Origin of the sequence: Sphaerisporangium rubeum (genome assembly GCF_014207705.1) — a bacterium.
Taxonomy (GTDB): domain Bacteria; phylum Actinomycetota; class Actinomycetes; order Streptosporangiales; family Streptosporangiaceae; genus Sphaerisporangium; species Sphaerisporangium rubeum.
This window is the reverse complement of record NZ_JACHIU010000001.1, coordinates 4,460,819-4,517,939: the sequence shown is the minus strand read 5'-3', so window position 1 is coordinate 4,517,939 and position 57,121 is coordinate 4,460,819. Positions and strand designations below refer to the sequence as shown.

53 protein-coding genes (2 of these 53 cut by a window edge) are annotated in these 57,121 nt (G+C 70.1%); 38 read left to right on the top strand and 15 right to left on the bottom strand.

What is annotated here, in order from left to right; translation table 11 throughout:
* The 6 genes from BJ992_RS19385 to BJ992_RS19360 all read left to right on the top strand — a co-directional run.
* Positions 1 to 67 carry the 3' portion of an ANTAR domain-containing response regulator gene (locus tag BJ992_RS19385; RefSeq protein WP_343072756.1) on the top strand. It extends 524 nt beyond the left edge of the window, so the window shows 67 of its 591 coding nt (coding positions 525-591); its start codon lies beyond the left edge, outside the window; the stop codon is at positions 65 to 67.
* A 337-nt stretch (positions 68 to 404) separates the two neighbouring features.
* Entirely contained in the window at positions 405 to 1,601 is a 1,197-nt protein-coding gene (locus tag BJ992_RS19380) for a branched-chain amino acid ABC transporter substrate-binding protein (protein WP_184982989.1), read from the top strand.
* Between the two features lie 93 nt (positions 1,602 to 1,694).
* Positions 1,695 to 2,663, top strand: a complete 969-nt coding sequence (locus BJ992_RS19375; protein ID WP_184982987.1) for an ABC transporter permease subunit — start codon at positions 1,695 to 1,697, stop codon at positions 2,661 to 2,663.
* Positions 2,660 to 3,799 carry a branched-chain amino acid ABC transporter permease gene (locus BJ992_RS19370; RefSeq protein ID WP_184982985.1) on the top strand — a complete coding sequence of 380 codons (1,140 nt, stop codon included), beginning with the start codon at positions 2,660 to 2,662 and terminating at the stop codon, positions 3,797 to 3,799. The genes BJ992_RS19375 and BJ992_RS19370 overlap by 4 nt, the downstream gene beginning before the upstream one ends.
* Positions 3,796 to 4,578, top strand: a complete 783-nt coding sequence (locus tag BJ992_RS19365; protein WP_184982983.1) for an ABC transporter ATP-binding protein — start codon at positions 3,796 to 3,798, stop codon at positions 4,576 to 4,578. Before BJ992_RS19370 ends, BJ992_RS19365 begins: the two co-directional genes overlap by 4 nt.
* Positions 4,568 to 5,284 (top strand): ABC transporter ATP-binding protein, encoded by a 717-nt coding sequence (locus BJ992_RS19360; RefSeq protein ID WP_184982981.1) that lies wholly within the window; start codon positions 4,568 to 4,570, stop codon positions 5,282 to 5,284. Before BJ992_RS19365 ends, BJ992_RS19360 begins: the two co-directional genes overlap by 11 nt.
* A 158-nt stretch (positions 5,285 to 5,442) precedes the next feature.
* On the opposite strand, the gene BJ992_RS19355 is transcribed toward BJ992_RS19360, so the two are convergent.
* The 3 genes from BJ992_RS19355 to BJ992_RS19345 all read right to left on the bottom strand — a co-directional run bounded on the left by BJ992_RS19355 (position 5,443) and on the right by BJ992_RS19345 (position 10,512).
* Entirely contained in the window at positions 5,443 to 8,775 is a 3,333-nt protein-coding gene (locus tag BJ992_RS19355; RefSeq protein ID WP_184982980.1) for an ATP-binding protein, read from the bottom strand.
* A gap of 191 nt (positions 8,776 to 8,966) precedes the next feature.
* A complete protein-coding gene (locus BJ992_RS19350; protein ID WP_184982978.1) occupies positions 8,967 to 9,905 on the bottom strand; it encodes a hypothetical protein in 939 nt (312 codons plus the stop codon).
* A gap of 97 nt (positions 9,906 to 10,002) precedes the next feature.
* On the bottom strand, positions 10,003 to 10,512 hold the full coding sequence (locus BJ992_RS19345) for an ATP-binding protein (protein WP_184982976.1): 510 nt from the start codon (positions 10,510 to 10,512) through the stop codon (positions 10,003 to 10,005).
* 167 nt (positions 10,513 to 10,679) lie between these two features.
* On the opposite strand from BJ992_RS19345, the gene BJ992_RS19340 reads away from it, so the two are divergent.
* Positions 10,680 to 11,504, top strand: a complete 825-nt coding sequence (locus BJ992_RS19340; protein WP_184982974.1) for a helix-turn-helix domain-containing protein — start codon at positions 10,680 to 10,682, stop codon at positions 11,502 to 11,504.
* Positions 11,494 to 11,697, top strand: coding sequence for a DUF397 domain-containing protein (locus BJ992_RS19335; protein ID WP_184982973.1), 204 nt, complete (start codon positions 11,494 to 11,496; stop codon positions 11,695 to 11,697). Before BJ992_RS19340 ends, BJ992_RS19335 begins: the two co-directional genes overlap by 11 nt.
* A gap of 65 nt (positions 11,698 to 11,762) precedes the next feature.
* Here the strand turns inward: BJ992_RS19335 and BJ992_RS19330 are convergent, their stop codons facing one another.
* A complete protein-coding gene (locus BJ992_RS19330) occupies positions 11,763 to 12,305 on the bottom strand; it encodes a DUF4352 domain-containing protein (RefSeq protein ID WP_184982970.1) in 543 nt (180 codons plus the stop codon).
* Positions 12,306 to 12,485: 180 nt separating this feature from the next.
* On the opposite strand from BJ992_RS19330, the gene BJ992_RS19325 reads away from it, so the two are divergent.
* Genes BJ992_RS19325 through BJ992_RS19315 form a run of 3 tightly spaced genes read left to right on the top strand, consistent with a single transcriptional unit; the run spans position 12,486 to position 14,992 of the window.
* Positions 12,486 to 13,328: an ABC transporter substrate-binding protein gene (locus BJ992_RS19325; RefSeq protein WP_184982968.1), complete on the top strand. Its 843-nt coding sequence runs from the start codon at positions 12,486 to 12,488 to the stop codon at positions 13,326 to 13,328.
* 4 nt (positions 13,329 to 13,332) lie between these two features.
* Positions 13,333 to 14,184, top strand: coding sequence for an amino acid ABC transporter permease (locus tag BJ992_RS19320; protein WP_184982966.1), 852 nt, complete (start codon positions 13,333 to 13,335; stop codon positions 14,182 to 14,184).
* A gap of 4 nt (positions 14,185 to 14,188) precedes the next feature.
* Positions 14,189 to 14,992 carry an amino acid ABC transporter ATP-binding protein gene (locus tag BJ992_RS19315; protein WP_184982964.1) on the top strand — a complete coding sequence of 268 codons (804 nt, stop codon included), beginning with the start codon at positions 14,189 to 14,191 and terminating at the stop codon, positions 14,990 to 14,992.
* 161 nt (positions 14,993 to 15,153) lie between these two features.
* Here the strand turns inward: BJ992_RS19315 and BJ992_RS19310 are convergent, their stop codons facing one another.
* Entirely contained in the window at positions 15,154 to 15,573 is a 420-nt protein-coding gene (locus BJ992_RS19310) for a PaaI family thioesterase (protein ID WP_184982962.1), read from the bottom strand.
* Between the two features lie 68 nt (positions 15,574 to 15,641).
* Here BJ992_RS19310 and polA point away from each other — a divergent pair, with 68 nt between their 5' ends.
* The 8 genes from polA to uvrB all read left to right on the top strand — a co-directional run bounded on the left by polA (position 15,642) and on the right by uvrB (position 26,509).
* Positions 15,642 to 18,344: a DNA polymerase I gene (gene polA / locus BJ992_RS19305; RefSeq protein WP_184982960.1), complete on the top strand. Its 2,703-nt coding sequence runs from the start codon at positions 15,642 to 15,644 to the stop codon at positions 18,342 to 18,344.
* A gap of 147 nt (positions 18,345 to 18,491) precedes the next feature.
* On the top strand, positions 18,492 to 18,863 hold the full coding sequence (locus BJ992_RS19300) for a VOC family protein (protein ID WP_184982958.1): 372 nt from the start codon (positions 18,492 to 18,494) through the stop codon (positions 18,861 to 18,863).
* Between the two features lie 161 nt (positions 18,864 to 19,024).
* Positions 19,025 to 20,125, top strand: a complete 1,101-nt coding sequence (locus tag BJ992_RS19295) for a polysaccharide deacetylase family protein (RefSeq protein WP_343072755.1) — start codon at positions 19,025 to 19,027, stop codon at positions 20,123 to 20,125.
* A 222-nt stretch (positions 20,126 to 20,347) separates the two neighbouring features.
* The gene (rpsA, locus tag BJ992_RS19290; RefSeq protein WP_184982956.1) at positions 20,348 to 21,820 is read left to right on the top strand and encodes a 30S ribosomal protein S1; all 1,473 of its coding nucleotides are present in this window, start codon (positions 20,348 to 20,350) and stop codon (positions 21,818 to 21,820) included.
* Between the two features lie 92 nt (positions 21,821 to 21,912).
* Positions 21,913 to 22,404: a GNAT family N-acetyltransferase gene (locus BJ992_RS19285; protein WP_184982954.1), complete on the top strand. Its 492-nt coding sequence runs from the start codon at positions 21,913 to 21,915 to the stop codon at positions 22,402 to 22,404.
* On the top strand, positions 22,397 to 22,999 hold the full coding sequence (gene coaE / locus BJ992_RS19280) for a dephospho-CoA kinase (RefSeq protein ID WP_184982953.1): 603 nt from the start codon (positions 22,397 to 22,399) through the stop codon (positions 22,997 to 22,999). Before BJ992_RS19285 ends, coaE begins: the two co-directional genes overlap by 8 nt.
* 3 nt (positions 23,000 to 23,002) lie before the next feature.
* Positions 23,003 to 24,340 (top strand): SLC13 family permease, encoded by a 1,338-nt coding sequence (locus BJ992_RS19275; protein ID WP_246496718.1) that lies wholly within the window; start codon positions 23,003 to 23,005, stop codon positions 24,338 to 24,340.
* Between the two features lie 60 nt (positions 24,341 to 24,400).
* A complete protein-coding gene (gene uvrB, locus BJ992_RS19270; protein ID WP_343072754.1) occupies positions 24,401 to 26,509 on the top strand; it encodes an excinuclease ABC subunit UvrB in 2,109 nt (702 codons plus the stop codon).
* A gap of 119 nt (positions 26,510 to 26,628) precedes the next feature.
* Here the strand turns inward: uvrB and BJ992_RS19265 are convergent, their stop codons facing one another.
* A complete protein-coding gene (locus tag BJ992_RS19265) occupies positions 26,629 to 27,219 on the bottom strand; it encodes a DUF4126 domain-containing protein (RefSeq protein ID WP_184982951.1) in 591 nt (196 codons plus the stop codon).
* 286 nt (positions 27,220 to 27,505) lie between these two features.
* Complete coding sequence (locus BJ992_RS19260) at positions 27,506 to 28,219, bottom strand: acyltransferase (protein ID WP_184982948.1); 714 nt, start codon at positions 28,217 to 28,219, stop codon at positions 27,506 to 27,508.
* Positions 28,220 to 28,372: 153 nt separating this feature from the next.
* Here BJ992_RS19260 and pyrG point away from each other — a divergent pair, with 153 nt between their 5' ends.
* From pyrG to der, 11 genes are all read left to right on the top strand, one after another.
* Positions 28,373 to 30,043, top strand: a complete 1,671-nt coding sequence (pyrG, locus tag BJ992_RS19255; protein WP_184982946.1) for a CTP synthase — start codon at positions 28,373 to 28,375, stop codon at positions 30,041 to 30,043.
* A gap of 44 nt (positions 30,044 to 30,087) precedes the next feature.
* Positions 30,088 to 30,708 (top strand): NUDIX domain-containing protein, encoded by a 621-nt coding sequence (locus BJ992_RS19250; RefSeq protein ID WP_246497392.1) that lies wholly within the window; start codon positions 30,088 to 30,090, stop codon positions 30,706 to 30,708.
* 19 nt (positions 30,709 to 30,727) lie between these two features.
* Positions 30,728 to 31,651, top strand: a complete 924-nt coding sequence (locus tag BJ992_RS19245; RefSeq protein ID WP_343072752.1) for a site-specific tyrosine recombinase XerD — start codon at positions 30,728 to 30,730, stop codon at positions 31,649 to 31,651.
* Between the two features lie 111 nt (positions 31,652 to 31,762).
* The gene (locus tag BJ992_RS19240) at positions 31,763 to 32,665 is read left to right on the top strand and encodes a ParA family protein (protein ID WP_184988507.1); all 903 of its coding nucleotides are present in this window, start codon (positions 31,763 to 31,765) and stop codon (positions 32,663 to 32,665) included.
* Between the two features lie 65 nt (positions 32,666 to 32,730).
* Positions 32,731 to 33,612 (top strand): segregation/condensation protein A, encoded by an 882-nt coding sequence (locus BJ992_RS19235; protein WP_184982944.1) that lies wholly within the window; start codon positions 32,731 to 32,733, stop codon positions 33,610 to 33,612.
* The gene (gene scpB, locus BJ992_RS19230) at positions 33,602 to 34,282 is read left to right on the top strand and encodes an SMC-Scp complex subunit ScpB (RefSeq protein WP_184982942.1); all 681 of its coding nucleotides are present in this window, start codon (positions 33,602 to 33,604) and stop codon (positions 34,280 to 34,282) included. Before BJ992_RS19235 ends, scpB begins: the two co-directional genes overlap by 11 nt.
* Positions 34,279 to 36,090 (top strand): pseudouridine synthase, encoded by a 1,812-nt coding sequence (locus BJ992_RS34355; RefSeq protein ID WP_343072751.1) that lies wholly within the window; start codon positions 34,279 to 34,281, stop codon positions 36,088 to 36,090. Before scpB ends, BJ992_RS34355 begins: the two co-directional genes overlap by 4 nt.
* Positions 36,091 to 36,139: 49 nt before the next feature.
* A complete protein-coding gene (aroH, locus tag BJ992_RS19220; protein WP_184982940.1) occupies positions 36,140 to 36,499 on the top strand; it encodes a chorismate mutase in 360 nt (119 codons plus the stop codon).
* Positions 36,496 to 37,608: a prephenate dehydrogenase gene (locus BJ992_RS19215; RefSeq protein WP_184982938.1), complete on the top strand. Its 1,113-nt coding sequence runs from the start codon at positions 36,496 to 36,498 to the stop codon at positions 37,606 to 37,608. The genes aroH and BJ992_RS19215 overlap by 4 nt, the downstream gene beginning before the upstream one ends.
* 205 nt (positions 37,609 to 37,813) lie before the next feature.
* Positions 37,814 to 38,470, top strand: a complete 657-nt coding sequence (cmk, locus tag BJ992_RS19210) for a (d)CMP kinase (RefSeq protein WP_343072750.1) — start codon at positions 37,814 to 37,816, stop codon at positions 38,468 to 38,470.
* Between the two features lie 46 nt (positions 38,471 to 38,516).
* Positions 38,517 to 39,896 (top strand): ribosome biogenesis GTPase Der, encoded by a 1,380-nt coding sequence (der, locus tag BJ992_RS19205; RefSeq protein ID WP_221475569.1) that lies wholly within the window; start codon positions 38,517 to 38,519, stop codon positions 39,894 to 39,896.
* Between the two features lie 456 nt (positions 39,897 to 40,352).
* Here der and BJ992_RS19200 read toward each other — a convergent pair whose 3' ends face one another.
* The 4 genes from BJ992_RS19200 to BJ992_RS19185 all read right to left on the bottom strand — a co-directional run bounded on the left by BJ992_RS19200 (position 40,353) and on the right by BJ992_RS19185 (position 43,816).
* Positions 40,353 to 42,077, bottom strand: coding sequence for an MFS transporter (locus BJ992_RS19200; protein ID WP_184982934.1), 1,725 nt, complete (start codon positions 42,075 to 42,077; stop codon positions 40,353 to 40,355).
* Positions 42,078 to 42,081: 4 nt separating this feature from the next.
* Positions 42,082 to 42,822 (bottom strand): LppX_LprAFG lipoprotein, encoded by a 741-nt coding sequence (locus BJ992_RS19195; protein ID WP_343072749.1) that lies wholly within the window; start codon positions 42,820 to 42,822, stop codon positions 42,082 to 42,084.
* Between the two features lie 68 nt (positions 42,823 to 42,890).
* Positions 42,891 to 43,310, bottom strand: coding sequence for a DUF6157 family protein (locus BJ992_RS19190; RefSeq protein ID WP_184982924.1), 420 nt, complete (start codon positions 43,308 to 43,310; stop codon positions 42,891 to 42,893).
* 11 nt (positions 43,311 to 43,321) lie between these two features.
* Positions 43,322 to 43,816, bottom strand: coding sequence for a MarR family winged helix-turn-helix transcriptional regulator (locus tag BJ992_RS19185; protein ID WP_184982922.1), 495 nt, complete (start codon positions 43,814 to 43,816; stop codon positions 43,322 to 43,324).
* A 153-nt stretch (positions 43,817 to 43,969) separates the two neighbouring features.
* Here BJ992_RS19185 and BJ992_RS19180 point away from each other — a divergent pair, with 153 nt between their 5' ends.
* The 3 genes from BJ992_RS19180 (at position 43,970) to BJ992_RS19170 (ending at position 45,754) form a co-directional block, all read left to right on the top strand.
* A complete protein-coding gene (locus BJ992_RS19180) occupies positions 43,970 to 44,953 on the top strand; it encodes a cation diffusion facilitator family transporter (protein WP_184982920.1) in 984 nt (327 codons plus the stop codon).
* A 127-nt stretch (positions 44,954 to 45,080) separates the two neighbouring features.
* The gene (locus BJ992_RS19175) at positions 45,081 to 45,509 is read left to right on the top strand and encodes a CBS domain-containing protein (RefSeq protein ID WP_184982917.1); all 429 of its coding nucleotides are present in this window, start codon (positions 45,081 to 45,083) and stop codon (positions 45,507 to 45,509) included.
* A 29-nt stretch (positions 45,510 to 45,538) separates the two neighbouring features.
* A complete protein-coding gene (locus BJ992_RS19170; protein WP_184982915.1) occupies positions 45,539 to 45,754 on the top strand; it encodes a hypothetical protein in 216 nt (71 codons plus the stop codon).
* 46 nt (positions 45,755 to 45,800) lie between these two features.
* Here BJ992_RS19170 and BJ992_RS19165 read toward each other — a convergent pair whose 3' ends face one another.
* Positions 45,801 to 46,394: a TIGR03086 family metal-binding protein gene (locus BJ992_RS19165; RefSeq protein ID WP_184982913.1), complete on the bottom strand. Its 594-nt coding sequence runs from the start codon at positions 46,392 to 46,394 to the stop codon at positions 45,801 to 45,803.
* A 148-nt stretch (positions 46,395 to 46,542) separates the two neighbouring features.
* On the opposite strand from BJ992_RS19165, the gene BJ992_RS19160 reads away from it, so the two are divergent.
* Complete coding sequence (locus BJ992_RS19160) at positions 46,543 to 48,021, top strand: hypothetical protein (RefSeq protein WP_184982911.1); 1,479 nt, start codon at positions 46,543 to 46,545, stop codon at positions 48,019 to 48,021.
* Positions 48,022 to 48,032: 11 nt separating this feature from the next.
* Here the strand turns inward: BJ992_RS19160 and BJ992_RS33855 are convergent, their stop codons facing one another.
* Positions 48,033 to 50,981, bottom strand: coding sequence for a helix-turn-helix transcriptional regulator (locus BJ992_RS33855; protein WP_184982909.1), 2,949 nt, complete (start codon positions 50,979 to 50,981; stop codon positions 48,033 to 48,035).
* A 158-nt stretch (positions 50,982 to 51,139) separates the two neighbouring features.
* Between BJ992_RS33855 and BJ992_RS19150 the strand changes: the two genes are divergently transcribed.
* A complete protein-coding gene (locus BJ992_RS19150; protein ID WP_184982907.1) occupies positions 51,140 to 51,649 on the top strand; it encodes an RICIN domain-containing protein in 510 nt (169 codons plus the stop codon).
* A gap of 120 nt (positions 51,650 to 51,769) precedes the next feature.
* Here the strand turns inward: BJ992_RS19150 and BJ992_RS19145 are convergent, their stop codons facing one another.
* Entirely contained in the window at positions 51,770 to 55,078 is a 3,309-nt protein-coding gene (locus BJ992_RS19145; protein ID WP_343072748.1) for a S8 family serine peptidase, read from the bottom strand.
* Between the two features lie 358 nt (positions 55,079 to 55,436).
* Here BJ992_RS19145 and BJ992_RS19140 point away from each other — a divergent pair, with 358 nt between their 5' ends.
* Complete coding sequence (locus BJ992_RS19140; protein WP_184982905.1) at positions 55,437 to 55,691, top strand: Smr/MutS family protein; 255 nt, start codon at positions 55,437 to 55,439, stop codon at positions 55,689 to 55,691.
* Between the two features lie 8 nt (positions 55,692 to 55,699).
* Here the strand turns inward: BJ992_RS19140 and BJ992_RS19135 are convergent, their stop codons facing one another.
* On the bottom strand, positions 55,700 to 56,101 hold the full coding sequence (locus tag BJ992_RS19135; RefSeq protein ID WP_184982903.1) for an SRPBCC family protein: 402 nt from the start codon (positions 56,099 to 56,101) through the stop codon (positions 55,700 to 55,702).
* 185 nt (positions 56,102 to 56,286) lie between these two features.
* Here BJ992_RS19135 and BJ992_RS19130 point away from each other — a divergent pair, with 185 nt between their 5' ends.
* A complete protein-coding gene (locus BJ992_RS19130) occupies positions 56,287 to 56,895 on the top strand; it encodes a pyridoxamine 5'-phosphate oxidase family protein (RefSeq protein WP_184988499.1) in 609 nt (202 codons plus the stop codon).
* A 171-nt stretch (positions 56,896 to 57,066) separates the two neighbouring features.
* Positions 57,067 to 57,121 carry the start of a cyclase family protein gene (locus BJ992_RS19125; protein WP_184982901.1) on the top strand. It continues 719 nt past the right edge of the window, so only the first 55 of its 774 coding nucleotides appear in the window; it begins with the start codon at positions 57,067 to 57,069; the stop codon falls past the right edge of the window.

The following is a 57,121-nucleotide window of genomic DNA, read 5'->3' as shown; positions in this document are numbered from 1 at the left end:
CCGCATGAGCATGCGCCAGGTCGCGCAGGCCGTCGTCACCGAGGCCGGCCCCAAGGAGGGTTCCTGACCGCTCGGCGGCACGGCGTCCGCCGCGGCAGGAACGCCGTACCCGTCACCGGCTGACGACCGGCGAGGTTGACTGATCGGGGCCGCTGTCAGTCAGGACGGCCCCCGATCACAGGCCGATCTCGGCTTGCGTTCCCCCTTGCCCTCGATGTGACCTTTACTTTTCTGGTCGATCGCCGAAGAGGACCGGTGTGATAACGAAGCGGTAACGTGAGGTCTCTCTGTACCGACCTGTGACTTGAGCTGGGTGTAATGCCGTCAACAAACCCCGGCCGTACCCGGCCAGGGGGCTCTGTGGACCCGATCCCGACGCGGGATCAGGCGAAAGGAAGGCAACCTTGCGGCCCAAGATTGCTCGCCTCGGGGGCGTGCTCGCCGTCGGTGTGGCACTAACCGTTGGTCTCGCCGCCTGTGGTGGCGGCTCTGAGCCGGAGGCGGGCGGTGGTGGTTCCGCCGCCGCGCCGACCACGCTCAAGATCGGCTTCATGGGCGACCTGTCGGGTGAGAACTCCGGCATCGTCATTCCCCCGCGTAACGGCGCGCAGCTCGCCGTGGACGAGTACAACGCGACCAACCCCAAGGTCAAGATCGAGCTCGTTCCTTATGACAGCCGCGCCGACGCGAGCACCGCCGTCGCGCTGGCCCAGCAGGCGGTGAAGACCGACAAGGTCGTCGCCATGGTGGGTCCCGCTTTCTCCGGTGAGTCCAAGCAGGCCGTGCCGGTGCTGGAGGAGGCGAAGATCCCGAACATCTCCGCCTCGGCCACCAACGTCGACCTCGCCAAGAACGGCTGGAAGTACTGGCACCGCGTCGTCCCCAACGACGGCGTGCAGGGCCCGGCCATCGCCGACTTCATCGCCGGCCCCGTGGCCGCCAAGAACGTCTTCGTGATCGACGACAAGTCCGAGTACGGCCTCGGTCTCGCCGACGCGGTGCGCGCGCAGCTCAAGACCAAGGGTGCGACCGTCGGCAACGACGCGCTCGACCCCAACGCCGCCGACTACTCCTCGACGGTGAACAAGGTCGTGTCCGCCAAGCCGGACGCGGTGTTCTTCGGTGGCTACTACGCCGGCGCCGGCAAGCTGCTCAAGCAGCTCCGTGACAAGGGTGTGACCGCCAAGTTCTTCTCCGGCGACGGTTCGCTGGACAAGGGCATCATCGAAGGCGCCGGCCAGGAGCAGGCCGAGGGCGCGCTCATCGGCTGCCCCTGCCGCATCCCCACCCCGGACGAGACCGACGAGAAGGTCAAGAAGTTCGCCGCCGACTACAAGGCGAAGTTCGGCGCCGACCCGCTGATCTACGCGACCGAGGGCTACGACGCCATGACCGCCTTCACCAAGGCGATCGGCGCCGGCGCGACCACCCCGGACGCCATCAACGAGGCCATCGGCAAGTCCGACTTCGACGGCATCTCCAAGCACATCAGCTTCGACCCGACCGGCGAGCCGTCGGCCAAGTCGATCTACATCTACCAGGTTAAGGGCGGCCAGATCGGCCTCCTCGGCGACTCCACGACCGCCAAGCTCGAAGGCTGACGGGTCACCGGGCAGTAGTAAGAGGGGCGGGAACGCCGCGTGCGCTCCCGCCCCCGTCCGTGTCGCGTGAAGGCTCCCTGAAAGCGAAACCCTGTGTTCGATAACCTTCTCGGCTCGTTCTGGCCGTACACGATCGATGGCCTCATCGTGGGATCGATCTACGGCCTCGTCGCCTTGGGCTACACGATGGTCTACGGCGTGCTGCGACTGATCAACTTCGCTCACTCCGAGATCTTCATGATCGGCACCATGGCGTCCGCGTTCGTCATCATGACGCTCGGCATCACCCAGCCGCTGACCGGCTTCGCGCTCGTCGGCGCGTTGCTGCTCATGCTCCTGGCCGGCGGCGCGGCCTCCGCGGGGTCGGCGGTGCTGCTGGAACGCATCGCCTACCGTCCGCTGCGCAAGAAAGGCGCCTCGCGCCTCGCGGCCCTCATCTCCGCCATCGGCGCCTCCCTGTTCCTCCAGGAGCTCTTCGCGCTGGTGATCATCCCGAACGTCTTCAACCGTCCGCAGCAGGGCCGCAACCAGATGGGTGTGGCGCGGCTGATGGACAAGGACGTCCTGTTCACCATCGGCGGGGCACAGATCAGGGCCGACCAGATCCTGATCTTCGTGGCGGCGATCGGCATGATGCTCCTGCTCGACCAGCTGGTCAACCGCACCAAGATCGGCCGTGGCATCCGCGCCACCTCACAGGACCCCGAGACCGCGGTCCTGATGGGTGTGGACATCGACAAGATCGTGCGCATCACGTTCCTCATCGGCGGCCTGATGGCCGGCCTCGCGGGAGCGCTCTTCATATTGCAGTTCGAGATCACCAAGTTCTCCATCGGCTTCCTGCTCGGCATCAAGGCGTTCACCTCCGCCGTGCTGGGTGGCATCGGCAACCTACGCGGAGCCCTGGTCGGCGGCCTCTTCCTCGGGCTCATCGAGAACTACGGCGCCGCCATCTTCGGCTCGGGATGGAAGGATGTCATCGCGTTCTCGGTCCTCGTCCTTGTCCTGATGTTCCGGCCCACCGGCATCCTCGGTGAATCCCTTCAGCAGGCGCGCGCATGAACTCCACGATCACCAACGGCAGGAACGCCGTCTCCGCGTTCACCGAAGGCGTCCGCGACCGCTGGGCCGGTGCTCCCGGCTGGCAGCGCTGGACCGTCTACGTCCTCGTGTTCATCGGCGCGCTGCTGCTCCCCGCGGAGTCCGTCGGCCGCGTCATGTCGCCGTACAGCGACTGGGCCAGCGTGCTGTTCTTCCCCATCGGCACGTTCATCGTGCTGGCGATCGGCCTCAACGTCGTCGTCGGCCAGGCCGGCCTGCTCGACCTCGGGTACGTCGCGTTCTTCGCCATGGGTGGCTACTCCATGGCGCTGCTCGGCACCAAGCTCGGGCTGAACTTCTGGGAGATCATGGTCGTCGGCGTCCTGCTGTCGGCCGTCTCCGGGGTGATCCTCGGCGGCCCGACCCTGCGGCTACGCGGCGACTATCTGGCCATCGTGACGCTCGGCTTCGGTGAGATCGTCCGGCAGACCGCCGAGAACACCGACTTCATCGGCGGCCCCCGCGGCATCGCCGGCATCCCGCACCCGCCGAGCGTCGACGGCGTCGTCATCTTCGGTGTGGACGTCTTCCACTACGGGGTGCTCGACCCGCGGCCCTACTACTACCTGCTCGTGGTGGTGGCCACCGCCATCATCATCTTCGTGAAGCGGTGGGAGAAGAGCCGCGTCGGCCGCGCCTGGGCCGCGATCCGCGAGGACGAGGACGCCGCCGAGGTCATGGGTGTGCCGACCTTCAAGTTCAAGCTCCTCGCGTTCGCCATCGGCGCCTCCATCGGCGGGGCCATGGGGGTCGTCTGGGCCGGCAAGACCATCTCGATCAACCCGAACGACTTCATGTTCATGCTGTCGGCCACCATCCTCGCGGCGGTCGTCCTCGGCGGTTCCGGCAACGTCCCCGGCGTCATCCTCGGCGCGTTCCTCGTCGCCTGGCTGCCTGAGCGCTTCCGTGGCCTCTCGGAGTACCGCATCATGGTGTTCGGGGCCGCACTGGTCGCGCTGATGATCTTCCGGCCGGAGGGCCTGCTGCCGTCCCGGCGAAGAAAGGCCGAACTGGAGGAAGGCACAGGAGGCATGGGCAGCCTCGGCGCCGAAGTGGCCGGACCGGATTCCCACGCGGCGGAAGGAGCGGCGAAATGAGCGACCCGCGCGCGCTTCTGCGGCTGGAGAAGGTCAAGATGCAGTTCGGCGGTGTCGTCGCGCTGCGCGAGGTCGAGCTGACCGTCAACGAAGGCGAGATCTTCGCGCTGATCGGGCCGAACGGCGCAGGCAAGACCACGGTGTTCAACGTGGTCACCGGCGTGTATCGTCCGACGTCCGGCCAGGTCGTGTTCGACGGTGAGCGCATCGACGGCATGAAGCGCTACAAGGTCACCAAACGCGGCGTGGCCCGCACGTTCCAGAACATCCGGCTGTTCCACAACATGTCGGCCCTGGAGAACGTCATGGTCGGCGCCGACGCGCACCACCGCGCCGGCATGTTCAGCGCGGCGCTCGGCCTGCCGTGGCACCGCCACGAGGAACGCGACGGCCGGGCCCTGGCCCGCGAGCTGCTCGACTTCGTCGGCATCGGCAACCGCTGGGAGGAGACCGCCAAGAACCTCCCGTACGGTGACCAGCGCCGGCTGGAGATCGCTCGCGCGCTCGCCACCAAGCCGAAGCTGCTGCTGCTCGACGAGCCCGCCGCGGGTATGAACCCCGCGGAGAAGGAAGCCCTGCAGGGCCTCATCCGCAAGATCAGGGACGCCGGACGCACGGTGCTGCTGATCGAGCACGACATGGCGCTGGTCATGGGCATCAGCGACCGTATCGCCGTGCTCGACTTCGGCCAGAAGATCGCCGACGGCCTTCCCGCCGAGGTGCAGAACGACCCGCGGGTCATCGAGGCGTATCTGGGGGCTCCCGCCGATGCTTCTTGAAATCAGTGACATCCGCGTCCACTACGGCAAGATCGAGGCCATCAAAGGCGTGTCCCTGCACGTCGACGAGGGCGAGATCGTCACGCTCATCGGCGCCAACGGCGCAGGCAAGACCACGACCCTGAAGACCATCTCGGGTCTGCGTCCCCTGACCTCCGGCAGCGTCGTCTTCGACGGCCAGGACATCAGCAAGATGCCTGGCCACAAACGGGTCCTGGCCGGCATCGGCCAGTCCCCCGAGGGCCGCGGCGTGTTCCCCGGCATGACCGTCACAGAGAACCTGCTGATGGGTGCCTACACCCGCACCGGCGACCTCACCAAGGACCTCGACGAGGTCTTCGAGCTGTTCCCCCGCCTCGCCGAACGCCGCAACCAGGCCGGCGGCACCATGTCAGGCGGCGAACAGCAGATGGTCGCCATCGGCCGGGCCCTGATGAGCAAGCCGAAGGTCCTGCTCCTGGACGAGCCGTCCATGGGCCTGGCCCCCATGCTCGTCGCGCAGATCTTCTCGATCATCAAGGAGATCAACAACCGAGGCACCACGGTCCTGCTGGTCGAGCAGAACGCACAACAGGCCCTCCAACTGGCCCACCGCGCCTACGTCCTCGAAACCGGCCGAGTCGTCAAGTCCGCACCCGCCGCCGACCTCCTCAACGACCCCCAGGTCCGCGAGGCCTACCTCGGCGGCGAACTAGGCGCGCACTGACGGCATCCAACATATCGACCGCCTACCGGGACCCCGACCCCGTCAAGCGGTCGAACGTGCCACCACCCGGCCGGATTCGACCTCCGGCCAGGTGACGGCACGCTCTGGCCCGGCCGGGACGCGACCCCGGCCGGGCCGGTTCGTTCGCACTCGTGGCGCTACTGGCCGTGATCCGCGTGCAGGCCCAGAGCGTCGTCATTGTCACCGCAGGCAAGCTCGGCGAGAAAGCCGTCGGCGCGCGGCGCGAAGAGCAGGGCTCCGCGCTCCTGCGAAAGAGTGAGCGCTCGGCGTGCGGCGCGCTCGGCGGACGAGACATCACCTGCGGCGCGGAGCGCCTGCGCGCGGATGAGGACGACCAGGCCCTCCGCGTACCGTTCGCCGTACGTGTCGATGAACGTCTCGGCCCTGTCCAACGCCGTCATGGCGGCGGGGACGTCGCCGGCGCGAAGCCGGACCTCGGCGAGAAGCGCGTACCAGGTGGCCAGGTTCGATCGAGGCGGGTCGACCAGTGTCGTCTCGATGACGCGCTCCATCTCCGTGGCCGAGGCCACCGGGTCACCGCCGGACATGGCCGTCGCCCAGTGCCGCGCGAGCCGCGGATAACTGCCGGAGAACGTGAACGAGAAGTCCGGATCGGCGTCGATCGCCTTCTCGGCCACCCGCAGAGCCCAGGCGAAGTCTCCCGCGACGGCCGCCGCGGTGACCGCGAACGAGCCCCAGATGCTGATGGCGTAGGGATCGCCGTCGGCGTCGATCTCGACCACGTCGAAAAGGTGGCGCGCGGCGACCAGCTCGCCGTGCAGCGCGGTGTTCAGCGCCAGCATGACCGGGGTCATCATCTGCAGCCGGTGTCTCAGCGGCTCGGCGTCCCGCTCGGCGCGGATGAGCGCGTCGGACCTGCTCAGGTTCCGGTACGCCTCACCGACGTTGCCGGAACTCCACTGGTGGACTCCCCACGCGTGGTGGCCGGACGCCTTGACGACAGGGTCCGATGAGCGCTGACCATGATCCAGTAATCGCCGCGCGAGGTGTCCGGCGTCGTCGAGCCGGATGCCTTGAGCGTGCGCCAGAAACCGGGAGAAGAGGAAGCCGGTCGCCTCCCGTTCCCGGCCGAGCGACCGCGCGACCTCCTCGGCGCGGTCCAGATGGTCCATCGTGGCGCCGACGAAGCCGGCATGGACCCCCGCGACGGCGGTCAGCGCGGTGAGCGCGGTCAGCTCGAGTTCGAGCAGTCCGGCGCCGCGTGCGACCCGGGCCGCGCTGCCGAGGTGCTTCTCCGCGGCCTCGTAGGCCGATCGCCGCGCCGCGATGCGTGCCGCGGCGACGAGCGCCTGTGCCGTCTGCTCCGGCTCGGCGAGCGGGCCCGCCGAGCACAGGTGGTGGGCCAGTGCCTCACTGTGACGCTCCGCCGGTTCCCGGGCCTGCGCGAGCGCGTCCGCGATCCGCAGATGGAAGCGGCTCGCGTCCGACCTGGACGCCGAGCGGGCTACCGACTCGCGGACCAGATCGTGCACGAACCGCCAGTCCCCGGGGGAGCCGGAGCTCACCTCCACCAGGCCGAGCGCTTCCAGGGCCTCCAGGCGGGTGAGGCACTGCGACACGTCGATGCCGGACGCGCGCGCCAGCAGCCGGGTGTCGATGTCACGGCCCATCAGGGCCGCGATCTCGATGAGCCGGCGGTCCTCGTCGCCGAGAGCATCCATCCGGTCGCGGACGATGTCGCGGACCGTGGCCGGGATGGCGGCCCGGGCCGCCACCTGGTCGGACAGATGATTCTCCTCGGCGAGTAACCGCGCGAGCTCGCGCACGAACAGAGGGTTGCCTTCGGTGCGGGCCTGGATGCTCCGCGCGACGCCGGGACTCGGCGACCGTCCGGTCTCCTGGCGGACCAGCTCGGCGACATCCGACGGGCCGAGAGGACCAAGAGCGACGCGCCGGTGATGGTCCTGGCGCGCGACCGCCGCCAGCATGCGCCGCACATGAAGGCTCGGCGCCGGCGCATGGCCGCGCAAGGAGCCCATCAACGTGCTCTGCTCCGGAAGCGACTCGGCGAGGAGCGCGAACAGCTGAAGCGAAGCAGGGTCGGCCCAGTGAAGGTCGTCGACGACCACCACCAAGGGCCGGCGCGCGGCGGCCGCGCCGAACAGCGCGACGACGTTGCCGTACAGACGAAATCGCGCGCCGGCGTCCGGCCGGGCCAGAACCTCGGCATCCCGTGCCGGATGCAGCAGATCACCGAGCTCCGCGGTCCACTGCGCCTGCCGATCCTCCGGCAGCGCCGCGATCACGGCCTCGGCGATCTGGACCCAGGGCCACATCGACGGCGCGCCTTCGCCGTCATGGCATCGACCCCAGACCGTGAGGCCGCCGTTCGCGGCCACCTCGTCGGTGACCTCGGCGAGCAACCGGCTCTTACCCACACCTGGCGGACCCTCGACGATGATGATCCGCGCTCGGGACGAGCCGGCCGGGCCGACGGCATCGCGGAGCACGGCTAGCTCCTCCTGCCGTCCCACGAGACGGTCGGCCCGCCTGCCGGAGAGCTCGCGCGCTCCGCCGGCGGCGTGCGCGCCGTCCCCCGATCCCGGCGCGACCCGCGAACCCACGACGGGGACACGCGATGCCGGCTCGTCCGAGGCCTGCTGAAGAACATGCCGGTGCGCCGCACGAAGCGCAGGCCCCGGATCGATCCCCAACTCGTCCGCCAGCCGTGCCCGCACTGTGTCGAACACCGACAAGGCTTCCGCACGTTGCCCCGAAGCGGCCAGAGTGGTCATGAGCGTCGCCTGAACGGTCTCGTCGAACGGCGCGAGCCACGCGGCGAGGCGCAGCGGCTGCAGAATGCTCTCCGCGTGACCACGAGGCACGGTGAACCGAGCGGCCTCGACACAGGCGTCGAGCAGTTCACGGTTGACGGAGGCGAACAAAGGAGTGGCCGCCGCACTGAGAGTCAGCCCGTCCCCCGCGGCCCCCCGCCACCGCGCCAGCGCCTCCTTGTACGCCTCGGCCCCCTCCTCGAACCGCTCAGCGTCCCGCGCGGCACGCGCGAGCCCGAGCAGCCGGCGAAACTCGGTCAGGTCGAGCGCGACCCCGCTGTCGTCGAACTGGTAACCGTTGTTACGCCGATGGAGGTAGGTCCCGGAAGCCCGCGCCGGCAGATCCGGTTCCAGCAGCCGTCGCAACGCCCCGACATACTTCTGAACAAGGTTCAACGCCGACGCCGGCATCGCGTCGCCCCACACGAGATCGATGAGCTCGGAAGAACTCACCGGCCGCCCGGCACGCATCAACAGCACCGCCAGCAGATAGGCCTGCTGCCGCGGCCCGGTATCGACCTCGACACCGTCACGCCACACCCGTAGCGGACCGAGAACCTGAACGGCCAGCGAACCCCCGCCACCTTCCGGCCGGTCCACATGCGGGGCAGCGGGTCTGCTGGGCACCGGTTCGATCCCGGCGATTCGTCGGGAGGCAGCAGAGGCGTCGCGCATCGAGCCCACTTCTCAGACGAGGTGCGTGTCGAGAAAAGGCTACGCGTTGATCCCCGCCGTTCAACCAGGCCGGTGACACCATGTCATGCGGCGAACAGCCGCTGCTCGCCATCCACCCGGCCCCAATGAGCAGCCCCCGGCTCCTGGACGAGCCTTCCGAGACCCGCACGAGGCGCCTTGGCGACCAGGCTTCAGCCGAACAGATCCTCCGTGCCGGCGGCAGTGACAGCACGCCGGACCCATCCTTCGAGCTGATCGGTATCCGTGCAGGATGTGATGCGCCGCCGCTGTTCGTCGGTGACGGCGAGCCCACGTACCTCCAGCATCAACAGGATGGACTTGGCCTCCCCTTCGATCAGGCCCTCGGTCCGCCCCTCCTCCCGGCCCTCGGTCCGCCCCTCTTCCCGGCCCTCTTCCCGGCCCTCTACGCGTCCTTCTTCCCGGCCCTTGGCGCGGAGTTCGGAGACGTAGGTGTAGGTCTGTGTGGCCATGAGTGTCCTCCAGAGGTCGCGTGCTTGGCCTTCGCCGAGGCCGGATTCGGTGAACTCGGCCAGTTCGGCGGCTTCTCCTTTGTCGATGTGGTGAAGTGCTTGGGACAGTGTGTTCAGTATCGCATCCACGCTGGGTGACTTGGCGTGTACAACCGCGGACATGACGGTGAAGTTGATGTCCTCGATGGCTTGGGGGACGTCGGTGATGATGGGGATGTTGTCGGGGCCGAGGACGAGGGGGCGGACGGTCAGGGTGTGCCATTGGGGGAGGCCCACTACATAGGGTTGGCGGGCCCAGCGGGCGGTGGCGGCGGTGGGGCAGGTGACGATGAGCAGGACGTCGCACTGGTGGGTGTCGTGGAGGTGGGCCAGGTAGCGGGCCCAGCGGCGGCGTTTTTCCTCTGATCTATTGGTTTGTGCCTCGATGGCGGCGATGACCTGGCGGTCGGGGAGGTGGAGTTTGAGCAGGGTGTCGACCCAGCGGGGGACGGGGGTGAGGTCGGTGAGGTCGACATTCATGATCTCGACCTTGACCGTGTCGGGCAGGGGCATGGACAGTTCCTTCCTAAGGACGCGAGGCAGCAGGCCGGCGTCGCGTTGGAAGATCCTGTGCAGTGCCTCGTGCGTAGCAGCGGGCATGACGCAAAGTTATCGCATGGACACTGTGAGTGTGCGGCAAACTCGTGATCAGGTCGGCCGGTGCTTCCGGCATCTACCACCGCCTTGGGCTTGTCCGTCACGCCGTCGCCGCCGCACGCCTCACCACCTCCGTGTCAGTGGTTCCGGGTTCGTCGGTGGTGTCAGAGGCGGCGCTCCGGTCGGCTGGGTCATGGGCCGGAGGGGGTTGGGTCTTGCCGCGGTTGTACTTCACCTGGAACCACACTGTTCGTCCGGCGGGGTCGTCGTGGACGGCCCATTTGTGCGAGAGCGCTTTCACCAGCAGGAGGCCGCGGCCGCCCTCGGAGAGATCGTCCTGGTGGACCTCGGGGGTTGCCGGGCCGCCGGCGTCGGTGACGTCGACGTGGATGAGGTCGTGGCAGTCGGCGATGGCGAGGGTGATCTTTCCGCCGTTCTTCGAGTTCGAGTGGAGCACCGAATTGGTGACAAGCTCGGATACAAGAAGTGTCACGTCGTCCAGGGCCGGGTGGTTCTCGCCGAGCTTCAGTCGTACGAAGTCACGTGCCGTTGATGCTGATTCTGGCGTTCCGGCCAGATCTGTGACTCCCAGCAGGATTCCTGTGCGCATGGCTGCCTTTCATGCCTGGTAGGGGCCGGTTCTCGGGGGATTTCCCTCGCCAGGTTGGCGGCGCGAAGCTACGATGCGTAGCGGAATCGCTTCACAGTGTCACCGCAGCTTGTGCGGGTGAGTAAGTGAGGCACTGATATCCCCCGATATGGCGAGAAGGTGATGCCTTGTCCCCCGCGCGAGAAATCGATCCGCACGAGTCTCCGCGTGCGCTTTTCGCGTTCGAGTTGCGTCGGTACCGTCTAGCCGCAGGCCTCACGCAACAGCAGTTCGGTGACCGGATCGGTTACTCGGACTCGCAAGTGGCGATGGTCGAGACCATGAAGCGCACTCCGACGCGGAAGTTCGCGGAGCTGTGCGACCAGAAGTTGGGCTTGGACGGCGCGATGACGCGCCTGTACGTCAACACCACATGGGAGCGTGCGCCGGAGTACTTCCGGCCATGGCTGGAGGAGGAGGCCGAGGCGACGGCCCTTCACAACTGGGAACCGGCCGTCGTCCCGGGACTGCTTCAGACAGAGACATACGCTCGGGCCATGTTTTCCGCATCCCCAGGTATCACCAGTGAGGAAGTGGAGGAGCGGCTGGCCGGAAGAGTGCGACGGCAGTCCCTTCTCAATCAGGACAAGGCGCCGTTGATCGGCATCGTCCTGGATGAGTTCGTGATCCGTCGCCGCATAGGCGGCGCGGAAGTCATGCGGGAACAGCTACAGTCCATGCTCGACGTCGCCGAGCGGCCCAATGTCACCATCCAGATCGTTCCCTACGAAGCGGAGGCGTACTGCGGACTGGCAGGCGGCTTCATCATCGCTGAGCGGAATGGCTCGGCGTACGCCGCCTATGTGGACGCACAACCGATCGGACGAACAGTTGATGACCGCCAAGTCATCGGACAAATCACTTCCCGATATGACGCTATTCGAGCGGAGGCTCTACCGTTCAAGCAGTCGGTCAAGCTCATCAAGGAAGTGGTGAACCGCAATGACTGGTGACCTTCGCGGCGCTATGTGGCGTAAGAGCACCTTCAGTCAGGACACAGGCAACTGCGTGGAGGTTGCCGACAACGTTCCCGGCCTGATCGGAGTGCGTGACAGCAAGATCCCGTCGGGGCCGGTGCTGGTGTTCGGGTCGGCCGAGTGGTCGGTGTTCGTCGGTGGCGTCAAGGACGGCGCGCTGGACGGCTGACCTGGCGGCGTGCAGGTGATCTTCAGGCCCCCGCCGCACTGTGGTCCGCAGGCGGGGGCTCCGGGTCAGCGGAGTGGGACCTCGATGCCCTTGGAGGGGCCGATGGCGCCGAGAGGGGGGTCGCCGAAGAAGCGGATTGCGGTGATCTTGGCGTCTTCGGGGTGGTCGAACCAGAGGTCGAACTGCATCTTGACGAAGGAGCCGACGGGGAGTTCGTCGGGTTGGCGTTTGATGGCCTGGGCCTGGGTGTCGACGTGGAAGGTGCGGCCGTCGGCGGCGACGAGGAGTTGTTGTTTGGCGTCGAACTTCTGGTTGGTGCGGTCGGTGCTCTCGATCAGGATGCGCACACGGGTGTAGAGGCCCTTGGCGTTCCACTCGGCGTGGCTGCCGAAGATGCTCGGCATGCCGTCGCTGAAGCCGAGGACGCGGAAGCGCATCTGGCCGTCGACGACGGAGGCGGCCTTGACGACGGTCTCGTCGGGTCGTGCGGTCTCGGCGGGGACGAGGTAGGTGCGCGGAGCGGCGGCAGGGGTGGCGGCGGGCTCGGCGGAGCAGGAGGCGACGGCGAGTGTGACGAGGACGGCGCACAGGGCCCTGGGTGACCTCACGCCTGGCACGATAACGGGCCGGAGCCCCAGGTGGCGTCAGGTGTTGTGCGATCGTTTCTTTCCGGTAATACCCCCGGTGACCAGGTGCGGGACCATGGCCAGGGTTACGGTAACTTAACTTAATTCCGACATTCAGCCAAAGAGGAGGACGTTGTGGTCTTTGGGTCCAGACGTCGCCGTATGACTTCAATCGGGGCACTGGTCGTGAGCGCCTCGTGCCTTCTCTCCGCTTGCGGTGGCGGATCGGACGAGCCCACCACAGGTGCCAGCGCGTCCGCGGACGGCGGGTCGGCCGCCGCGGCCCCCGGCGTCAAGCTGATCACCCCGGGCAAGCTCACGACGTGCACCAACCTGCCGTACGAGCCGTTCCAGTTCAAGGAAGGCGACAAGGTCGTCGGGTTCGACGTCGACATGGTCGACCTCGCGGCCAAGAAGCTCGGTGTCCAGCAGGAGATCGTGGACATCGACTTCGCGGTGATCAAGAGCGGTGCCGCGCTCAACGCCGGCAAGTGCGACGTGGCCGCGGCCGGCATGACGATCACCGACGAGCGCAAGCAGAACATCGACTTCTCCGACCCGTACTTCGACGCGACGCAGGCCCTGCTCGCCAAGAAGGGCACCGGCGCCAAGTCGCTCGACGACGTGAAGGCCAAGGGCCTGAAGCTCGGCGCGCAGGCGTCCACCACGGGTCTGGACTACGTCAAGGGGAAGGGCTTCAACCCGACCGAGTTCGCCGACTCGCCGAAGGAACTGCTCGGGCTCCAGTCCGGCCAGGCCGACGTGATCGTGCAGGACCTGCCGGTCGTGCTCACGTGGCTGAAGAAGCCGGAGATCGCCGACAAGTTCGAGCTGATCGCCAGCCTCGACACCGGTGAGCAGTACGGCGTCGGCCTGAAGAAGGGCAACACCGAGCTCCTCAAGGTCGTCAACGAGGCGATCGCCGCGGCCAAGTCCGACGGCACCTACGAGCAGATCTACATGAAGTGGTTCGGTAAGAAGCCCGGCGAGCTCGGAACCACCTGATCCGATGACGGACCAGTCCATCACGGACGGGCCCGCGGGACCGGCCGGGGGGAAACCCGGCCGGTCCCGGCTCAGTCCCCGTAAGCGGCAGCGCATCAGTCGTGCCGTCCAGTACGTCGTGCTGGCCGCGGTGGTCGTCGCGCTCGCGTTCCTCGTCAACTGGGAGGGGCTCGCGCTGAACTTCGCCAAGATGGACGTGGCGGAGCAGGCGTTCCCCGACGTGTTCACCATCGCGCTGCGGAACACGATCATCTACACGGTCGGCGGTTTCGTGTTCGGGTCGATCTTCGGCCTGATCCTGGCGCTGATGCGCCTGTCGTCGGTGCGGCCGTACCGGTGGATCGCGACGGTCTACATCGAGATCTTCCGCGGTCTCCCCGCGCTGCTGATCTTCCTGCTGATCCTGTTCCTGCCGCTCGCGCTGCCGGGCTTCCAGGTCCCCGGCGGCACGTACGGCCAGGGCATCCTCGGCCTCACCATCGTCAGTGCGGCCTACATGGCCGAGACGCTGCGGGCCGGCCTGCAGGCCGTGCCGAAGGGCCAGACAGAGGCGGCGCGGTCGCTCGGCATGTCGCACACACGCGCCATGGTCTCGGTGGTCATCCCGCAGGCGGTGCGCATCGTGATCCCGCCGACCACCAACCAGTTCGTCTCGCTGCTCAAGGACTCCTCGCTGGTGCTGTTCCTCGGGGTGAGCGGCGAGTACGTCGAGCTGACCAAGTTCGGCAACGACCTGGCCTCCACGACGAGCAACGCCACCCCGATCATGGTGGTCGGGCTGACGTACCTGCTCGTCACCATCCCGCTCGGCTACCTCGCCGGCCGCCTGGAGCGGCGCCAGGGAAAGGGACGGTGAACCGATGACGGCGACGCACGCGGTCGAGATCCGCGACCTGCACAAGTCGTTCGGCGAGCTGGAGGTGCTCAAGGGGGTCGACTTCACCGTGGACGAGGGTCAGGTCGTCTGCGTGATCGGCCCCTCGGGCTCGGGCAAGTCGACGCTGCTGCGCTGCGTCAACCTGCTGGAGCAGCCCACCAGAGGCACCGTGATCGTCGGCGGGGTCGAGCTGACCGACCCCGACTGCGACCTCGACGCGGCACGCCGCGGGCTCGGCATGGTGTTCCAGTCCTTCAACCTGTTCCCGCACATGACGGTCCTGCAGAACGTCATGATCGCGCAACGGCGTGTGCTGGGCCGCGGCAAGGCCGAGGCCGAGCGCGTCGCGCGGGAGAACCTCGAGAAGGTCGGCGTCGCCGCCAAGTGCGACGACTACCCTTCCCAGCTGTCCGGCGGCCAGCAGCAGCGCGTCGCCATCGCGCGGGCCCTGGCGATGGACCCCGGCCTGATGCTGTTCGACGAGCCGACGTCCGCGCTGGACCCCGAACTGGTCGGCGACGTGCTGGCCGTCATGCGGGCCCTCGCCGACGACGGCATGACGATGCTGGTGGTCACCCACGAGATGAGCTTCGCGCGCGAGGTGGCCGACCGTGTGGTGTTCATGGACGGCGGCGTCATCGTCGAGGAGGGCCCGCCGGAGCAGGTGATCGGCAAGCCGCGGCACGCACGCACCCGATCGTTCCTCAGCAGGGTGCTCGACCCCGGCCACGTCGAGAGAGAAGGCCAGGCGGCGCCGAGCGACGAGGCGCACGGCGCGACCGGCTAGCCGCAAGGGAGCCCGTGGGTGACTTTGGGGCCATGTATGGCTTCCCCGGCCGCACACGTTGTCTACTCGACCACCCACGGGCCCTGGCGTCACAACGCTAGCGATCCTTGTGGCTCCTGTGCAAAGAGAGTCACGAAAGCCGGACCGAATTAATTCAAATATCACACACGGTCACGGATCATGCAGGTGAGCCGCGCGGTGCAGACCCGCCGTCCGTCCTCGTCGGTGATCTGGATGTCGTACGTGACGAGGCTCCGGCCGCCGTGCAGCAGCGTCGCCACCCCTGTGACGTGACCCGCGCCGGCCGTCCGGTGGTGGGTGGCGCTGATCTCGACGCCGAACGCGATCTTTCCGGGACCGGCGTGCGTCATGGCCCCCATGGAGCCGATCGTCTCGGCCAGCACGCAGGAGGCCCCGCCGTGCAGCAGGCCGATCGGCTGGGTGTTGCCTTCCACCGGCATCCGCGCCACCACCCGCTCCGCGGTGAGCTCGGTGATCACGATGCCCATCGTGTCGGCCAGCGCGCCGAGGGACCGGCCGGCCCGGATCTCGGTCTCGTCCAGGCCATCGGGATTGGTCATGGTCAAGGGGATGCCTCCGGTGCGCAACAGGGAGCCGTTCTGTCGTAGCAGGAGACTAGGCTGCACATGTGCCGAAGACGGATCCGACCCCCGCCCGACCCTGTCTGCTCCTGCTGGACGGGCACTCGCTCGCGTACCGCGCGTTCTACGCGCTCAAGGACGCCAATCTCACCACGACCGACGGCCAGCACACCGAGGCCGTGTACGGCTTCACGTCCATGCTGATCAATGTCCTGCGTGACGAGAAGCCGACCCACGTCGCGGTGTGCTTCGACCGGTCGGAGCCGACGTTCAGGCACGAGTCGTACGAGCTGTACAAGGCCAACCGCCAGGAGACCCCCGACGACTTCCGCGGCCAGGTCAGCCTGATCTTCGAGGTGCTCGACGCGCTGCGCGTCCCTCACCTGTCGCTCGCCGGGTACGAGGCCGACGACCTCATCGCGACGCTGGCCCACCAGGCGTCCGAGCAGGGCATGACCGTCCTCATCGTCACCGGCGACCGCGACGCGCTGCAGCTCGTCGACGACCGCGTCACGCTGCTGATGACGCGGCGCGGCATCAGCGACATGACGCGCTTCGACCCCGAGGCCGTCGTCGAGAAGTACACGCTCACCCCGAAGCAGTACCCCGACTTCGCCGCGCTGCGCGGCGACCCCAGCGACAACCTGCCGAGCATCCCCGGCGTGGGGGAGAAGACCGCCGCCAAGTGGGTCAGGGAGTTCGGCTCGCTCGACGCGCTGGTCGACCGGGTCGACGAGGTCAAGGGCAAGGTCGGCGACAAGCTGCGCGAGTACCTCGGCCAGGTGATGCACAACCGTCAGCTCACCGAGCTGCGCCGCGACGTGCCGCTCGACGTCGAGGTGAGCGGCCTCACCATGGGCCAGTGGGACCGCGACGAGATCCACAAGCTGTTCGACACGCTCCAGTTCCGCGTGCTGCGCGACCGGCTCTACCAGAGCATCGGCACCGCCGAGCCCGAGGCCGACGAGGGTTTCTCCGTCGAGGTCACCACCCTCGGGTCCGGCCAGGTAGCGCAGTGGTTCGCCGCGCTGCCGCGTGCGCGTGCCGGCCTCGCCGTCAAGGGGGCCTTCGGCAGCGGCACCGGCCGCGTCGACAGCCTCGCCGTCGCCGTCCCCGGTGACGCGGGAGGCCCGGCCCGCGCCGCCTACCTCGACCTCACCACCCTCACCCCCGAGGACGAGCGCGCGCTCGGCGCCTGGCTCGCCGACGAGAGCGTGCCGAAGGCCATGCACGACGCCAAGGGCCCGCTGCTCGGCCTGTGGGCCCACGGGCTCGACATGCGCGGCCTGACCTGTGACACGGCGCTCGCGGCGTATCTCGCGATGCCGGGCCAGCGGTCGTTCCCGCTGGACGATCTCGCGCTGCGCTACCTCCACCGCGAGCTGCGCGCCGAGAGCGACGACGGCGGCCAGGCGGCGCTGTTCGACGACCCCGCCGACAACCAGGCCGAGGAGCTCGCCGTACGGGCCGACGCCGTGCGTGAGCTCGCCGACGCGCTGGAGGCCCATCTGGAGCCCCGCGGCGGCACCAAGCTGCTGCGCGAGGTCGAGCTGCCGCTGGTGCGGGTGATCGCCGAGCTGGAGCGCGCCGGCATCGCCGCCGACCGCGACTACTTCATGGGGCTGGAGGCCGAGTTCGGCGCGGCCGTGAAGCAGGCCGTCGAGGAGGCCCACCGGGTGGTGGGGGAGCAGTTCAACCTCGGGTCCCCCAAGCAGCTCCAGGAGATCCTGTTCGTCAAGCTCGGCCTGCCGAAGACCAAGCGCATCAAGACCGGCTACACCACCGACGCCGACGCGCTGGCCCAGCTCGCCACCCAGACCGACAACGAGCTGCCGACCATCCTGCTGCGCCACCGCGACCAGACCCGTCTCAAGGTCACCGTCGAGGGCCTGATCAAGGAGATCGGCGACGACCGGCGCATCCACACCACGTTCAACCAGATCGTCGCGGCCACCGGCCGGTTGTCGTCGGAGAAGCCCAACCTGCAGAACATCCCGATCCGCACCGCCGAGGGCCGCCGCATCCGGCAGGGCTTCGTGGTCGGCGAGGGGTACGAGTGTTTGCTGACCGCCGACTACAGCCAGATCGAGCTGCGCATCATGGCCCACCTGTCGCGTGACGCCTCGCTGATCGCGGCCTTCGAGTCCGGTCACGACTTCCACCAGGCCACCGCGGCCCGTGTGTTCGACCTGCCGCCTGAGCAGGTCGGCGGCGAGCTGCGGGCCCGCATCAAGGCCATGAACTACGGCCTGGCCTACGGTCTGTCCGACTTCGGCCTGTCGGGCCAGCTCAACATCCCCGTGGCCGAGGCGCGCGCGCTCAAGGAGGAGTACTTCGAGGAGTTCGGCGGGGTGCGCGACTACCTGGCGGCCATCGTCGCGCAGGCCCGTCACGACGGCTACACCGAGACCATCCTCGGCCGCCGCCGCTATCTCCCCGACCTCACCAGCGACAACCGCCAGCGCCGCGAGATGGCCGAGCGCATGGCGCTCAACGCTCCCATCCAGGGCTCGGCGGCCGACATCATCAAGGTCGCCATGCTCCAGGTCGGCACGGCCATGAAGGACGCCGGGCTCCGTTCCCGCATGCTCCTGCAGGTGCACGACGAGCTGGTCTTCGAGGTGGCCTCCGGCGAGCTCGACGCGTTGCGCGACCTGGTGACCGGTCAGATGTGCGCCGCCTACCCCCTGAGCGTCCCGCTGTCGGTCTCCACCGGCACCGGCGGCACCTGGGAGACAGCCGGCCACTGACCGGGCCGCACATGGCCACTGACGGCCGCGCCGTTGACTGTCCCGGTGCCGGTCTCCACCGGCACCGGCGGCACTTGGGGGATCGCCGGCCACTGAGGACCGTGCCGTTCAGGTGTGAAGCGGGACAGAGGTGGTACATGGGACGGCATGGCTTGCCGTATCAGCGAACTGGTGATCGACTGCCGTGATCCCGAGCGCCTGGCGGCGTTCTGGTGCGAGGTGCTCGGCTTCTCGGTGCTCGACCGCGAGGACGGGAGCGTCGAGATCGGCCCCGAGGAGGGGTTCGGTGGCCCTGAGCCGACCCTCATCTTCAGCCCGGGTGAGCCCGCGCCGGGGAAGCTGCGGTTGCACATCGACGTGAGCCCGACCGACCGCGACCAGGCCGAGGAACTCGATCGCCTGCTGCGCGCCGGCGCGCGTCCGGCCGACGTCGGCCAGACCGGCGAGGAGTCCTGGCATGTGCTGGCCGACCCCGAAGGCAACGAGTTCTGCCTGCTGAGGCGCCGTATCGCCCCATGAGTGGGCCCGCGCCGGGTCCATGGGGAATCATGCGTGCCCTGAGGTAATGGGTTCGCGAGCAAATTTCGGCACATGATGGACGTGTACGCTGGCGCAGCGCGAGGCGCCTGCGACCGCCTCTGGGAGAAGATCGAGCCGGGGAGAGATTCAGGGAGCGGCCTGTGCGGAGCGCACCCGGGCTTACGCATGTCGTCGGGCTCGTCAACATCGCCGTGATGGTGGTCGCCGTCGTGGCGCTGCTGGTGCTGCCGTTCGGGGAGCCGGAAGGACAGCGGCCGCCGGAGCGGCGGAGCGGGATCGCGGGCCAGGCGACGCCGAAGGGGGACGCGCCGGCGCCGAGCGCGCCGCCGGCGGTGGTGTCCACGCCGGAGTGGGCACGCCAGGTGGGGGCCAACGAGCTGGGACTCGTGCCGGTGATCATGTACCACCGGATCCTCCACGAGCGGATCGCCGGCATCGACCGCACGCCTCAGCAGTTGCGCGAGGAGCTGGAACGGCTCGCGCGGAGCGGGTACGTGCCGATCACCGCGGCGGAGTTCGCGGCAGGGAGGATCGACCTCCCGGCGGGGACGCATCCGGTGGTGCTGACCTTCGACGACGGCAACCCGAGCCACTTCGCGCTCGGCGCCGACGGGCTGCCGCTGCCGGACACCGCGGTGGGGATCATCCTGGAGGTGGCGCGGCGGTACCCGGAGTTCCGGCCAGTGGCGACGTTCTGGGTCAATAAGGACCCGTTCGGGTTGCGGGACCATGCGCAGCAGAAGGCCGCGGTGGCGTGGCTGACGAGCCGGGGCTTCGAGGTGGCCAACCACACCTACGGTCACCCTGACCTGCGCCGCCTGTCGAAGAAGAAGGTGAGCGAGGCCATCGTGCGCCAGGAGCGCCTGCTCAGGCGCGTGGGGGCCCCGCCGTCGACGACGTTCGCCCTGCCGTACGGCAGCGTGCCGAGGAAGCGCTCGGTGGCCCACGACGGCAAGTGGGACGGCACCCGTTACCACTTCGATGCCGTCTTCCTCGCCGGCGCCGAGCCGTCGGTTTCGCCCTACGCGAAGAGCTTCGAGCGTCACTCCATCCCGCGGATCCAATCCAATGGGAAAAAAGGTGAATGTCGTAAATGGTGCTCCCGGTACTGGCTACAGTGGCTTGACGAGCACCCGGATGAGCGCTACACCTCTGACGGAGACCCGGCCCACATATCCATGCCACAACGATTTCGCGGTAAGATCCAGGCAAAGCTGCGCCGGTCGGCCGTGCTCTACTGAGGGCTTGCGACGGTTGCGCTGGTGGGTGCCGGATTGACCGGGCCCCACGTGCTTGCATATGCTGATCGCTGCGCTGTGGGCCTGCGTGCGCCTCGGACGGAGCGGGCTCGCGCTCGGTCATGTCGACCATGGGTCACGCTGACCATCCTCGGCTTGAGCGACAGACGGCCTGCCGCGCGCCCGCCACATCGACTTCTGTCCGCGTTCGGAGCAATTCCACACATGACGAGCAGCACTGAGGCCACCTCGAACACCCCGCAGGTAGCGGTCAACGACATCGGTTCCGAGGAGGCCTTCCTCGCCGCGATCGACGAGACCATCAAGTACTTCAACGACGGCGACATCGTCGAAGGCACCGTCGTCAAGGTCGATCGAGACGAGGTCTTGCTCGACATCGGCTACAAGACCGAGGGCGTCATCCCCTCGCGCGAGCTCTCGATCAAGCACGATGTCGACCCGGCCGAGGTCGTCGAGGTCGGGGAGCACGTCGAGGCCCTGGTTCTCCAGAAGGAGGACAAGGAAGGCCGCCTCATCCTGTCCAAGAAGCGCGCGCAGTACGAGCGCGCCTGGGGCACGATCGAGAAGATCAAGGACGAGGACGGCATCGTCACCGGCACGGTCATCGAGGTCGTCAAGGGCGGCCTGATCCTCGACATCGGCCTGCGCGGCTTCCTGCCCGCGTCGCTCGTCGAGATGCGCCGCGTGCGCGACCTCCAGCCGTATGTCGGCCGCGAGCTCGAGGCCAAGATCATAGAGCTGGACAAGAACCGCAACAACGTGGTCCTGTCCCGCCGTGCCTGGCTCGAGCAGACCCAGTCCGAGGTGCGCCAGACGTTCCTCAACACCCTGCAGAAGGGTCAGGTCCGCAAGGGCGTCGTCTCCTCGATCGTCAACTTCGGTGCGTTCGTGGACCTCGGCGGCGTCGACGGCCTGGTGCACGTGTCCGAGCTGTCCTGGAAGCACATCGACCACCCCTCCGAGGTCGTCGAGGTCGGCCAGGAGGTCACCGTCGAGGTGCTCGACGTGGACATGGAGCGCGAGCGGGTCTCCCTGTCGCTCAAGGCGACGCAGGAGGACCCCTGGCAGCAGTTCGCCCGCACCCACCAGATCGGCCAGGTCGTCCCCGGACGCGTCACCAAGCTGGTGCCGTTCGGTGCGTTCGTCCGGGTCGAGGAGGGCATCGAGGGCCTGGTGCACATCTCCGAGCTGGCCGAGCGCCACGTCGAGATCCCCGAGCAGGTCGTCCAGGTCGGCGAAGAGATCTTCGTCAAGATCATCGACATCGACCTCGACCGCCGGCGCATCTCGCTGTCGCTGAAGCAGGCCAACGAGGGTGCCATCGGCGCCGACGTCGAGTTCGACCCCACGCTGTACGGCATGGCGGCCAACTACGACGAGCAGGGCAACTACATCTACCCCGACGGCTTCGACTCCGAGACCGGGGAGTGGCTCGAGGGCTACGAGAAGCAGCGCGAGGAGTGGGAGCGGCAGTACGCCGAGGCTCAGACCCGCTTCGAGGCCCACAAGACGCAGGTCGAGAAGGCCCGCGCCGAGGAGGCCCAGGCCGCGGCTCCGTCGTCCTACTCGGGTGAGACCCCGCCGTCGTCCACCGGCACCGCCACCACCGGTGGCGCGCTGGCGTCGGACGAGGCGCTCGCCGCACTCCGGGAGAAGCTGGCCGGCGGCCAGAGCTGACCCCGCTCACGTAAGACACCGGCGAGGACCCCGCGCGAGCGGGGTCCTCGTCCCTTTACACCGCTGTGCTCCCGGTGCCCTACAGTTGGCGCGTGACGCGGATCGAGCGGGCCGTCCCGCAGGACGCCGGAGAGGTGCTGACCGTCCAGCGGGCCGCCTACGTCGCCGAGGCGCAGCTGTACGGCGATCCCTTCATCCCGCCGCTGGTGGAGTCACTGGAGCAGGTACGGGAGGCCGTGGCGACCGCCGTGGTGCTGAAGGCTCTCGACGGCGGCCGGATCGTCGGCACGGTGCGCGGCCGGCTCAGCGGCACCACCGGCCTCATCGGACGGCTCGCCGTCGTCCCCGACCGGCAGGGCCAGGGTCTCGGCACCGCGTTGCTCCAGGCGGCCGAGGCGGAGCTGTCCCCGCCGGCCGACGCGTTCGACCTGTTCACCGGCCACCTGTCCGAAGGAAACCTGCGGCTGTACCGCCGCGCGGGGTACCACGAGACCCGTCGCGAGCGCCTGCATCCCCATCTCACGCTCATCCACCTGCGTAAGCCGCTCACGACGGTGACGGACTACGCTTCGGTCCATGCTTAAGGTGGGGCTCACAGGCGGCATCGGATCCGGCAAGAGCGAGGTCGCCAAGCGGCTCGGCGCGCTCGGCGCGGTGGTCATCGACGCCGACAAGATCGCTCGTGAGGTGGTCGAGCCCGGCACCAGCGGCCTCGCGCTGATCGTCGAGGAGTTCGGCCCCGAGATCCTGCGTGCCGACGGCGCACTGGACCGCGAGAGGCTCGGCCGCATCGTGTTCGCCGACCCCGAGCGCCTGGCCCGGCTCAACGCCATCGTCCACCCGAGAGTCGGCGACCGCGTCGCCGAGCTTCAGGCCGAGGCCCCCGAGGACGCCGTGGTGGTGTACGACGTGCCGCTGCTGGCCGAGAACGGCCTCGCCTCCATGTACGACGTGGTGATCGTCGTGGACGCGCCTGACGACGTCCGTGTCTCCCGCGTCGTCCACCACCGCGGCATGAGCGAGGACGACGCGCTGGCCCGCATCAAGGCCCAGGCCACCCGCGATGACCGCCTCAAGGTCGCCGACATCGTCGTCCCCAACGACGGCCCCCTGGCCGACCTGGACGCACGCACCCGCGAGGTCTGGCAGGAACTCCTGACCCGCACAGACAGCCGCTAGCCGATGCGCCGGCGCCACTCCGAGTCCCGCTTCCGCGCACGACGACGCACGCGCACCGAAGCGCGGATCGCCGACGCTCCGTCCTCCGGCGGCCCTCCGGACACCGGCCCCACCTCGTCCTCCGGTCTCACCCCACACACCGGCGGCACCCAGGGGACCACTCCGGACGCGCGAAGGCCGACGGTTCTCGACATGGCGCGGCTCGCCGTGCTGGTCGCCGGGCTGCTCTGCGTGGTGACCGGGGTGCTGCCGTGGCGGGAGGCGGTGGCGGACGTCGGCCGGGTCGGGCCGTTGCTGGTGTTCCTCGTCGCGGTGATCGTCTTCGCGGAGCTGGTCAAGGAGGCGGACGTCTTCGACGTGCTCGCGGCCAGGATCGCCATCGTCGCGCGCGGCCGGTACTGGGCCCTGTTCGCGCTGTGTGTGGCGTTCGCCGCGGTCATCACGATGCTGCTGAACCTCGACACCACCGCGGTGCTGCTGACCCCCGTACTGCTGGTGCTGGCGGCCCGCACCGGCATCCCCGCGCTGCCGCTCGCGATGACCACCATCTGGCTGGCCAACACCGCGAGCCTGCTGCTGCCGGTGTCCAACCTCACCAACCTGCTGGCCGAGGCCAGACTGGGCCTTTCCACGCACGGATTCGCCGCGCGCATGTGGGCACCCCAGGTGGCGGCACTGGCGGTCACCGCGCTGCTGCTGTGGATCTTCTTCTGGCGGCGCGGCGCGCGTGGCGCGCAGGACCGCTACCGGCCTCCCTCACCGGTCTCGGTACGCGACCGGGTGCTGTTCCGCACCGGGACCGTGGTGTGCGTGCTGTTCGCGGTGGCCGTGCTCGCGGGGGCCCCGATCGCCGAGGTGGCCGTCGCGTCGGCGGTGGTGCTGGTCGCGGCGTTCGCCTGGCGCGACAGGTCGAGGCTCACCTTCTCCCTGGTGCCGTGGCAACTGGCGGCCTTCGTCATCGGCCTGTTCCTGGTGGTGCCCGCGCTCAGCCGGTACGGCCTGGACGAGGTGACCCGCGCGCTCGCCGGCGACGGCGGCTACCGCACGGCCGCCGCCGGCGCGGGCCTGGCCAACGTCGTGAACAACCTCCCCGCCTACTACGCCGGCGAACGCGTCGTGCCTCCCGGCGGCCGTGACGCTCTGCTGACGCTGCTGATCGGCGTCAACGTGGGCTCGGTGATCACCCCGTGGGCCTCGGTCGCCACCCTGCTGTGGTTCGAGACGTGCCGCCGCCACGGCGTACGCGTCCCCCCGTCGAAGTTCGTGATCACCGGCGCCTGCCTGGCCGTGACCGCCGTCACCGCCGCCGTCGCGGCCCTGATCCTCACCGCCGGCCCCTGACCGTCGACGTCCCTCCGGGCCGCGCGGAATTGTCGGTGGGGGAGCGTAGGTTATGGAGACGTGAGGCCGGTAACCGATTTGCAGCGCAGGGTGGCACCCTTCGAGGTCGTCACCGAGATGACCCCTTCAGGCGACCAGCCGGCGGCCATCGCCGAGCTGGAGCGCCGCGTCAAGGCGGGTGAGAAGGACAACGTCCTGCTGGGTGCCACAGGCACCGGCAAGACCGCCACCGTGGCGTGGCTCATCGAGCGCCTGCAAAGGCCCGCGCTGGTGATGCAGCCCAACAAGACCCTGGCCGCGCAGTTCGCCAACGAGTTGCGCGAGATGCTGCCGAACAACGCGGTCGAGTACTTCGTGTCGTACTACGACTACTACCAGCCCGAGGCGTACGTCCCGCAGACCGACACCTACATCGAGAAGGACTCCTCGATCAACGACGAGGTCGACCGTCTGCGCCACTCGGCGACCAACTCGCTGCTGACCCGGCGTGACACCGTCGTCGTCGCGTCCGTGTCGTGCATCTACGGCCTCGGCACCCCGCAGGAGTACGTCGACCGCATGCTGCGGCTCAAGGTCGGCCAGGAGTACGACCGCGACGGCCTGCTGCGCCGCCTGGTCGACATGCAGTACACCCGCAACGACCTGGCGTTCACCCGCGGCACGTTCCGGGTGCGCGGCGACACCATCGAGGTCATCCCGCAGTACGAAGAGCTCGCCGTGCGCATCGAGATGTTCGGCGACGAGATCGAGAAGCTCGCGACCCTCCACCCGCTCACCGGCGAGGTGATCACCGAGGACGACGAGATCTACATCTTCCCCGCCTCCCACTACGTCGCGGGTCCCGAGCGCATGGAGCGGGCCATCGGCGCCATCGAGGCCGAGCTCGCCGAGTCGCTCGCCACCATGGAGAAGCAAGGCAAGCTGCTGGAGGCCCAGCGGCTGCGCATGCGCACCACCTACGACATCGAGATGATGCGCCAGGTCGGCTCCTGTTCCGGCATCGAGAACTATTCGCGGCACATCGACGGCCGCGGGCCCGGCACCGCTCCCCACACCCTGCTCGACTACTTCCCCGAGGACTTCCTGCTGGTCCTGGACGAGTCCCACCAGACCGTCCCCCAGATCGGCGCCATGTACGAAGGCGACGCCTCCCGCAAGCGCGTCCTGGTCGACCACGGTTTCCGCCTGCCGTCCGCCATGGACAACCGTCCCCTCAAGTGGGAGGAGTTCCTGGAGCGCATCGGCCAGACCGTCTACCTGTCCGCCACCCCCGGCTCCTACGAGCTCGGCCGCACCGGCGGCGACGTCGTGGAGCAGGTCATCCGGCCCACCGGCCTGGTCGACCCCGAGGTCGTCGTCAAGCCGACCAAGGGCCAGATCGACGACCTGGTGCACGAGATCCGCGAGCGCGCCGAGCGCGACGAGCGCGTCCTCGTCACCACCCTCACCAAGAAGATGGCGGAGGACCTGACCGACTACCTCCTCGAGCTCGGCATCCGCGTCCGCTACCTGCACAGCGAGGTCGACACCCTGCGCCGCATCGAGCTCCTCCGCGAGCTGCGCATGGGTGAGTACGACGTCCTGGTCGGCATCAACCTCCTGCGTGAAGGCCTCGACCTCCCCGAGGTCTCCCTGGTCGCCATCCTCGACGCCGACAAGGAAGGCTTCCTGCGCAGCGAGACCTCCTTGATCCAGACCATCGGCCGCGCCGCGCGCAACGTCTCCGGCCAGGTCCACATGTACGCCGACCGCGTCACCCCCTCGATGGAGCGCGCGATCGACGAGACCAACCGCCGCCGCGCCAAGCAGACGGCGTACAACGAGGCCAACGGCATCGACCCCCAGCCCCTCCGCAAGAAGATCGCCGACATCCTCGACACCCTCGCCAGAGAGGACGCCGACACCGACCGCCTCCTCGGCGCCGGCCGCCAGCAGAGCCGAGGCAAGGCCCCCGTCCCCGGCTACGCCACCCGCCAGACCGGCCAGCACGCCAAGGCCATCGCCGGCGAGATGCCGAGAGCCCAACTGGAGTCCTTGATCCAGTCCCTGACCGACCAGATGCACCAGGCCGCCACCGACCTCCAGTTCGAGGTGGCAGCCCGCCTCCGCGACGAGATCAAGGACCTCAAACGCGAACTCCGCGACATGCGCGAGGCCGGCGTCCACTAGCACGGACGAGGGAGTCGTTCAGGCGAAGAGCCTGCGATCGCATGTCCGGTCGCAGGCCGGTCGTGGTTCGGCCGGAGGCGGCCGGTCGTGGTTCGGCCGCGGAGGTGAGCCGCCGGCCGTCAGGAGGTGGCCAGGCGTTTCGCGCGGTGGGCTCGACGGCGGCGGATCAGCCACCAGAGGGGGAGGGCCAGGAGGACCAGTGCGGCGATCACCAGCACCGGGAAGAAGACGGCCAGGAGGCTGAGGCCGAGGGAGCCGGCGTCTTCGGCGGTGCTGACCACGGGGGCGCCTACGCCGGCGGTGGTGGCGTTGACGACGGGGCGGGCCGTGGACTTCAGCAGGTGGATGACCAGGGCCACGCCTATGCCGAGGGTCCAGCCGGCCCAGGGGTGCTGGGTCATCCAGGTGGAGTGGTCGAGCTGTGAGGCGGCCTGGGTGGCGGTGAAGACGACGCCGCCGGCGGCGGGGCGGACGGCGGTCTGGATCATGTCGTTGACGTGGTCGACGATGGGGACCTTGTCCAGGACGAACTCGGCCGTCAGCAGGACGGCGATGATGGCGAGGACCCAGCCGTTCGAGAGCCAGGCGTAGTCGCCGGGGAGTTTCACGGCGTCGGTGAGGTTGGCGGCCAGGCCCACCACCAGAAGCGGGATGTAGGCGTTCAGGCCCGCCGCGGTGGACAGGCCGAGGCCGGTCAGCGCCGCCAGCATCGGATGCTCTCAACTCCTTCGTGTGCGTCTCGGGGGAAGAACGAAGGAAAGGGCTGACGGCGTTCCCGCGATGGGGGCCAAGGGGTGGAGGCGGCGTTGTGGGGTCGTTCTGGGGTGGGACGGTTTCGGGGCTCACGCTGGGGGTGGACGGGGGTGGGGAGGCGGCAGAAATTTCTGGGTACGGGAGGGGGATGAGCGCTCATTCAAGGCGTGGCCGGATCACGGTCCAAGCGGAGTCCATGGGGTCGGACAGGTGTGTGTCGTTCGAGGTGAGGGTCAGTGGGGGTCAGGGAGTGGGGGTCAGGGGGCCGGGGTTCAGGGTGGGGGGTGTGGGGACGTCGAGGTGGCCGGTCAGGGGGGTGTCGAGGGTCGGGGGGTGCCAGCCGGAGCCGGGGGAGTAGCGGCGGACGACTCGGGCGGGGACGCCGGCGATGACGCAGTGGTCGGGGAATTCGCCGCGGACGACGGCGCCGCCTGCCACGACGGACTGGCGGCCGATGCGGGTGCCGGGGAGGATGATGGCCCCGGTGCCGATCCAGGAGCCGGCGCCGATGGCGACGGGGTTGTTGCGGGGCCACTGGCGGCCGATGGGGGTGTCGGGGTCGTCGTAGACGTGGTTCTGGTCGGTGATGTAGACGTACGGGCCGGTGAAGACGTCGTCACCTATGTCGATGGAGTGGTGACCCACGATGTGGCTGCCGCGGCCGATGGAGCAGCGCGCGCCGATGCGCACCAGGGAGTCGGGGCCGAGGTCCACCCCGGGGCCCATGCCGGCCGAGATGGACACCCGTTCGCCGACCAGGGTGTGTTCCCCGATCTCGATCCACGCCTCGCCGAAGATCGCGCCTTGGGGGAACGACAGGCAGGCGCCATCGCCGAGCCGCCGGAACCGGTAGCGCGCGGGGGAGCGAGGGGTGATCGCACCGGCCGTCCGGGCAAAGGACCACGCACGGTGCACCAGACTGCCAGTGAACCGGCGTATTACCTCACGGGGTGACATATTCGGAAAAGTTACCCGTTGGTTAGCATGCTGGGAACGGAGGCCCGGGAAGTGTTCGGGCACTTCGCAGGCCGCCTTTGATAGCCTGAGAGCCCGTGGACACGCGGCCGCTCGCCGGACGGCCGCGACACGACGGACCACGGGAGACCCTCCTTGCGCAGCGCCGCACCAACAAAGCATCTGTTCGTCACCGGAGGCGTCGCCTCCAGTCTCGGCAAGGGGCTCACCGCCTCAAGCCTGGGGCGCCTGCTGAAGCTTCGCGGCCTGCGGGTCACCATGCAGAAGCTGGACCCCTACCTCAACGTCGACCCCGGGACGATGAACCCCTTCCAGCACGGTGAGGTGTTCGTCACAGACGACGGCGCCGAGACCGACCTCGACGTTGGCCACTACGAGCGCTTCCTCGACACCGAGCTGCACGGGTCGGCCAATGTCACGACCGGCCAGGTGTACTCCAACGTGATCGCCAAGGAGCGCCGCGGCGAGTACCTCGGCGACACCGTGCAGGTCATCCCCCACATCACCAACGAGATCAAGGACCGCATCCGCGGCATGGCCGCCCACGACGTGGACGTGGTGATCACCGAGGTCGGCGGCACCGTCGGCGACATCGAGTCGCTGCCGTTCCTCGAGGCCGTGCGCCAGGTGCGCCACGAGGTGGGCCGCGACAACGTGTTCTTCCTGCACGTCTCGCTGCTGCCGTACATCGGCCCGAGCGGCGAGCTGAAGACCAAGCCCACCCAGCACTCGGTGGCGGCGCTGCGCAGCATCGGCATCCAGCCGGACGCGATCGTCTGCCGCTCCGACCGTCCCATCACCACCTCGCTCAAACGCAAGATCAGCCTGATGTGCGACGTTGACGAGGACGCCGTGGTGTCCGCCATGGACGCGCCGAGCATCTACGACATCCCGAAGGTCCTGCACGCCGAGGGCCTCGACGCGTACGTCATCCGCCGCCTCGGCCTGCCGTTCCGCGACGTCGACTGGCACGAGTGGGACCAGCTCCTGCGCCGGGTGCACCGGCCCGCGACCGAGGTCACCATCGCGCTGGTCGGCAAGTACATCGACCTGCCGGACGCCTACCTGTCGGTCACCGAGGCCCTGCGTGCCGGCGGCTTCGCGCGCGACGCGCGGGTCAACATCCGCTGGGTCAAGAGCGACGACTGCGAGACCTCCGAAGGCGCGGCCCGCGAGCTCGACGGCGTGGACGGCGTGCTGATCCCCGGCGGTTTCGGTGTGCGCGGCATCGAGGGCAAGGTCGGCGCCATCCGCCACGCGCGCGAGCACCGCATCCCGCTGCTCGGCATCTGCCTCGGCATGCAGTGCATGGTCATCGAGGCGGCACGCAACCTCGCCGGCATCGCCGACGCCAACAGCACCGAGTTCGTCCCCGACACCACAGAACCGGTCATCTCCACGATGGCCGACCAGGAGGACGTGGTGGCGGGGGAACGCGACATGGGGGGCACCATGCGCCTCGGCCTGTACCCGGCCAAGCTCGGCGAGGGCACCATCGTGCGCCGCCTGTACGGCTCCTCCCACGCCGACGAGCGGCACCGCCACCGTTACGAGGTCGGCAACGCCTACCGCGAGCGCCTGGAGCGTGTCGGCGTGGTGTTCTCCGGCCTGTCCCCGGACGGCCGCCTCGTCGAGTACGCCGAGCTGGACCCCGACCTCCACCCGTTCTTCGTCGGCACCCAGGCCCACCCCGAGTTCCGGTCACGGCCCACCCGGCCCCATCCCCTGTTCAACGGCCTGATCGAGGCGGCGCTGACCTACGCCGACGTCCGGGAGACCGAGGCCAAGGCGGGGCGGACCGCGTGAGCCACGACGTGAGCCATGACACCGGACACGACACCGGACACGGCCTGACCGCCGACGACGTGCGCGACGTCCCGGAGGCCTGGGAGGTGCTCGGCACCACCGAGCACTTCACGGCGCGGGTGATCTCGGCGCGCACCGACACCGTCCGCATGCCGGGGGACGGCACCGCCGACCGCGACTACGTCCAGCACCCCGGCTCGGTCGCCGTGGTGGCCCTCGACGGCGCGGACCGGGTGCTGCTGCTGCGCCAGTACCGCCATCCGGTGCGCAGGCTGCTGTGGGAGCTGCCGGCCGGCATCAGGGACGTGCCGGGGGAGCCGCTGGTGGAGTGCGCGGCCCGTGAGCTGGCCGAGGAGGCCGGCTACCGCGCCGCGACCTGGCACACCTTGGTGGACATCCTCACCAGCCCCGGCATGTCCGACGAGCGCATCCGCGTCTTCCTGGCCCGCGACCTGACCGCGCTCGCACCCGGCGAGCTGGACTTCGTACGCCAGCACGAAGAGGTCGACATGCCGGTGGTGTGGGTGCCGCTCGCCGAGGCCGTCGGCAAGGCTCTGAGCGGATCGATCCACAACGCCCCCGCCGTGGCCGGTATCCTCGCCGCCTACGCCGCCTCGTCCGACGGTTTCACCGCACTGCGTCCCCCCGGCGCCGAGGAGGCCTGACAGCGGGAGGTCCCGTTCTGTGCGCAGCCCCCACGCCGCGGCCGTGATCGCCGGCTACCTCGCCCATCTCGCGGCCGACCGGGGGCTCGCGGCCAACACGCTGGCCTCCTACCGCCGCGACCTCGCGCGCTACCTCGGCCACCTCGGTTCGCGGGGACGCATGTCCCTGGCCGAGGTGGACGAGGGCGACGTCGCGGCGTTCCTCACGGCGCTGCGGTCCGGCGACGAGCGGCACCGGGCTCTCGCGGCGGGGTCGGCGGCGCGCGCGGTGTCGGCGGTCCGCGGCCTGCACCGTTTCGCGGTTCGCGAGGGGGTCTGCGCGCACGACGCCGCACGCGGCGTGCACCCCCCGGCCCGGCCGCCGCACGTGCCGAAAGCACTCGGGGTCGCCGAGGTGGAGCGCCTCATCGCCGCGGCGGGCCCGGCCGGGGTGCCGCTGACGCACCGCAACCGCGCGCTGCTGGAGGTGCTGTACGGCACCGGGGCCCGCATCTCCGAGGCCGTGGGCCTCACCGTGGACGACGTGGAGCCGGGGCTGGTGCGGCTGCCGGGAAAAGGCGGCCGGACGCGTGCCGTTCCTCTCGGCCGGTACGCCGGCGAGGCCCTTGGCGCGTACCTGGGCCTGGCCCGGCCGGTGCTCTCGGCGCACGGCCCCGGCACGGCGGCGCTGTTCCTCAACGCGCGCGGCGGGGGACTGACCCGGCAAGGCGCCTGGGAGGTGCTGCGGGCCGCCGCCGAGCGCGCGGGGCTGTCCGGCGTGTCGCCGCACATGTTGCGCCATTCGTTCGCAACTCACCTCCTCGACGCGGGGGTGGACGTTAGGGTGGTGCAGGAGTTACTTGGTCACGCGTCGGTCACGACCACTCAGGTCTACACCCCGGCGGGGGTCGACCGGCTTCGCGCCGCGTGCGCGCCGGCCCCGCCGGATCGTCCAACTTCATAGCCCACTGGCGCGTCGCCTTGCCGCATACGTGCCGACCCCATAGTGTCCGTCCGGACGGTCCGGTTCGGGATCGTCAGGGAGGTTCAACTGGTGACGACCACAGACACGTCCATGCGGGAGCTCTCCGGGGGGCCCGACGGATCCTGGGGCGACCCCAGGAGCGGGGGGATTCTGGGTCCCACCGGACGTCCGCGGCCCGTCTTCCCTGAGCCGGTGCCGCCGACCACCCATGGGCCCGCGCGGGTCGTGGCGATGGTCAACCAGAAGGGCGGCGTCGGCAAGACCACCACGACGATCAACCTCGGAGCCTCGCTCGCCGAGTGCGGGCAACGGGTCCTGCTCGTCGACTTCGACCCCCAAGGCGCGCTGTCGGTCGGCCTCGGCATCGACCCCCGTCCCCTTGAGGCCACGGTCTACGACCTCATCATGGAGGAGCCGGACGTCACGGTCGACGACGTCCTGCTCGGCACCAGCGTCGAAGGCATGGACCTGCTGCCGAGCAACATCTTCCTGTCCGGCGCCGAGATCCGCCTGGTCAACGAGGTCGCGCGTGAGTACGCTCTCGGCCGCTCGCTGGAGCCGCTGCTCCCCGACTACGACATCTGCCTGATCGACTGCCAGCCGTCCCTCGGCCTGCTCGCCGTCAACGCCTTGACCTGCGCGCAGAGCGTCATCGTGCCCCTGGAGTGCGAGTTCTTCGCGCTGCGCGGCGTCGCGCTGCTGATGGAGTCGATCACCAAGGTGCAGGAGCGGCTCAACAAGAACCTCGAGATCGACGGCATCCTCGCCACCATGTACGACCCGCGCACCCTGCACGCGCGCGAGGTCCTCCAGACGATCATGCAGGGCTTCGGCGACAAGGTGTTCCACACGGTGATCAACCGCACCGTGCGGTTCCCCGACGCCACCCTCGCCGGTGAGCCGATCACCCAGTTCGACCCGGCCTCCATGGGTGCCACCGCCTACCGCGAGCTGGCGCGCGAGCTGCTGGCCCGCTGGCCGGCCCGTCCCTGACCGGCCGCCGCGCCTCGTGACCTCGCGTGACGCGGCGCGGTGCGCCGGTGCGCGACAATGAGGCGGTGAGTGACCAGCCGGCGGCCGCGGCCCGCCCCGACGCCTTCCAGGTGCACCTGGAGGTCTTCGAGGGCCCGTTCGACCTGCTGCTCGGCCTGATCGCCAAGCACAAGCTCGACATCACCGAGGTGTCGCTCCACCAGGTGACCGACGAGTTCATCGCCTACATCCGCTCACGCGGCCCCGAGTGGGATCTCGACCAGACCAGCCACTTCCTGCTGGTCGCCGCCACGCTGCTCGACCTGAAGGCCGCGCGCCTGCTGCCGACCGGCGAGGTGGAGGACGAGGAGGACCTCGCGCTGCTGGAGGCCCGCGACCTGCTGTTCGCGCGGCTGCTGCAGTACCGCGCGTACAAGGAGGTCGCCAAGATCTTCTCCGGGTTGATGGCCGAGGAGGCGCTGCGCTTCCCCCGGGTCGTGCCGATGGAGCCACAGTTCGCCGGCCTGCTGCCGGAGCTGGTGCTCGGCGTGGGCCCCGAGCGGTTCGCCAGGATCGCGGCCAAGGCGTTCACACCGAAGCTGCCGCCGACGGTCTCCACCGCGCACATCTACCAGCCTGTGGCCAACGTCCGCGAGCAAGCCGCTATTCTTGTCGAACGGCTACGGCGTGTGCGCAGAGCGACGTTCCGGGCCCTGACCGCCGACTGTGCGGGCACCTTCGAGGTCATCGCACGCTTCCTCGCCATCCTGGAACTGTTCAGGGAGTCGGCGGTGTCGTTCGAGCAGATCGAGCCACTCGGCGATCTGCATGTGACCTGGACCGGTGCCGACGATGGCGACGTCGCGGTCGCCGACGACTACGACGAGAGCGCGCCACCCGCCACGGGAGGCGCAGACGGGTCCGGCACGGCGGGCCGTGACGGCGAGAAGGCGGACGATGAGTCCTGAGGACACCACCGGCGGCGCGAGCAACGGGTCCGCGGCCGGTACCGGACAGGCCCGGCACACGGCCGTGGCCGCCGGAGACGCCGCGCATCTCGCGGCCGGCGACGACGCCGACGTGCCGGCCGCACCCGAGCCCGGGCTGCGCGCGTCCATCGAGGCGATCCTGCTGGTCGTGGACGAGCCCGTGGCCGAGGTCACCCTGGCGCAGGTGCTGGAGCGGCCGTCCCGTGAGGTCGGCGAGGCGCTGCGTGAGCTGTCGCGGGAATATTGCGAGCAGGGCCGGGGGTTCGATCTGCGGGAGGTCGCCGGCGGCTGGCGCCTCTACACCCGCGCCGAGTGCGCGGCCGTCGTGGAGCGGTTCGTCCGCGACGGGCAGCAGTCCAGACTGACCCAGGCCGCCCTGGAGACCCTGGCGGTGGTCGCCTACCGCCAGCCGGTGAGCCGGGCCAGGATCGCCGCCGTGCGCGGCGTGAACAGCGACGGTGTCATCCGCACCCTCACGGCCCGCGGGCTGGTCGAGGAGGCCGGCACCGATCCCGAGAGCCAGGCGGTCCTGTACCGCACCAGTTCGTTCTTCCTGGAGAGGCTGGGGCTGCGGAGCCTCGACGAGTTGCCGCCGCTCGCCCCGTTCCTCCCCGACGACGTGAACACATTAGAGGAGCAGCAGAAGTGATCAGAAAAGGCACCCCGTCCGGTGATGGACGCGGTCGAGGGCGCGGCGGCGCCCCGAGCCCCCGTGGCGGGGCCAGAGGCCGTTCCGGCGACTCCCCGCGCGGCGCGGGCCCCCGGGGCTCTCAGGGAGGCCCCCGCGGCTCACGCGGCGCCTCCCAGGGCGGTCCCCCCCGCGCGGACCGCCGCGGCGGCCGCGAGGACCGCGACCGCTCCTACGGCGAAGGCTCCGAGCGTTCGTACGGTGAGCGTGGCCGTTCGTCCGAGCGTTCCTACGGTGAGCGTGGCCGTCCCTCCGGCGGTGACCGCTCCTACGGTGAGCGTGGCCGTTCGTCCGAGCGTTCCTACGGTGAGCGTGGCCGTCCCTCCGGCGGTGACCGCTCCTACGGTGAGCGTGGCCGTTCGTCCGAGCGTTCCTACGGTGAGCGTGGCCGTCCCTCCGGTGGCGATCGCTCCTACGGCGAGCGTGGCCGCGCCTCCGGCGGTGACCGCCGGGGCTTCTCAGGGGACGACCGGGGCCGGTCCTACGGCGACGACCGCCGTGGCGGTTTCCGTGACGACCGCGAGGAGCGCGGCAGGTCCTACGACGACCGCGGCCCCCGCACCTCCTCCGGCGGCGACCGGCGCGGCTCCTACCGCGACGACCGGGGCTCCTACGGCGCGGACCGGCGCGGACCGGCGCGCGAGTCGCGTTCCTACGGCGGCGACCGCCGTGACGGCACCGGCGGGTCCCGATCGGCCTACTCCGACGACCGCCGGTCCTTCCGTGACGACCGTCCCGCCGGCCGGGACGAGGCCGGGACGTCGTCCCTGCGCGCGGGCCGGGGAGGCTCGCGGGATCGCTACGGCCGTGACGACGCGGTGGGCACCATCGGCGAGACCGCGGGCGGATCACGCGGCAGGTACCGCCGCACAGGTGGCACGGGTGGCACGGGTCGCGCGCCGGCCAGGTCGCAGGCGCCGAAGGCCGGCCGTGGCGGCGCGACCACCTCGTCGCGCAACGTCTTCAAGACCGCACGCCAGCCGCTGCGCGACGAGGAGTTCTACCCCGGCGACTACGCCGACGAGCGCGACACCACCGAGGTGCCGGACGGCGTACGGCTGCAGAAGGTCCTCGCCGGGGCCGGCGTGGCGTCCCGCCGCACCTGTGAGGAGATGATCGGCGCGGGCCGCGTCACCGTGGACGGCCAGGTCGTCCGCCGCTTCGGCGCGCGCGTGGACCCCGCCAAGCAGGTCATCCACGTGGACGGCAAGCGCATCCCGAGCACACCGTCCCTGGTGTACTTCGCGATCAACAAGCCGATCGGCGTGGTCAGCACCATGTCCGACCCCGAGGGACGGCCGTCCCTGCACGACTTCGTGCAGGACCGCGACGAGCGGCTCTTCCACGTCGGCCGGCTGGACACCGAGACCGAGGGCCTGATCCTGCTGACCAACGACGGCGAGCTGGCGCACAAGCTGACCCACCCGAGTTTCGGCGTCAAGAAGAAGTACTGGGCCAAGATCGCGGGTAACATTCCGCGTGACCTCGGCCGCCGCCTGCGCAAGGGCATCGAGCTGGAGGACGGCGTGGCCAAGGCCGACGACTTCTCGATCGTGCAGGAGCACGGTCAGCAGGCGCTGGTCGAGATCGTGATCCACGAGGGCCGCAACCGCATCGTCCGGCGCATGCTGGAGGAGGCGGGCCACCCGGTGCTCGACCTGGCGCGCATCGAGTTCGGCCCGGTGAAGCTCGGCAGGCTCAAGCCCGGCACGATGCGGGCCCTCACCGTCAAAGAGGTCGGGGACCTTTACGCGGCCGTGGGAATGTAACCTGGCCGCAACAGAACCTGTCCTGTCGGCGACGTGCGAGGGGAACGACATGGTTCGGGCGATCCGGGGCGCGACTCAGATCGACTCCAATGACCGGGACGCCATCCTCCTTGGGGTGGCCGAGCTGGTCACGGAGGTGATGGAGCGCAACCGTCTGACCACCGACGACGTGATCAGCGTGTTCTTCACCTCCACGCCTGACCTCACCGCGGAGTTCCCCGCGCTCGCCGCGCGCAAGCTGGGGTTCAACGACGTCCCGCTGATCTGCGCCAGCGAGATCGACGTGCCTGGCGCGCTGCCTCGTGTGGTGCGCCTCATGGCCCACGTCGAGGTCGACCGGCCGCGTGAGGAGATCCAGCACGTCTACCTCCGCGGGGCCGTGGCCCTGCGCGTGGACATAGCCCAGTGACCGCCGGTCCCGGGCCCGCCGGCGAGCAGGCACGCCTCGGCAGTGTGCTCGTGGTCGGCACCGGGCTGATCGGCACGTCCGTCGCGCTCGCCCTGCGCGAGCACGGCGTGACGGTGAAGCTCGCCGACCAGGACGCCGGTTCGGTGCGCCTGGCCCGTGAGCTCGGCGCGGGCCGTGAGTGGGCTCGCGACGACGAGCCGGTGGACCTCGCGGTGATCGCCGTGCCGCCGCAGTACGTCGCGCAGTGGCTCCTCGACCTGCAGAAGATCGACGCGGCCCGGTTCTACACCGACGTGGCCAGCGTCAAGTCGCTGCCGCTGGCTCAGGCGGTCCAGCTCGGTTGCGACCTCGGCACGTACGTCCCGGGGCACCCGATGGCCGGCCGGGAGCGTTCCGGGCCGGTCGCGGCACGCGCCGACCTGTTCCTCGGCCGTCCCTGGGCCTACTGCCCCGTCCAGGCGACCGATGATGACGCCGTGCGCACGGTGCTGCGGCTCATCGAGATCTGCGCGGCCAACCCGGTGCTCATCGGCCCCGAGGAGCACGACGAGGCGGTCGCGCTGGTGTCGCACGGTCCGCACGTCGCCGCGTCCGCCGTGGCCGCGCGCCTCGCCGGCGCGTCGGAGGCCGCGCTCGGTCTCGCCGGCCCCGGTGTGCGGGACGTGACCCGCGTCGCCGGGGGAGACCCCGGCCTCTGGAGCATGATCCTCACCGGCAACGCACGGCCCGTCGCCGACGTCCTGCAGGCCGTCGCCGACGATCTGGCCGCCGCGGCGAGCGCGTTGCGCGCCGTGGCCGGTGACGACGACGGGGCCATCTCGCCGGTCACCGAGCTGCTCAGACGCGGCGTCGCCGGCCGGGGCCGCATCCCCGGCAAGCACGGCGGACCGCAGAGCTCGTACGTCGTCGTGCTGGCCCTGGTGGGGGACCGGCCGGGTGAGCTGGCCCGCCTGTTCCAGGTGGCCAAGGACGCCGGCGTCAACATCGAGGACGTCCGCCTTGAGCACACCCCCGGGCTACCTCTCGGCGCGGTGGAGCTGTCGGTCCAGCCCGAGTCCGCTCAGGCCCTCGCCGACGCGCTCCGGGCCCACGGCTGGCACGTCCCTTAGGGAACTCCGTCCGCCGTGCGGGCTCTCACCGGCGTGTTCCGGCCCACGGCCGGCACGTCCCGTAGGCCTGCACCGACGCGCTGTGGACTCACGGCCGGCACAACCCCAGGGACCCCGGCCGCCGCGCTCGATGCCCGGCCCGGCCCGGATTCCCGGTACCCTCTGTTGCGGACAACTCAATCGGGACGCGAGTGGGGGAGACGCCGTGACCGCACTGGTCATCGCCATGGACGGCCCTTCGGGGTCGGGCAAGTCGAGTGCGTCGCGCGGGGTCGCGCGCGCTCTCGGGCTTCGCTACCTCGACACCGGGGCGATGTACCGCGCGATCACCTGGTGGATGCTCCACCACGGCGCCGATCTCACCGACCCCGCGGCACTCGCCGCGCGAGCGGGGGCCCCGGTGCTGTCCATCGCGACCAGCCCCGAGACGCCGTCGGTCACCGTGGACGGCACCGACGTCACCGCGGCCATCCGCACGGCGGAGGTCACCGGGGCGGTGTCCGCGGTGAGCGCCGTCCCCGAGGTGCGTGCGCGGCTGGTGGCCGAGCAGCGGGCCCTCATCGGTTCCGGTGACATCGTGGTCGAGGGCCGCGACATCGGCACTGTGGTGGCCCCTGACGCACCGGTCAAGGTCTACCTGACGGCCAGCCCGGAGGCCCGCGCGCGGCGCCGCACGGCGGAGCTGAGCGGCACCACGGTGGAGGCGCAGCGCGAAGCCATGGCCCGCAGGGACACGCTTGACTCGACGCGCAAGGCCGACCCTCTGGTCATGGCCGCCGACGCGGTGGAGCTGGACACCACGGAGCTGACCCTCGACGAGGTCATCGCCGAGGTGCTGAGACTTGTGAAAGAACGGACGTGACGTGACCGAGGAGTACGCCGGCGAGGAAGGCTGGATCGCCGACCACCTGGCCGAGTTCGAGCAGGACGGCGACGGCCGGCCCGAGGAGCCCGACACCGGCCCGCTGCCGGTCGTGGCCGTCGTCGGCCGGCCCAACGTCGGCAAGTCCACCCTGGTCAACCGCATCATCGGCCGCCGTGAGGCGGTCGTCGAGGACGTGCCGGGTGTCACCCGCGACCGGGTCACCTACGAGGGCCTGTGGCGGGGCCGGCGTTTCACGCTGGTCGACACCGGCGGCTGGGACCCCGACGCGACCGGCATGGCGCTGCGCATCGCCGAGCAGGCCCAGGTGGCGGTCGAGCTGGCCGACGTGATCCTGTTCGTCGTGGACGCCACCGTCGGGGTGACGGACGCCGACGAGGCCGTGGCCGGCGTGCTGCGCCGCGCCGGCAAGCCGATCGTGCTGGCCGCCAACAAGGTCGACGACCAGCGCATGGAGCTGGAGGCCGCGTCGTTGTGGTCCCTCGGCCTCGGCGAGCCCCACCCGGTGTCGGCCCTGCACGGCCGTTCCAGCGGTGACCTGCTCGACCTGCTGCTCGACGCCATGCCCGAGGCCCCGCCGCAGCGTTTCGGCACCGAACGCGGCCCTCGCCGTGTCGCACTGGTCGGCAAGCCCAACGTCGGCAAGTCGTCCCTGCTCAACAAGCTGGCCGGCGAGGAACGCGTCCTGGTCGACCCCGTGGCCGGCACCACACGCGACCCGGTGGACGAGCTGATCGAGCTCGGCGGCAAGACCTGGCGTTTCGTCGACACCGCCGGCATCCGCCGCCGCGAGCGCGAGCTCAAAGGCGCCGACTTCTACGCCGGCGTCCGCACCAAGGCCGCACTCGACCGTTCCGAGGTCGCCGTCGTCCTGATCGACGCGTCCGAGGTCCTCACCGAGCAGGACCTGCGCATCATCAGCATGGTCATCGACTCCGGCCGCGCCATGGTCGTCGCGTTCAACAAGTGGGACCTGGTCGACGAGGACCGCCGCTACTACCTGGAAAAAGAGATCGACCGCCAGCTCGTCCGCGTCCCCTGGGCCCTGCGCGTCAACATCTCCGCCAAGACCGGCCGCCACGTCGACCGCCTCGTCCCCGCCATCGAACGAGCCCTGGACTCCTGGAGCACCCGAGTCCCCACAGCCCGCCTCAACGCCTTCTTCACGGAACTCCTGGCCGCCACCCCTCCACCGGTCCGCAGCGGCAAACAACCCAAGATCCTCTTCGCCACCCAACCCACCACGGAACCCCCCAAGTTCCTCCTGTTCACCTCAGGCTTCCTGGAGGAGACCTACCGCCGCTTCCTGGAACGCCGCCTCAGAGAGGAATTCGGCTTCGCCGGCTCCCCCATCGAGGTCACCATGCGCATCCGAGAAAAGCGAGGCGCCACCAAGCGCAAGTGACCCCTCCGGTCACCGGCCGAGTAACGCCACCCCCCACTCGCGACGACTGACACCATCTCCGCCACCATTGCGCGACGAGCCTCGCGTCCTGGACGTCCACGTCGACCGGAGCCGGCTTCCGCCGACCCGGCTTGGATTTCCGGCGCGGCTCGGCACGATGTCGGTCTCGGTCGGAGTTGGATTTCCGGTGGCTCGGCATGAGGTCGGTCTCGGTCGGAGTTGGATCTGGTGGCTCGGCATGATGTCGGCCTTGGTCGCGGTTGGATTTCCGCCGGTCTGGCTTGGGTTTCCAGTCAGGCCCGGTCTGGATTTCCGCGGGTCTGGTTCGGGGTCTCCGGCGCCGCGGCGGTGAGAAGTGGTACGGCGAATCCGGCGCCGTTTACGGCGGCCGACCGGTGGAGGCGGTGCCGGAGTGTGCTTGGTTCCGCCTCGGTGTGAACGACGGCGGCGGTCGGGTCAGCGTGCGCGGCGGGGGAGGCCTAGGGCCAGCAGGGACGCCAGTGCGCACAGGACGGCGGTCAGGAGGAAGATCTCGGTGTATTCGGTGTGGAGGGCTTCGGTGACCTTGGTGGTGTAGGTGGCGAGGCGGCGCGCGTACTCGGCTGGTTCGACGCCGAACGGGAGTGGGGTGTCCAGGTCGGCGGTGAGGGACTGGAAGCGGTGGAAGCCCCATGCGGACAGGGTGGCGACGCCGAGGAGCATTCCCATCATGCGGGCCACGACGACGGAGGCCGAGGCGATGCCGTGGCGGTCGGCTGGGGTGGTGCGCAGGACGGCTGAGGAGAGGGGGGCGATCACCAGGCCCAGGCCGAGGCCGGCGATCACGAGGTCGGCGTCCACCCTGGGGACGCCGGCGAGGTATACGGCGGCGGCCGGGTCCAGGGGCCAGCGGGAGATCTGGAGGTAGCCGAGGGCGGCCACGGCGAGGCCGGTGACGGCGGTGAGTCGTTCGCCGAAGTGCCGTGCCAGCGGGCCGCCGAGGAAGGCCGCCACCGTCAGGGCCACGAGGAACCTGGCGAGGACCATTGCTCCGCCGGTGGCGTCGGCGCCGAGCAGTGTCTGTGCCACAAGTTGCATGTCGATCAGCGTGACCAGCAGCGCGGCCCCGGCCAGCAGGCTCGTGCCGAGCGCCGCGAAGAACGGGCCCCGGCGCACCCCTGTCAGATCCAGCAGACGGGTCCTGGCCCGGGTCTCCCACACCACGAACGCGACGGCGGCCACCAGGCCTCCCGCGATGGCGGCCGGTCCCCACGGCGGCAGCACCGCCTTGTCCGGTTCGGGGTTGTACAGTCCGGCCACCAGCGCACCGAGCGCCACGGCCAGCAATATCCCGCCGACGACATCGACCTGTTTCCGCGCGGTGGGAGAGTGCTGTGGTGTGGGGGGTGGGACTGCTCGGTGGACGGCGACGGCGGCGGCGAGGGTGAGGGGGAGGTTGACCCAGAAGATGCCGCGCCAGCCGATGGCTCCGGCCAGGGCGGCGCCGTAGAGAGGGCCGAGGACGCTGCCGAGTTCCTGTGCGGCGCCTACGGCTCCGAGGGCCAGGGGGCGAGTGTGCTCGTCCCACAGGTCGCCGATGACGGCCATCGTGATGGGGAGCAACGCGCCGCCGGCGATGCCTTGGAGCGCGCGTCCGGCGGTCAGCGCGGGGACGGACGCGGCGACGGCGGTCAGTGCCGAGCCGGCGGCGAAGCCGGCGAGGCAGGCCTGGATGAGGGGCCGCCGGCCGTACCGGTCGGACAGCTGGCCGAGCAGCGGCATCGCGGCGACGTATCCGAGCAGGAATCCGGTGACCACGGGGGTGACCCGTTCCAGCCGGTTGAGCGGCACCCCGGCGTCCCTGGCGATGTCCACCAGCACGGTGACGACGACGTACGCGTCCAGCGAGGCCAGCAGCACCACGGCACCCCCGGCGCCGAGCGCCACCCGCCGCGCGGCCCTGGTGCGTGCGGGCCGGCGAGCCTCGACCGTGGTCGCGGAGCGCAGACGGGACTCCACCGTGGCCTCGGACGGCGGGGGAGGCTCCGCGCCGGTCCGGTCGAGTCGTGTGGACCCGGCGGCGGTCGCGGAGGGTGGGGAAGGTCCCGCGCCGGTCTGGTTCGGTCGTCTGGACCCGGCCGTGGTCGCGGAGGGGGGCCTGGGGCCGGGGGTGGCGGGCTGGGGTGGGTCGGGAGTGGTCATGGGGTCAGGACGCCGGGGCGGTGATCTTGATGGGCTTGTCGTAGTCGGTGAACAGGACGGTCACGGTGCCCGCGGTGGGGCCGTCGCCGAGGGGGAGGCTCGCTTTCAGCAGGCGGGATGTGGCCGTGTCCACCCAGAGTTTCGCGTTCACGGCCTGGTCCACGCCGGGGATGAGGGCCGCCACGACGGGCTGGGAGAGCTGGGCCGCGACGCGGTAGGCGGGGATGCCGTCGACGTCCTCCTCGGCTTCGGTCTTCGGGGTGCCGGCGGTGCTCAGCAGGTGGGAGACACCCTTGTCGGGGTTGAGGATCGCCGACGGGTCGTACAGTGCGGCGAGCTGCTCGCGGGTCATGGTCTGGTAGCCGCCGGTGGGGCCCTTGAAGTGCACCTTGTCGCCGATCAGCACGAACTCCATCTCCTGCAAGGTGCCGAAGACGTTCATGCGGATGGTGCCCTGAGCGTCGGCCTCCTTGGTCAGCGAACCCTCGGCGTGCTGCACCGGCACCGGCGGTTTGCCTTCGGTCTCGATGGTGAAGCCGACGCTCTTGACCGCGGCCATCGCCTGCGCCGACGTGCGCAGCAGGTCCCCGCCGTCCGGGAGCGCCGGCGTGGCGGCGGGCCGCTCGGGTGCCGCCGAGGTGCAGGCCGCGACGGTCATCAGTGTGGCGAGCAGCCAGCCGAGCGCCACGGTGAGGCGGCGGAGGGGACGGACGGAGGCAGGGGCCCCCGGGAGCGACGTGTGCACAGCCCGGATGCTAGCCATCGTCGTCGGCACGCAGGGCCGTTCGCCGGTATCGGTTCGGTGAAACAGGCTCACGCGCGCCGGGTGCGCATGGCCTTCAGGACCGTGACGCCGGGGACGTCACCGGAGACGATCCGCCGGTACTCGTCCGACTCCATGGGGCACAGCCGTACTCGGCCCTCGTCGTCGAACAGCAGCCCGAAGCCGTGACGCTTCGGCAGCGGCGAGGCGCGCAGGCACGCCTGCGACCGTGAGAAGAACGCGTCCCGCAGGGCGGGGACGTCGGCGGCGTCAGCCGGGGGGTCCTGCCGTCGCAGCCACGTCTCGAACAGCACGTCCTCCTGCGTCAGCTCGCCGGGGCCGCCGGTCAGCATCGCGTACTGCACGGTGGCGACCGTCGGCTTGCCGCCGCGCGGCGCCGGCACCTCGGCGCGCTCGACGGGGCAGTCGTCGGCCACCGCGATGAGGGTGGCGTAGTAGTTCAGGTTCATGCCGCTCCCGCTCAGGCGCGTTCCTCGGCCCGGAGCCGCGTCAGGTGAGCGACGACCGGGGTGTAGGCGACGTCCAGCGCCTTGACCAGCTCGGGGGTGAGGCGGTCGATGAAGTGGTACCGGACGTTGGCGACGTGCATGGGTGCCACCCGCTGGATGGTGTCCCAGCCGTGCTCGGTCAGCACCGCGAAGGTGCCGCGCCGGTCGTCGGGACAGCTCTCGCGGGTGACGAGCGACGCGGCCTCCATGCGTGCGATCTGGTGCGACAGCCTGCTGCGCGACTGGATGGTGGCGTCGGCGAGGTCGCTCATTCGCATGCGGTGCAGCGGGCTCTCGGAGAGGTTGACGAGGATCTCGTAGTCGTTCAGCGACAACCCGAACGCTTGGAGATCACGGTCGAGCCGGTGTTCGAGAAGCTTGTGCGCGGCGAGGTGCATGCGCCAGGCGTGCTGCTCCCCGGCGGTCAGCCAGTTGGGGTCGTGGTCGTCGGGTTCCGCCGTGCTCATGGAGGTGAATCTATATCTTGCACGGCGTGTCCTGACCGGCGGATCCCCTGTGAACTCCCCGGCCGGACAAGCCGTCAGCCGCAAGTGAAAGATTTTCACGGTTCCTCGATCGTTGATCGGTAGAGGCCGCGGTGGCGGGGAAGGGGTCCGCGAATGACTGCCAAGCAGGGGGACGAGCAGGAACCGAACGGCTCCGAGAGCCTGCTCACCGTGGTCGTCGCCGCCGGCGTCAACCTCGCGATCGCCGTGGCCAAGGTCGTCGCGGGCCTCATCAGCGGCTCGGCGGCGATGCTGTCCGAGGCCGCGCACTCCTTCGCCGACACCGTCACCGAACTGCTGCTCGTCGTCGCGGTACGGCGCGGCGCGCGTCCCGCCGACGAGTCCCACCCCTTCGGCCACGGCAAATCGGCGTTCTTCTGGGCCCTCATGGCCGCGGGGGCGACGCTGGTGGTCGGCGCCGGGTTCTCGATCACCCACGGGGTGCAGACCATCCTGTACGGCGAGGAGCTCGGCGACCTGCGCGTCTCCTACGTCGTGCTCGCCGTCGCGTTCGTCCTGGAGGCCGTGTCGTTCCTGCGTGCCGTCCACCAGATACGCGGCGAGGCACGCCGGTGGCGCATCAGCCCCCGCGACTACGTCGGCTTCACCGCCGACACCGCGGTCAAGGCCGTGCTGTTCGAGGACGCCGCCGCGCTCGCCGGCATCCTCGTCGCGGCCGGTGGACTGCTGGGGTACCAGCTCACCGGCTCCGCCGTCTTCGACGGCGCCGCGTCCGTGCTGATCGGCCTGCTCCTGCTCGGCGTCGCGCTGTCCCTCATCAGGGCCAACGCGTCCCTGCTCATCGGCCAGGCCGCGCCGGTGATGCTGCGTGACGCGATCGGCGCCGAACTGGACGCGCGGCCCGAGGTCGTCGAGACCGTGGAACTGCTCACCATGATGCTCGGCCCGAACGACATCCTGGTCGCGGCCAAGGTCGACTTCCACCACCAGTACACCGGGGACCGGCTGGAGGAGGCCGCCGACCGGGTGGAACGCGCGATCACCGGCAAGTGGCCCGAGGTGAGCCACGTGTTCCTCGACCCCACCCCCGGGCACGCGGCACGGCGGCGCATCGCCGAGGCGGACGGCACGTCCTGACGCGGTGATTACCTCACCTGTGTTTCGGTTGAGCGCTTTATCGCTTCACAGGCTTAACGATGGCGATGGGTGGGGAAGTCAGGAGTTACCCTTTCCGGTCCCGCACACCGCGTACGAGGTGATGCCAATGCTCATCAACGCGATCCTGCGGCACAAAGGAGGCACGGTCGTGACCGTGTCCCCGCAGGCCACCGTGACAGATCTTCTCGCCTTGCTCTCCGAACGCAACATCGGCGCCGTGGTGGTCTCCGATGACGGCGAATCCATCGCCGGCATCGTGTCGGAACGCGACGTCGTCCGTCACCTGCACCAGAGCGGCCCGTCCGTCCTCGGTGATCCCGTTTCGGCGATCATGACCGATTCGGTCCGCACCTGCGGTCCCGACGCCAACGTCGACGACCTGCGCCGCACCATGACCGACCACCGCATCCGCCACGTCCCCGTCGTCGACGAAGGCCGCCTGGCCGGCATCGTCAGCATCGGCGACGTCGTCAAGAGCGCCATCGCCGAACTGGAGGCCGAACGGGCCCACCTGGTCGACTACATCCACGGCTGAGCCCACCCGATGCCGCAGGAGCCCCCGGGATGAAGGCGTCGTACATCGTGACGCTCTCCGTCCCGGTCGCGGACTTCCGCACGCGCCTCGCGGACGTCCCCGGCGCGGTGTTCGTCCGCGAGCTCCCGCCGTCCCGCGTCGTCGTGGTGGTGCCGTCCCCCTCCGCACGTCACGGCCTGTCCCGCCTCCCCGGCGTCACCGCCGTGCAGGAGGACCGTCCCCGCAGGCCGCACGAAGACCGGTGAGGCACGGCCCTCCTGGCGCCGCGTCCCTTGTCCGCACGGTGTGCCGTCAGGGCCGCCAGGCGGGGTCGCGGCCCGCGAGGCCGAGTGCGCGCTCGAAGACCGGCGCGTCCGCCGGCACCGCGACCACCGGCCCGAAGAGGCCTTCGCGTGCCGCCTCCTGTCCCGGCTGCGCGGTGGCTCCCGCGAAGGCCAGCACCACCTCGGCGCTCGCCGGGTCGCAGTCGTACGGCTGCCCCGTGGCCCGCGCCAGGTCCCAGCCGTGCAGCACCAACTCGTCGAGCACCACCACGCCGACCTGCTCCGCCGGCATCGTCAACCCGGCGATCGACGTCGTGCCCTTCCACGCCTCCGGGTCCCGCCAGGCCTCCACCAGCGCGTCCAGCCGTTCCGGCAGCACCTCCCGCCAGCGCGGGTCGAGATGCTCGGCCGTCGCGCCACCCGGCGGCGACACGTCCCCGGCACGCTCCTGCGGCGGCGTCTTGCGCGCGGCCCAGGTGAACGCCAGCGCCAGGCTCGTCAGATGGTCGAGCAACGCACCGACCGAGTACTCCGGGCACGGCGTGCCGTCCGCCATCCGCGTCGTACCCACACCGTCGAGCAGCCCTTTGATCTCCCGCGCCGCCGGCTCCAGGTCGATCATGATGTCCCTCCAGGAATCCAGATGATCACTCCAACGCACCGTACGAGGATCACCTCTCACGCACCACCCCTCTTGCCGGAGGAACCGGCGGGGAGTTGAGTACCCCGGTACTCATGCGGGGCCCGGCCGCCGGACACACCATGGACGGGTGAATCGACGGGTCGTGTGGCGGGTGCTGGCCGCGTTGGTGCTGATGGCCGCTCCCGCGGAGTGCGAGCAGGGGGAGCCGGAGGCCCTGGCCTACCGGTGCCAGGTGAGCAACAAGGTGGACAGTGCCGCCGTCGGCGTCAAGGCGGAGGTGGTGACGGCGGCGGTCTCCAGGGCCGGCGGGTTCGCGATGCTGAGGAACCCGGCGGGAGGCGGGTCGCGGTACGCGGCGGCGCTGGCGTACGGCCTCGGTGGCGGGGTGTACGCGGGTGCGCAGGTCGGGGTGCGGTTACCCCGGATGGTGGGCCAGGCGGGCCTGGCGGTCACCCGGGGGGTGGAGTCGTCCGTCACCGGCGGCGCGCGGGTGGCGTTCGTCTACGAGAGCGAGGACGAGGAGGCCATGCGCGCCGTGCTGGAACGGACCTGGCCGCCGGCGGGGTGGAACCGGATGACGGTGGAGCTCGGCACGAGCGTGGCCGGGTCGGCGGAGATCGGTGCGGGGGTGCTGGCCGGGGTACGCGTGTCGGGGGAGGCGAGCACGGCGGCGGAGCTGACCGTGTACCCCGGCGGCGGGGTCGCGGTGGCACGCGCGTGGCGGGGGACGGTGACGACCGGCACGAGCGGCGACGGCCCCGCGTTGCTCGGTCTCACGGCGGGGTGGGAAGGCACGTTCACCGTGTCGTACACGCTGCGGTTCGGCGCGGACATGGCGCCGCGCCAGCTCACCGTGGTCACCGAGATCCGCGCCGGGGACACGCTGACGCAGACGACACGCATCCTGGACCTGCGCGGTGGCCGGAACGTCGCGTGGCTGGAGGACGCGTGGCCGGAACTGCTGCTCAGCCCGTTCCCCCCGGTGGCGCACAGCGCCGGCATCTTCCTGACGTCGGCGTCGGCGGCCCTGTGGCGCCGCACGGAGAAGTCCGGCACGACCGTGCGCGCCGTGTACGCGCTGACCGGCGACGACCGCGAGTACGCCTTGGCCTACGGCTTCTTCGGCGGCTCCCTGCAGACCGGCACCCTCGACACCAGACTCCAGTCCCTGCGCATCACGAAGGCAGGCACCGTCGTCCCCCAGAAATGCGTGGCGGTCCCCGCACCCTCACGACCTCCGCTCAAGGAGCCGGCCACCCTCCCGACCCTGCCTCCCCCATGTCTCCCGCCGACCGTCCCCACTCCCTCAGACCTTCCGACGGTCCTGGAGTCCTCCCTGCCTCCGGAGATCACACCACCTGTGGAGCCGCCGGTCACCGACCCCGCCACCGTCCCCGGCGACGACTGCGGCCGGCAGCCCTCCTGGTCCCCGTCTCCCACCGACATCCCTACGGACACCCCGACCGGCACGCCAACCCCCACGGACTCGCCTTCTGACACTCCCACGCCGGATCCGTCCGTCAGTGACACACCGGACCCAGGAGTCACCACGGCGGACCCCGGCGTGCCGTCGCCGTCGTCCGCCGCCGAGGGGGAGGGGAGCTGAGCGGGGTGTCGTCACAAGTGGTGGCCCGAGAGGCGGTGGAGCATGGCGGCCGCCTCGACGCGGCCGGTGACGCCGAGCTTGGCGAGGATGTTGGAGACGTGCACGCTCACGGTCTTCGGGCTGATGAACAGCGACGTGGCGATCTGCGCGTTGGAGCGTCCGTCGGCGAGCAGCACGATCACCTCGCGTTCCCGGTCGGTGAGCGCGAACGGCTCCAGCGGGTCCTCAGGTGGCGGTTCGGCGACCGGTGGGTCCGGGGTGAGGCTCAGGCGCGCACGGCGGGTCAACGCGCCGATGTCGGCCGCCAGAGGGGCGGCGCCGAGGCCGGTGGCCAGTTCTGACGCCTCACGGGCCGCTTCCGCGGCGGTACGCCGGTCGCCGGCGGCGCACAGGGTCTCGGCGAGCCGGAACAGGCAGTACGCGAGCAGGTACGGCTCACCCGCGCCGCGCCAGGCGGTGGCGGCGGCCTGCCACGCGGTGACGGCGGGCCGCCGTCCAGGGGCCGGGGTGGCGGTGAGACGGGTGCGTTCGGCCTTGGTGAGCAAGGCGTAGCCGCGTGCCGGGGTGGTGACGATGGGGAGGGTGGCGGTGACGGCGGCCAGGGGGTCGGCCGGCGTGGGTTCGGGGGAGCGGCGGTCCCGTGCGAGGAGCGCGCGGTCGGCGGCGACGCGGGTGCCGAGCCAGGCGAGCGGCCAGGAGTAGCGTCCGAGGCACAACGCGTTGCCGGTGGCGAGCGCGTCCATGACCGTGGCGAGCGCGCCGTCCAGGTCGCCGGTCAGGCGGCGTGCCTCGGCGAGGGTGAACGCCAGCGGCTGCAGGAACTGCTGGTCGCGGGAGCCGATCGCGAGGTTCAGCGCGCGTCCGGCGATCCGGGTGGCCTCCTCGTGCCGTCCTGACAGGACGGCGAGCTGCGCGGACTGCTCAAGCAAGGTCGCCGCGAACAGGCCCTCGGGTTCGCACCGCAGCGCCTGCGCGATGGTCTGCGCGGCCTCGTCCCAGCGTCCGAGGCGCACCATCGGCTCCACCAGGTTCCCCGCGAGGTACATGCCGACGTGACGGATGTGACCGGTCCGCCGGGCCAGTTCGAGGCCCGCGCCGGCGCTGTCCATCGCCTCCTCGTGCAGGCCCAGTGTCTCAAGCAGGTCGCTGTGGTTGTTCCACGCGCGCATCGTGATCTCCACGGCGCCGATGCGCTCGGCCAGCCGCCGTCCTTCGTCCATGGTCCGCATGCCGGGTTCGGTGTCCCCGAGCGCCGCCTGCGCGCAGCCGAGCGTGATGAGCGATTCGGCGTGCTCGACGTGCGCGTCCACCGCGGCGGCGACGGCCACGGCCCGTTCGGCGAATTCCGCGGCGTGGCCGGACTCCGCTTCGCTGAGGTGCGCACGGGCCAGGGACGTCAGCAGCACCGCGTGCGCGTACCCGGGAGGTTCCGGTGGGAGCAGCGCGAGAGCGGACCGCAGCAGCGCGATGCCTTCTTCGGGCCGTCCGAGTTCGCACAAAGCACGGGAGCGGCGTTCCATGAGCAGAGCGCGCCGAGGTGCCGAGCCGTGCTCCCCGAGTTCGGTGAGCGCCTGTTCGAGCAGGCAGCTCGACCGTTCCATGGATCCGGCACGCAATGCGGCGTCGGCGGCGGACGCCAGCACCTCGATCAGGTCGGTGCCGGTCAGTGCGGCGGCGTCCGGCACACGCGGCCACACCTCAAGCGCGCGTTCCAGGTGGGTGAGCTGCTCGGCCGGCGCGTACGCCGACGCCTCGGCGGCGGCGAGCAGCGCCGGAAGCGCCGCCGGCAGGTCCAGGGCCGCGAACCAGTGGTGCGCAAGCGCCGCCGGCACTCCGGACGGATCGGCGGCGAGCCCGGGATCGGCCGACAGCGCACGCGCGTACGCCGTGTGCCACGCGGCGCGCTCACCGGGGAGCATGTCGTGGTAGACGGCGTCCCTGGCGAGCGCGTGCCGGAACTCGTACCCCTGGCCGTGCGCGTCGACCACCAGCAGGTGGCTGTCGACCAGTTCACGCAGCGCCTCGAACAACGCGGGCCGCTCCAGGTCCGCGACCGCGGCGAGGAGCCGTTCACGCACCTGCCGTCCGGCCACCGACACCGCGCGCAGCAGCCGCCGTGCCTCCGGGGATCGTGCCTCGACGCGGACCAGCAGCAGGTCGCGCAGCGAAGGGGACATCGCGCCGCCGTCCAGGACGACGCCGACCATCTCCTCCACCAGGAACGCGTTGCCTTCGGAGCGGTCCAGTACCAGGTCCACCACGCCGGTCTCGGCGGGCCGGCCGAGGATGGCCTCCACCAGCACCGCGACCTCCTCGCGCCGGAACCGTCCGAGTTCCAGGCGGCGCACCTGCCGCATGCGTTCCCACCCGCTGAGCAGGGGCCGCAGCGGGTGGGTGCGGTGGACCTCGTCGGACCGGTACGTGCCGGCCAGCACGACGGGTACGTCCCGTACGGCCCGCACCAGGTAGGCGACCAGGCCGAGGGTGGACCGGTCGGCCCAGTGCAGGTCCTCCAGCACCAGCATCAGCGGCCGGTCCGCGGCGAGCCGCTCGATCAGGCCCAGCACCAGCTCGGGGAACTGCGCCGCGCCTACGCCGTCGGTCTCACGGCCGCGCTCCAGAGGCAGCAGCGGGGACAGCGGCCCTCGGGCCGGGCCGAGCCAGGCGTCGAGTTCCTCGGGGGAGGCGGACCGGGTGAGCGTCCGCAAGGCCTCCGCCACCGGAGCGAACGGCAACCCCTCAGGTCCGAGTTCCACGCAGTGACCGGTGAGGACGCGTATCCCCGACCGCGAAGCGGCCCGTGCGGCCTCCTCGACGAGGCGGGTCTTGCCGACCCCCGCCTCCCCGCCGACGAGCGCGAAACGCGGGGTTCCGGTACGGGCTTCGGCGACCGCCTCGGCCAGGGCAGCCAGCTCCTCTTGCCGCCCCACGAAGACGGGGCTGACCATCGTCGCGTGCATGCCGTCACCTTGACACCTAAGGACAGGGGTGTACAGCGCTAAGTCATGACAAACCCCTTAAATAGGGCTGCCGCTGGAAGTGCGCCGGCCGCCTTAGTCAATACCGTTCATTTCGCCAACCGGTACAACCGGGAAACTTCCAAAAGGGGGAAAGCGAAATGCGCGTGTTCAAGAAGGTCATGGCGGTCGGAGCGCTGGTGGTCGCGGGGCTGCTGGCCGGCACCGGTGGCCAGGCCCAGGCGGCGGCGGGATCGTTCACCGTCCGGCTCCTCCCGTCGTCCAACCGGTTCATCTTCATGGACGTCCAGCAGGGCTCCACGGGGGACGGCGCGCCGATCATCGTCTGGCCGTTGTCGGGGGACAACCAGGTCTGGACGTTCGAGCCGGTCGGCACGAACCTCTACATGATCAGGAACAAGCACAGCAACAAGTGCATCCAGACCAGCGGCGTGGCCGGCGACCAGCTCGTCCAGTGGAACTGCCACAACAGGCCCAACCAGCTCTGGAGCACGGGGCTGAGCCCGCTGCCGTTCGTTCCCTCCGCCATCGTGAACCCGGCGACCGGCCTGGTCATGGACGTCAGCGGTGGCGGCGGCCAGGGCTCGGCGGTCATCGGGTGGCCCTCGAACGGCGGACTCAACCAGTCGTGGTTCACCGCCGCCGCCTGACCCACGCGGGCCATGCCGTGACGGGGGCCCCGACATGAGAACGGGTCCCGCGGAGACGATCCGCGGGACCCGTTTCTCGTGCGTGTCCCGGGCCGGTGGGTCACCGGCCCGGGACGCGGCTCACTGGACGGTGATCTTGTCCACTTCCAAGGTGATGCCCTTCACCTGGTCGGTGGACGTGGCGGTGGTGATGGAGCCGACGCCGGAGGAGACTCCCTTCACCTTCATGGTGTAGGTGAGGGTGCCGCCGGGTGCGCCGGGAATGCTGGTGACGCGGTAGTCGGTGACCGGCGGGCCGCTGATCTGCGCGCCGGCCGTGCCTTCGTTGTTCTCGGCGCCGACGGTGAGGCCGTAGGCCGCGCCGGGGTCGCCGGGGAGGTTGCCCGGGTCGTAGCTGTAGGTGATGTCCTCGGCGCCGTTGACGCCGATCCACTGCTGGAACACCTTCAGGCTGGTGGTGCCCCATAGGTACAGGCGCCACTCGATGACGAGCCACGTGTCGACGCCGTCGGTCAGCGTCGCCACGTAGATGCCGGGTGCGCCGGTGCCGTTCAGGTCGGTCCAGTACGGCGCGAGCGTGTTGTTCGGCGGCGTCGGGTCCGGCAGGGTCTGCGGGACGTAGTCGACGTCGGCCGAGCTCGTCGTCCCTCCGGCGACCGAGTAGCCGTTGGAGGTGATGCCGATCCTGGTGTACGTCTGGCCCGCGTAGACGTAGCCGGGGACGTTGTAGTTGAGCGCCTGCTCGTCCCCGACGGCCACCGGCGTGATGCCGAACGCGTCGAGCGGCAGGTAGCCGGCCGGACCGGTACCGGGTGCGATCGCCGGCTTGTCGGGCTGGCGGCCCGCGAGGTCGGCGGTGACGGTCGCGATCTGCGTGCCGACCTTGGTGGCGCCGGTGACGCTGTTGAGACGCAGCTTGCTGTCCAGGGTGGACAGCGCGGTCACCTTGGTGTTGTTCAGCGTGGTGTTCTGCACGCTCACGGTGCAGGTCGACTCACCGGTGTTCTTCGCGATGGTGGACGGCGCGCAGGTCTGGTCGATCGGCACCGCGCCTTCCTTGCGGAAGAACGCGACCGGCAGGTGCAGGTCGCGGCTGCCGCCGACCTGCTTGAGGTCGACCTGACCGAAGTACTGTCCCTCGGGGAGGTCGGGTGCGGTGATCACCACGGTGAGGTCGGCCGTCTTGCCGGGCTTCACCGAGAACAGCGGCGGCAGCACCGTGATGTTGGCCCCGCTCGGCGCCTTGCCGGTGGCGGTGTAGGCGAGCGTCTTGTCGGTGACGTTCTTGACCTTGCGCTTGGCGGTGATGATGCCCGGCATGACCGGCGCGTTCACCGACGGCACGTTCAGGTCGATGCGGTTCAGCGGGTCGGTTGCCGAGGCCGCGTACTTGGCCGCGGTCTCGTCCAGCGTCAGGCCGGGGTCGCCGGCCTTGGTCAGGTCGATGCGGCCGCCGCCGTGGTCGAAGGGGTCGGCCGGGGTGACCCGGTCCTCCTTCTTGACGCCGGTGTTCTTGGCGGTCGTCTCCAGCGCCGACTTGACCTGGCCCGGCGTCCAGTCCGGGTGCAGGGCGAACAGCAGGGCCGCGGCGCCTGCCACGTGCGGCGCGGACATCGAGGTACCCGCGATCACCTGGTAGAGGTTCCCCGGAGGGCCTTCGAGCGGGGACTCGGGGGTCGGCGTGTGACCGGCCAGGATGTGCAGGCCCGGTGCGGTGACGTCCGGCTTGAGGAAGTCTCCGGCGGGGCCGCGCGAGGAGAACGACGTGATGACGTCACCCTGCCACGTCGTCTTGGCCCCCTGCGCGAACTGCGCCTTGGCGCCGGGGTTGGCGGCGAGGAAGTTCAGCAGGGTGGTGCTGTCCGGCTGGTCGATGTGCACCGTCGGCAGCCAGTGGTTGTCGGTCATCACGTCGAGCGGTGTGGAGTTGTACAGGATCATGCCGGCCGCGCCGCCCTGCCTGACCGAGAAGCCCTTCAGCACGCGGTTCGGGCCACGCTGACAGGCGACGATCTTGCCGGTGAACAGTCCCGGCGGCGCCGGGGTGAGGCACAGCGCGTCGTTGTACGGCGGCGCCGCGGCCGAGACGATCGGCAGCGCCGACGGGACACCCGCGGTGACGGAGGCGCCGGACACGGTGGCGGTGGCGCCGCCGGTGCCGGTGAGCGTGACCGTGGAGCGGAACGTCCGGCTCTGGGTGGAGGCGGCGACGGTGGTCACCCACGGGCTGTGGTGGTCGGTGGTCGCCGCGCCGGGACCGGCGTTGCCGGCCGAGGCGGCGACGAACACACCGGCGGCGTAGGCGTCGAGGAACGCCAGCTCCACCGGGTCGCTGTAGGGGTCGCTGCCACCGGAGATCGAGAAGTTGATCACCCGGACGCCGTCGAGGATGGCCCGCGCGACGGCCGCCGCGGAGTCCGACGGGAAGCAGCCCTCGGCGCCGCAGACCTTGTAGATCGACACCATGGCGGCGGGTGCGATGCCGGCGATGGGGCCTCGGCTGATGCCGAGCGGATTGGCGTCGGCCACCGGGCCGCCGGCCGCGGTGGTCGAGGTGTGCGTGCCGTGACCGTTGGAGTCACGCGCGCTGTCGGGGTACACCTCACCGCCGAACACGGCGTTGTAGGTGTCGATGAACGCCGCGCCGCCGATGAGCTTGCGGTTGCAGACGAAGACGTCGGAGGCCGGGGTCAGCGGGTTGTCACCGAAGTTGCAGGCACGTGGCGTGCCGTCCTTGGTGGGAGGCACGGCCGGCAGGTTGCCGGGGTCGGCGTACGACGGGTGCTCGGGCCAGGCACCGGAGTCCAGGCTGCCGAAGATCACACCCTTGCCGGAGCCGGCCTTGCCGCCGAGCTTGCTGTAGATCGTCGGCGCGCCGATGAAGTCGCCGCTGGAGTCGGTCAGCGGCTTCTGGAGCTTGTCCTCCTGGACCGCGGCCACCCCGGGGAGCTTCAGCAGCTCCACGGCCTTGTTGGCCGGCAGCCGCAGCGCGATGCCGCCGAAGACCGTGCGGAGCTTCTGGCCGACCCGCGCGCCGGGGACCTTCTTGCCGAGTTCGCCGACGAACTTGTTCTCGACGCCTTCGATGTACTTGGTGTACTCCTTGGCGGCCGTGCTCTTGAGGTCCAGGCTCTTACCGGTGGCCTGGGGACTTGTGGCGTCCAGGCCGTCCACGCCGCCCTTGTACCCGGCGAGGGAGTCGTAGTCGAGCTTGACCACGACGTTCACCGGGTCGGTCGAGGTGGCCTTGAACAGCGCCGTGTCGCTCTTGGCCAGCTTGCCGCTCGGGGACTTGGCCCCCTGGACGACGTCGGCCACGCTGAGCGGGGTCGCCTTCCACTTGCTGGTCGAGGCGGTCGCGGGCCCCGGGGTGGGGTCCGCGCTCGCCGGTACGGCCGGGCTCATGACGCCGACGACCGCGAGGCTCACACCCACCGCCGCGACGCGGCGCGTTCGGGTTAAAAAAGCGGGCAGGGACTTGCTAGGCACGACACCTCCTGGAGAGCCGCTCGGACTCGCCGCCTCAGGGCATGGAGGAGTCGTCACCCGTCGACGGGCACGGGAAGAGACCCCGCCCTCCCCGTCGGGCGACATTGCGCCGGGTGGCCCTCTCCAAAGGCACCCGGCACGTGAGGGAGTCTAGATGCGATGCCAGCCCCCGCCTAGATCAGTACAAGCACTGAACTGCGGCAATATGTGACCAAAAACGGACTCGTTCCGGTTAAACGCTGTGATCGGCGCAGTTAGGAGAACGTTCCAAAACGCCAAGGTGCGTACAATCGGCCGCGTGAAGCTGAAGCTCGATCTCCACGACATCTATAACAAGGGCGACCAGATCGACCGAGCCCTCCACGGCATCATCCAGGAGGCCATCCGCGTCAAGGCCACCGAGGTCGAGATCATCCCCGGCAAGGGCTCCGGCCAGCTCAAGAAGAAGGTGCTCCGCTTCCTGGACCAGAAAGAGATCAAAGCCCTCTACCACCGCATCGACAAGGACGCCAAGAACCACGGCCGCCTGTTCGTGTACTTCCGCTGGAAGTGACCGGCCGGTCAGCCGCCGGCTTCGAGGATGTGCTTGAGCCTGGCGAGGTCGGCCTGGACGAGGCCGGCGTCGCGGGTGAGGTCGTCGTCGCTCATGCCGGGGAGGCGGCGCAGGGTGAAGACCACCTCGCAGGCGTCGCCGTCGGGGATGACACGCATGGGGATGTGCACGACCTCGCCGGACGGGAGCGTGACGTCGTGGTCGAGCACGCCGAAGTCGTTGCGTTCGGCGAAGGCGAAGCCGGCCCGGCCCGCCGGGGTGCGCACGTACCACCGGCCGTCCTCGTGCTCCACCGAGTCACCGAGGCCCGGAGCCCACGCGGGGAGGTGGGCCGGGTCCGACGTGTAGCCGTACACGTCGGCCGCCTGCCGGTCGATCCGCTCGCTGATGTGCCGCGACTGCGAAGCCATGCCGGCCATCCTGCCGCAGCGCCGCCACGCCGCTCGAACCGGGGCCCGCGGCGATCACGCGTCCGTGTCAGGCCGGAGGGCTCGGGTTAGTGTTGACGGCAGTTTCCCGTCCCTAGCCGAGGAGACCTGCCGTGACCGTCACCCCGGAGATCGCCGAGATCACCTCACAGGCCGAACTGCGCGAGATGATCGGGGCCCCCGTCCCCCGCGCGATCACCAAGGAGCGCGTCGTCCTGCACGACCGCGACAAGGAATGGCTGTCCCTGTCCCCTTTCTGCCTCATCGCCACCGCCGGCGCCGACGGCACCTGCGACGTGTCCCCGAAGGGCGACCCACCCGGCTTCACCCTGGTCCTCGACGACACCACCATCGTCATCCCCGACCGTCCGGGCAACCGCCGCGTCGACAGTTTCCTCAACATCCTTGAGAACCCGCACATCGGCCTCATCTACCTCATCCCCGGCCGCACCGAGACCCTGCGCGTCAACGGCCGCGCGCGGCTGGTCCGCGACGCGCCGTTCTTCGACCAGCTGACCGTCAAGAACCACCGGCCCCGCCTCGCCGTGATCGTGGACATCGAGCAGATCTTCTTCCACTGCGCCAAGGCCTTCCTCCGCTCCGGCCTGTGGAACCCCGAGACCTGGGACCCCGACGCGCTCCCCTCTCACGCCGAGATCGTCAGCAGCATGCCCGAGACCACCGAGTCCCTGGCCGAACTCCAGCGCTACTACGGCCCCGAGTACGCCAACAAGCTCTACGTCCAGCCCGAACGCCTGCCCCTGTCCACCGACTGACCCCTGCCGTCCGCGCTGTGGGACCGGCGGTGTCCCGTACCGCGCTGTCCGGTAGCAGCCCGATCGGGGCAGATTGGGGTCGATGATGCCTGAGTGGCAGCGGATGGTGGCGGGAATCCCTCCGGCGCGGCAGGATCGGAGCGGGTCACCACGAAGCGGAAGGCAGAGCACATGGCGGTGTTGCGCGAACTTGTCGAGGCCATCAGGAGCGGGACGGTCGAGGTGG

Bases quoted from the DNA above. Each gene is read 5' to 3' on its own strand.
- BJ992_RS19370 (WP_184982985.1), top strand. From the start codon at position 2,660: ATGAACTCCACGATCACCAACGGCAGGAACGCCGTCTCCGCGTTCACC.
- BJ992_RS19365 (WP_184982983.1), top strand. From the start codon at position 3,796: ATGAGCGACCCGCGCGCGCTTCTGCGGCTGGAGAAGGTCAAGATGCAG.
- BJ992_RS19360 (WP_184982981.1), top strand. From the start codon at position 4,568: ATGCTTCTTGAAATCAGTGACATCCGCGTCCACTACGGCAAGATCGAG.
- BJ992_RS19355 (WP_184982980.1), bottom strand. From the start codon at position 8,775: ATGCGCGACGCCTCTGCTGCCTCCCGACGAATCGCCGGGATCGAACCG.
- BJ992_RS19350 (WP_184982978.1), bottom strand. From the start codon at position 9,905: ATGCCCGCTGCTACGCACGAGGCACTGCACAGGATCTTCCAACGCGAC.
- BJ992_RS19345 (WP_184982976.1), bottom strand. From the start codon at position 10,512: ATGCGCACAGGAATCCTGCTGGGAGTCACAGATCTGGCCGGAACGCCA.
- BJ992_RS19335 (WP_184982973.1), top strand. From the start codon at position 11,494: ATGACTGGTGACCTTCGCGGCGCTATGTGGCGTAAGAGCACCTTCAGT.
- BJ992_RS19325 (WP_184982968.1), top strand. From the start codon at position 12,486: ATGACTTCAATCGGGGCACTGGTCGTGAGCGCCTCGTGCCTTCTCTCC.
- BJ992_RS19320 (WP_184982966.1), top strand. From the start codon at position 13,333: ATGACGGACCAGTCCATCACGGACGGGCCCGCGGGACCGGCCGGGGGG.
- BJ992_RS19315 (WP_184982964.1), top strand. From the start codon at position 14,189: ATGACGGCGACGCACGCGGTCGAGATCCGCGACCTGCACAAGTCGTTC.
- BJ992_RS19310 (WP_184982962.1), bottom strand. From the start codon at position 15,573: ATGACCAATCCCGATGGCCTGGACGAGACCGAGATCCGGGCCGGCCGG.
- BJ992_RS19300 (WP_184982958.1), top strand. From the start codon at position 18,492: ATGGCTTGCCGTATCAGCGAACTGGTGATCGACTGCCGTGATCCCGAG.
- rpsA (WP_184982956.1), top strand. From the start codon at position 20,348: ATGACGAGCAGCACTGAGGCCACCTCGAACACCCCGCAGGTAGCGGTC.
- coaE (WP_184982953.1), top strand. From the start codon at position 22,397: ATGCTTAAGGTGGGGCTCACAGGCGGCATCGGATCCGGCAAGAGCGAG.
- BJ992_RS19275 (WP_246496718.1), top strand. From the start codon at position 23,003: ATGCGCCGGCGCCACTCCGAGTCCCGCTTCCGCGCACGACGACGCACG.
- BJ992_RS19265 (WP_184982951.1), bottom strand. From the start codon at position 27,219: ATGCTGGCGGCGCTGACCGGCCTCGGCCTGTCCACCGCGGCGGGCCTG.
- BJ992_RS19260 (WP_184982948.1), bottom strand. From the start codon at position 28,219: ATGTCACCCCGTGAGGTAATACGCCGGTTCACTGGCAGTCTGGTGCAC.
- BJ992_RS19240 (WP_184988507.1), top strand. From the start codon at position 31,763: ATGCGGGAGCTCTCCGGGGGGCCCGACGGATCCTGGGGCGACCCCAGG.
- scpB (WP_184982942.1), top strand. From the start codon at position 33,602: ATGAGTCCTGAGGACACCACCGGCGGCGCGAGCAACGGGTCCGCGGCC.
- aroH (WP_184982940.1), top strand. From the start codon at position 36,140: ATGGTTCGGGCGATCCGGGGCGCGACTCAGATCGACTCCAATGACCGG.
- BJ992_RS19200 (WP_184982934.1), bottom strand. From the start codon at position 42,077: ATGACCACTCCCGACCCACCCCAGCCCGCCACCCCCGGCCCCAGGCCC.
- BJ992_RS19190 (WP_184982924.1), bottom strand. From the start codon at position 43,310: ATGAACCTGAACTACTACGCCACCCTCATCGCGGTGGCCGACGACTGC.
- BJ992_RS19185 (WP_184982922.1), bottom strand. From the start codon at position 43,816: ATGAGCACGGCGGAACCCGACGACCACGACCCCAACTGGCTGACCGCC.
- BJ992_RS19180 (WP_184982920.1), top strand. From the start codon at position 43,970: ATGACTGCCAAGCAGGGGGACGAGCAGGAACCGAACGGCTCCGAGAGC.
- BJ992_RS19175 (WP_184982917.1), top strand. From the start codon at position 45,081: ATGCTCATCAACGCGATCCTGCGGCACAAAGGAGGCACGGTCGTGACC.
- BJ992_RS19170 (WP_184982915.1), top strand. From the start codon at position 45,539: ATGAAGGCGTCGTACATCGTGACGCTCTCCGTCCCGGTCGCGGACTTC.
- BJ992_RS19165 (WP_184982913.1), bottom strand. From the start codon at position 46,394: ATGATCGACCTGGAGCCGGCGGCGCGGGAGATCAAAGGGCTGCTCGAC.
- BJ992_RS33855 (WP_184982909.1), bottom strand. From the start codon at position 50,981: ATGCACGCGACGATGGTCAGCCCCGTCTTCGTGGGGCGGCAAGAGGAG.
- BJ992_RS19150 (WP_184982907.1), top strand. From the start codon at position 51,140: ATGCGCGTGTTCAAGAAGGTCATGGCGGTCGGAGCGCTGGTGGTCGCG.
- BJ992_RS19135 (WP_184982903.1), bottom strand. From the start codon at position 56,101: ATGGCTTCGCAGTCGCGGCACATCAGCGAGCGGATCGACCGGCAGGCG.
- BJ992_RS19130 (WP_184988499.1), top strand. From the start codon at position 56,287: ATGATCGGGGCCCCCGTCCCCCGCGCGATCACCAAGGAGCGCGTCGTC.